At 57.6% G+C, this 56,556-nt stretch carries 51 protein-coding genes and 4 pseudogenes (2 of these 55 running past the window's edge); 28 read left to right on the top strand and 27 right to left on the bottom strand.

From position 1 onward, the window contains the following. Positions 1 to 609 carry the 5' portion of an amino acid ABC transporter substrate-binding protein gene (locus tag FS804_RS22370; protein ID WP_144578998.1) on the bottom strand. Its footprint begins 165 nt before the window's first position, so 609 of the gene's 774 nt are visible here — the first part of the coding sequence; it begins with the start codon at positions 607 to 609; its stop codon lies beyond the left edge, outside the window. Between the two features lie 218 nt (positions 610 to 827). On the opposite strand from FS804_RS22370, the gene FS804_RS22365 reads away from it, so the two are divergent. Next, positions 828 to 2,669: a PAS domain S-box protein gene (locus tag FS804_RS22365; protein ID WP_186376960.1), complete on the top strand. Its 1,842-nt coding sequence runs from the start codon at positions 828 to 830 to the stop codon at positions 2,667 to 2,669. A 112-nt stretch (positions 2,670 to 2,781) separates the two neighbouring features. Here FS804_RS22365 and FS804_RS22360 read toward each other — a convergent pair whose 3' ends face one another. From FS804_RS22360 to FS804_RS22340, 5 genes are all read right to left on the bottom strand, one after another. Beyond that, positions 2,782 to 3,567: an SDR family oxidoreductase gene (locus FS804_RS22360; RefSeq protein ID WP_144578997.1), complete on the bottom strand. Its 786-nt coding sequence runs from the start codon at positions 3,565 to 3,567 to the stop codon at positions 2,782 to 2,784. Between the two features lie 24 nt (positions 3,568 to 3,591). Further along, positions 3,592 to 4,551 (bottom strand): sugar-binding transcriptional regulator, encoded by a 960-nt coding sequence (locus FS804_RS22355; RefSeq protein WP_186376959.1) that lies wholly within the window; start codon positions 4,549 to 4,551, stop codon positions 3,592 to 3,594. 20 nt (positions 4,552 to 4,571) lie between these two features. Further along, entirely contained in the window at positions 4,572 to 6,041 is a 1,470-nt protein-coding gene (locus FS804_RS22350; RefSeq protein ID WP_144578996.1) for an FGGY family carbohydrate kinase, read from the bottom strand. A 121-nt stretch (positions 6,042 to 6,162) separates the two neighbouring features. Further along, positions 6,163 to 7,119, bottom strand: a complete 957-nt coding sequence (locus FS804_RS22345) for a transketolase family protein (protein WP_144578995.1) — start codon at positions 7,117 to 7,119, stop codon at positions 6,163 to 6,165. Further along, positions 7,119 to 7,928, bottom strand: a complete 810-nt coding sequence (locus FS804_RS22340; protein WP_144578994.1) for a transketolase — start codon at positions 7,926 to 7,928, stop codon at positions 7,119 to 7,121. Before FS804_RS22340 ends, FS804_RS22345 begins: the two co-directional genes overlap by 1 nt. A 441-nt stretch (positions 7,929 to 8,369) precedes the next feature. Between FS804_RS22340 and FS804_RS22335 the strand changes: the two genes are divergently transcribed. From FS804_RS22335 to FS804_RS22320, 4 genes are all read left to right on the top strand, one after another. Continuing rightward, a complete protein-coding gene (locus FS804_RS22335; RefSeq protein WP_144578993.1) occupies positions 8,370 to 9,350 on the top strand; it encodes an ABC transporter permease in 981 nt (326 codons plus the stop codon). 132 nt (positions 9,351 to 9,482) lie between these two features. Then, a complete protein-coding gene (locus tag FS804_RS22330) occupies positions 9,483 to 10,412 on the top strand; it encodes a sugar ABC transporter substrate-binding protein (protein WP_063947620.1) in 930 nt (309 codons plus the stop codon). A gap of 118 nt (positions 10,413 to 10,530) precedes the next feature. Continuing rightward, positions 10,531 to 12,009, top strand: coding sequence for a sugar ABC transporter ATP-binding protein (locus FS804_RS22325; protein ID WP_144578992.1), 1,479 nt, complete (start codon positions 10,531 to 10,533; stop codon positions 12,007 to 12,009). 14 nt (positions 12,010 to 12,023) lie between these two features. Further along, entirely contained in the window at positions 12,024 to 12,812 is a 789-nt protein-coding gene (locus FS804_RS22320) for an SDR family oxidoreductase (RefSeq protein ID WP_144578991.1), read from the top strand. A gap of 237 nt (positions 12,813 to 13,049) precedes the next feature. On the opposite strand, the gene FS804_RS22315 is transcribed toward FS804_RS22320, so the two are convergent. Continuing rightward, positions 13,050 to 13,307: a hypothetical protein gene (locus FS804_RS22315; RefSeq protein ID WP_144578990.1), complete on the bottom strand. Its 258-nt coding sequence runs from the start codon at positions 13,305 to 13,307 to the stop codon at positions 13,050 to 13,052. Between the two features lie 167 nt (positions 13,308 to 13,474). On the opposite strand from FS804_RS22315, the gene FS804_RS22310 reads away from it, so the two are divergent. Together FS804_RS22310 and FS804_RS22305 are read left to right on the top strand one after the other, a co-directional pair. Next, positions 13,475 to 14,224 carry a cytochrome c oxidase assembly protein gene (locus FS804_RS22310; RefSeq protein ID WP_144578989.1) on the top strand — a complete coding sequence of 250 codons (750 nt, stop codon included), beginning with the start codon at positions 13,475 to 13,477 and terminating at the stop codon, positions 14,222 to 14,224. Next, the gene (locus FS804_RS22305; protein WP_144578988.1) at positions 14,221 to 14,721 is read left to right on the top strand and encodes a CopD family protein; all 501 of its coding nucleotides are present in this window, start codon (positions 14,221 to 14,223) and stop codon (positions 14,719 to 14,721) included. Before FS804_RS22310 ends, FS804_RS22305 begins: the two co-directional genes overlap by 4 nt. On the opposite strand, the gene FS804_RS22300 is transcribed toward FS804_RS22305, so the two are convergent. Next, positions 14,699 to 15,196, bottom strand: coding sequence for a DUF2231 domain-containing protein (locus FS804_RS22300; protein WP_144578987.1), 498 nt, complete (start codon positions 15,194 to 15,196; stop codon positions 14,699 to 14,701). The two genes, FS804_RS22305 and FS804_RS22300, sit on opposite strands and share 23 nt — an antisense overlap. Between FS804_RS22300 and coxB the strand changes: the two genes are divergently transcribed. From coxB to FS804_RS22285, 3 genes are all read left to right on the top strand, one after another. After that, on the top strand, positions 15,104 to 15,919 hold the full coding sequence (gene coxB, locus FS804_RS22295; protein WP_144578986.1) for a cytochrome c oxidase subunit II: 816 nt from the start codon (positions 15,104 to 15,106) through the stop codon (positions 15,917 to 15,919). The genes FS804_RS22300 and coxB overlap by 93 nt on opposite strands. Continuing rightward, positions 15,916 to 18,414, top strand: coding sequence for a cytochrome c oxidase subunit I (gene ctaD, locus FS804_RS22290; RefSeq protein WP_144578985.1), 2,499 nt, complete (start codon positions 15,916 to 15,918; stop codon positions 18,412 to 18,414). Before coxB ends, ctaD begins: the two co-directional genes overlap by 4 nt. A gap of 109 nt (positions 18,415 to 18,523) precedes the next feature. Beyond that, the gene (locus FS804_RS22285) at positions 18,524 to 18,739 is read left to right on the top strand and encodes a hypothetical protein (RefSeq protein ID WP_144578984.1); all 216 of its coding nucleotides are present in this window, start codon (positions 18,524 to 18,526) and stop codon (positions 18,737 to 18,739) included. Positions 18,740 to 18,923: 184 nt separating this feature from the next. On the opposite strand, the gene FS804_RS22280 is transcribed toward FS804_RS22285, so the two are convergent. Continuing rightward, entirely contained in the window at positions 18,924 to 19,841 is a 918-nt protein-coding gene (locus FS804_RS22280) for a GNAT family N-acetyltransferase (protein WP_186376957.1), read from the bottom strand. Positions 19,842 to 20,283: 442 nt separating this feature from the next. On the opposite strand from FS804_RS22280, the gene FS804_RS22275 reads away from it, so the two are divergent. Continuing rightward, a complete protein-coding gene (locus tag FS804_RS22275; protein ID WP_144578983.1) occupies positions 20,284 to 20,946 on the top strand; it encodes an NTP transferase domain-containing protein in 663 nt (220 codons plus the stop codon). Between the two features lie 261 nt (positions 20,947 to 21,207). Here FS804_RS22275 and FS804_RS22270 read toward each other — a convergent pair whose 3' ends face one another. From FS804_RS22270 to FS804_RS22255, 4 genes are all read right to left on the bottom strand, one after another. After that, positions 21,208 to 23,511 carry a xanthine dehydrogenase family protein molybdopterin-binding subunit gene (locus FS804_RS22270; RefSeq protein ID WP_144578982.1) on the bottom strand — a complete coding sequence of 768 codons (2,304 nt, stop codon included), beginning with the start codon at positions 23,509 to 23,511 and terminating at the stop codon, positions 21,208 to 21,210. Continuing rightward, entirely contained in the window at positions 23,508 to 24,497 is a 990-nt protein-coding gene (locus FS804_RS22265) for a xanthine dehydrogenase family protein subunit M (protein ID WP_144578981.1), read from the bottom strand. Before FS804_RS22265 ends, FS804_RS22270 begins: the two co-directional genes overlap by 4 nt. Further along, a complete protein-coding gene (locus tag FS804_RS22260) occupies positions 24,494 to 25,027 on the bottom strand; it encodes a 2Fe-2S iron-sulfur cluster-binding protein (protein ID WP_144578980.1) in 534 nt (177 codons plus the stop codon). Before FS804_RS22260 ends, FS804_RS22265 begins: the two co-directional genes overlap by 4 nt. Before the next feature lie 114 nt (positions 25,028 to 25,141). Continuing rightward, on the bottom strand, positions 25,142 to 26,131 hold the full coding sequence (locus FS804_RS22255) for an XdhC family protein (RefSeq protein WP_144578979.1): 990 nt from the start codon (positions 26,129 to 26,131) through the stop codon (positions 25,142 to 25,144). A gap of 225 nt (positions 26,132 to 26,356) precedes the next feature. Here FS804_RS22255 and FS804_RS22250 point away from each other — a divergent pair, with 225 nt between their 5' ends. Continuing rightward, positions 26,357 to 26,938, top strand: coding sequence for a TetR/AcrR family transcriptional regulator (locus tag FS804_RS22250; RefSeq protein ID WP_371417902.1), 582 nt, complete (start codon positions 26,357 to 26,359; stop codon positions 26,936 to 26,938). 101 nt (positions 26,939 to 27,039) lie between these two features. Here the strand turns inward: FS804_RS22250 and FS804_RS22245 are convergent, their stop codons facing one another. Further along, positions 27,040 to 28,122: an NAD/NADP octopine/nopaline dehydrogenase family protein gene (locus FS804_RS22245; protein WP_144578978.1), complete on the bottom strand. Its 1,083-nt coding sequence runs from the start codon at positions 28,120 to 28,122 to the stop codon at positions 27,040 to 27,042. Between the two features lie 386 nt (positions 28,123 to 28,508). Between FS804_RS22245 and FS804_RS22240 the strand changes: the two genes are divergently transcribed. From FS804_RS22240 to FS804_RS22195, 10 genes are all read left to right on the top strand, one after another. Then, a complete protein-coding gene (locus tag FS804_RS22240; protein WP_144578977.1) occupies positions 28,509 to 29,489 on the top strand; it encodes a LysR family transcriptional regulator in 981 nt (326 codons plus the stop codon). Positions 29,490 to 29,540: 51 nt separating this feature from the next. Further along, entirely contained in the window at positions 29,541 to 30,641 is a 1,101-nt protein-coding gene (locus FS804_RS22235) for an extracellular solute-binding protein (protein ID WP_144578976.1), read from the top strand. Positions 30,642 to 30,720: 79 nt separating this feature from the next. Next, positions 30,721 to 31,704, top strand: coding sequence for an ABC transporter permease (locus FS804_RS22230; protein WP_144578975.1), 984 nt, complete (start codon positions 30,721 to 30,723; stop codon positions 31,702 to 31,704). A 9-nt stretch (positions 31,705 to 31,713) separates the two neighbouring features. Continuing rightward, complete coding sequence (locus FS804_RS22225) at positions 31,714 to 32,505, top strand: ABC transporter permease (protein ID WP_063947601.1); 792 nt, start codon at positions 31,714 to 31,716, stop codon at positions 32,503 to 32,505. Positions 32,506 to 32,508: 3 nt separating this feature from the next. Next, on the top strand, positions 32,509 to 33,579 hold the full coding sequence (locus tag FS804_RS22220) for an ABC transporter ATP-binding protein (protein WP_144578974.1): 1,071 nt from the start codon (positions 32,509 to 32,511) through the stop codon (positions 33,577 to 33,579). A 53-nt stretch (positions 33,580 to 33,632) separates the two neighbouring features. Beyond that, the gene (locus tag FS804_RS22215; RefSeq protein ID WP_144578973.1) at positions 33,633 to 35,114 is read left to right on the top strand and encodes an NAD(P)-binding domain-containing protein; all 1,482 of its coding nucleotides are present in this window, start codon (positions 33,633 to 33,635) and stop codon (positions 35,112 to 35,114) included. A gap of 10 nt (positions 35,115 to 35,124) precedes the next feature. Then, a complete protein-coding gene (locus FS804_RS22210) occupies positions 35,125 to 35,718 on the top strand; it encodes a 2-hydroxychromene-2-carboxylate isomerase (protein WP_144578972.1) in 594 nt (197 codons plus the stop codon). Positions 35,719 to 35,724: 6 nt separating this feature from the next. Next, positions 35,725 to 36,231: a CMD domain-containing protein gene (locus FS804_RS22205; protein ID WP_144578971.1), complete on the top strand. Its 507-nt coding sequence runs from the start codon at positions 35,725 to 35,727 to the stop codon at positions 36,229 to 36,231. 1 nt (position 36,232) lies between these two features. Further along, positions 36,233 to 36,811 (top strand): peroxidase-related enzyme, encoded by a 579-nt coding sequence (locus FS804_RS22200; protein WP_144578970.1) that lies wholly within the window; start codon positions 36,233 to 36,235, stop codon positions 36,809 to 36,811. Continuing rightward, the gene (locus FS804_RS22195) at positions 36,812 to 38,149 is read left to right on the top strand and encodes an MATE family efflux transporter (RefSeq protein ID WP_144578969.1); all 1,338 of its coding nucleotides are present in this window, start codon (positions 36,812 to 36,814) and stop codon (positions 38,147 to 38,149) included. Positions 38,150 to 38,353: 204 nt separating this feature from the next. Here FS804_RS22195 and FS804_RS22190 read toward each other — a convergent pair whose 3' ends face one another. Genes FS804_RS22190 through FS804_RS22180 form a run of 3 tightly spaced genes read right to left on the bottom strand, consistent with a single transcriptional unit; the run spans position 38,354 to position 41,177 of the window. After that, a complete protein-coding gene (locus FS804_RS22190; RefSeq protein ID WP_144578968.1) occupies positions 38,354 to 39,115 on the bottom strand; it encodes an ABC transporter ATP-binding protein in 762 nt (253 codons plus the stop codon). Further along, positions 39,112 to 40,113, bottom strand: coding sequence for an iron ABC transporter permease (locus FS804_RS22185; protein ID WP_144579031.1), 1,002 nt, complete (start codon positions 40,111 to 40,113; stop codon positions 39,112 to 39,114). The genes FS804_RS22190 and FS804_RS22185 overlap by 4 nt, the downstream gene beginning before the upstream one ends. 53 nt (positions 40,114 to 40,166) lie before the next feature. Then, positions 40,167 to 41,177 (bottom strand): ABC transporter substrate-binding protein, encoded by a 1,011-nt coding sequence (locus FS804_RS22180; protein WP_210244458.1) that lies wholly within the window; start codon positions 41,175 to 41,177, stop codon positions 40,167 to 40,169. A 772-nt stretch (positions 41,178 to 41,949) separates the two neighbouring features. Between FS804_RS22180 and FS804_RS22175 the strand changes: the two genes are divergently transcribed. After that, positions 41,950 to 42,879, top strand: coding sequence for a helix-turn-helix domain-containing protein (locus FS804_RS22175; protein ID WP_144578966.1), 930 nt, complete (start codon positions 41,950 to 41,952; stop codon positions 42,877 to 42,879). A 123-nt stretch (positions 42,880 to 43,002) separates the two neighbouring features. Here FS804_RS22175 and FS804_RS22170 read toward each other — a convergent pair. Next, a pseudogene (locus FS804_RS22170) lies at positions 43,003 to 43,561 on the bottom strand (IS6 family transposase); the annotation flags it as partial. A gap of 418 nt (positions 43,562 to 43,979) precedes the next feature. Here FS804_RS22170 and FS804_RS22165 point away from each other — a divergent pair. Next, entirely contained in the window at positions 43,980 to 44,228 is a 249-nt protein-coding gene (locus tag FS804_RS22165) for a type II toxin-antitoxin system VapB family antitoxin (protein WP_144578965.1), read from the top strand. Next, positions 44,225 to 44,638 (top strand): type II toxin-antitoxin system VapC family toxin, encoded by a 414-nt coding sequence (locus FS804_RS22160; protein WP_144578964.1) that lies wholly within the window; start codon positions 44,225 to 44,227, stop codon positions 44,636 to 44,638. The genes FS804_RS22165 and FS804_RS22160 overlap by 4 nt, the downstream gene beginning before the upstream one ends. Before the next feature lie 15 nt (positions 44,639 to 44,653). Here FS804_RS22160 and FS804_RS22155 read toward each other — a convergent pair. Then, a pseudogene (locus tag FS804_RS22155) lies at positions 44,654 to 45,532 on the bottom strand (tyrosine-type recombinase/integrase). Between the two features lie 16 nt (positions 45,533 to 45,548). Here FS804_RS22155 and FS804_RS22150 point away from each other — a divergent pair. The 3 genes and pseudogenes from FS804_RS22150 to FS804_RS22140 all read left to right on the top strand — a co-directional run. Further along, positions 45,549 to 45,771 (top strand): annotated as a pseudogene (locus tag FS804_RS22150) (transposase); the annotation flags it as partial. Continuing rightward, positions 45,745 to 46,184 (top strand): annotated as a pseudogene (locus FS804_RS22145) (DDE-type integrase/transposase/recombinase); the annotation flags it as partial. The pseudogenes FS804_RS22150 and FS804_RS22145, both read left to right, overlap by 27 nt. Before the next feature lie 420 nt (positions 46,185 to 46,604). Then, positions 46,605 to 47,855 (top strand): ATP-binding protein, encoded by a 1,251-nt coding sequence (locus tag FS804_RS22140; protein ID WP_144578963.1) that lies wholly within the window; start codon positions 46,605 to 46,607, stop codon positions 47,853 to 47,855. A 215-nt stretch (positions 47,856 to 48,070) separates the two neighbouring features. On the opposite strand, the gene FS804_RS22135 is transcribed toward FS804_RS22140, so the two are convergent. The 8 genes from FS804_RS22135 to FS804_RS22100 form a co-directional block, all read right to left on the bottom strand. After that, positions 48,071 to 50,974 (bottom strand): hypothetical protein, encoded by a 2,904-nt coding sequence (locus tag FS804_RS22135; protein WP_144578962.1) that lies wholly within the window; start codon positions 50,972 to 50,974, stop codon positions 48,071 to 48,073. Between the two features lie 74 nt (positions 50,975 to 51,048). Further along, the gene (locus FS804_RS25270; RefSeq protein ID WP_246665938.1) at positions 51,049 to 51,708 is read right to left on the bottom strand and encodes an SH3 domain-containing protein; all 660 of its coding nucleotides are present in this window, start codon (positions 51,706 to 51,708) and stop codon (positions 51,049 to 51,051) included. A gap of 6 nt (positions 51,709 to 51,714) precedes the next feature. Continuing rightward, on the bottom strand, positions 51,715 to 52,407 hold the full coding sequence (locus FS804_RS22125) for a hypothetical protein (RefSeq protein WP_246665937.1): 693 nt from the start codon (positions 52,405 to 52,407) through the stop codon (positions 51,715 to 51,717). A gap of 193 nt (positions 52,408 to 52,600) precedes the next feature. Then, positions 52,601 to 53,209: a His-Xaa-Ser repeat protein HxsA gene (gene hxsA / locus FS804_RS22120; RefSeq protein WP_144578960.1), complete on the bottom strand. Its 609-nt coding sequence runs from the start codon at positions 53,207 to 53,209 to the stop codon at positions 52,601 to 52,603. Further along, positions 53,206 to 54,294, bottom strand: coding sequence for a His-Xaa-Ser system radical SAM maturase HxsC (gene hxsC / locus FS804_RS22115; RefSeq protein ID WP_144578959.1), 1,089 nt, complete (start codon positions 54,292 to 54,294; stop codon positions 53,206 to 53,208). The genes hxsA and hxsC overlap by 4 nt, the downstream gene beginning before the upstream one ends. After that, positions 54,291 to 55,700, bottom strand: a complete 1,410-nt coding sequence (gene hxsB / locus FS804_RS22110; RefSeq protein ID WP_144578958.1) for a His-Xaa-Ser system radical SAM maturase HxsB — start codon at positions 55,698 to 55,700, stop codon at positions 54,291 to 54,293. The genes hxsC and hxsB overlap by 4 nt, the downstream gene beginning before the upstream one ends. Continuing rightward, positions 55,681 to 55,971 carry a hypothetical protein gene (locus FS804_RS22105; protein WP_246665936.1) on the bottom strand — a complete coding sequence of 97 codons (291 nt, stop codon included), beginning with the start codon at positions 55,969 to 55,971 and terminating at the stop codon, positions 55,681 to 55,683. Before FS804_RS22105 ends, hxsB begins: the two co-directional genes overlap by 20 nt. A gap of 63 nt (positions 55,972 to 56,034) precedes the next feature. Next, a protein-coding gene (locus FS804_RS22100) for a hypothetical protein (protein WP_144578957.1) crosses the window boundary here: on the bottom strand, positions 56,035 to 56,556 show its final stretch. The gene runs 615 nt beyond the window's last position; 522 of the gene's 1,137 nt are visible here — the last part of the coding sequence; its start codon lies off the right edge, out of view — the gene reads right to left on this strand; it ends in the stop codon at positions 56,035 to 56,037.

Below are 56,556 nucleotides of genomic sequence, written 5' to 3'. Positions count from 1 at the left end.
CACGGGAGCATCAGGCTGATGCTTCTTGAAGTCCAGGAAAGACAGGCTGTCATTCACGGTTGCATCTGCACGCCGTGTAAGCACCAGCTGGATCGACTGGTCGAACCCGTCGGTCCCAACAAGCTCAGCGCCGGCCGCCTCGGCAAGCTTGCCGAAGTTGCTCGTCAGCGACTGTGCGGACTTCTTCCCCTTCAGATCTTCGAAGCCCTTGATGTCTGTGTTGCCCTCGCGAACGATCAGAACGGCCTTCGAGGCAATATAGGGCTCGGAGAAAGCGTATTTCTGCTTGCGTGCCTCGGTGATTCCGACCTGGTTGATGACCGCGTCGTAACGCTTTGCATCGAGACCTGCGATCAGTCCGTCCCATTTTCCTTCGATGAATTCGGCTTTCACCCCAAGCTTATTCGCGACGGCCTCGCCGATTTCGACGTCGAAGCCCACAAGCTTGTTGGAACCATCATGAAAGGTAAACGGCGCGTAGGTGCCTTCCGTACCGATCTTGATAACACCGGCCGACTTGATTTGATCGAGGTTCTCTCCTGCCATCGACGGCGAAAAAGCAAGCGCCTGAAGTGCTGCCGCCGTTGCGATAATTTTGGTCCAGCCCATGTCCGAGTTCCTTAAGAGGATTGCGATCGTCCATGCATATAGGACGGGGTTCGTCCTTTCGCACGATAAACAAAAGCAAAAAATCGATCCTCGTTAGAATACTTTTCTCAAGACTGCCGAACATCAACGCCCGACTCCTGAGAGGCTACGCCGCGCAGAGCGGTGTTTCGGCTTGTCCACGGCCCAAACTTCGATAAAAGTTTCCTTCTGTCGAATCCATGGTGGAGACTGTTGTCCTGGACAAGGTGAACGATCGCGCAATCGCATCTCCCGTAGCCGACCTCCTGAACATGGTGGACTGGGCGTCGAGTCCGCTTGGGCCAAGATCCGAATGGCCCGCATCTCTACAGTCTGCCGTGAACATCATGCTTCCATCCCAGGCGCAGATCGTTTTGTTCTGGGGAAGCGAGTTTGTGGCGCTCTATAACGACGTGTACGCGCCAACGATAGGTTACAAGCATCCTCACGCCCTTGGCAGACCGGCCCGGGAATACTGGAGCGAGCTTTGGGACGATCTCGAGCCGCTTTTGAAGCGCGTTCTTGAGAATGGTGAAACTGTTGCTGCCAAGGACAGGCCCTTTTATATCGAGAGACATGGTTACCCCGAGACCGTCTATTTCGACATCTCCTACTCTCCGGTGGCGGATGAGAGCGGGGTCGTGCGGGGTGTGTTCTGCATCGTCAACGAAACGACCGAGCGCGTGAAGGCAGATGCCGATTTGCGTGAGAGCGAGGAGCGTCTGAGAGCCATATTCGCGCAGTCGGCCGCGGGCATAGCGCTCGGCGACCTCAGCGGAACGTTGATCAGCGTAAACGACCACTTCTGTCGGATCGTGGGGCGAACCCGGGATGAACTGGTCGGCATGCGAATGCAGGACTTAACATTTGCCGATGACCTGCCCGAGAACCAGCGCCTCTTCCGGCATTTGGTCGAGACCGGCGAAAGCTTCGAGATTGAAAAACGCTACGTGCGTGGCGATGGCAGTCTTGTTTGGGTTTCGAACGCGGTTTCCGCGATCCGGGACGAGCAGGGAAACATGTCGCAGGCCGTTGCGATATCCATCGATATCGGCGAGCGACGACGTGCTCAGGACATTGAAAAGCATCTCGCGTCGATGATCGCGTCTTCCAACGACGCAATCCTGGGTATTGACCTCGACATGAAGATCACTAGCTGGAACGCAGCCGCGGAGAAGCTCTATGGATACTCGGAGGAAGAGGCCGTCGGCCAGACGATCCTCATGCTGGTACCGGATGAGCGGCGAGACGAAGAGCCGTCGATCCTCACGCAGATAAAGGCGGGCCGGATCGTAGAACCTTACGAAACGCAGCGTCGGCGCAAGGACGGTCAACTTGTGGAGGTTCTTCTCAGCGTGTCGCCTATCTGCGATGCGAACGGAAATGTAATCGGAGCCTCTAAGACCGCACAGGATATCACGGCCCGCAAGGATGCTGAGCGGCTGAGATCAATCCTCGTCAACGAACTCCATCATCGCGTCAAAAACATCCTTGCAACGGTGATTGCAATTGCAAGGCAGACGATCGGCCGCGACAAGGCAAACCACGAAGATGTGGAAGCATTTACGAACAGGTTGAGCTCGCTGAGCAGAGCGCAGGACCTTCTGGTTCATGCCGATTGGCAGCAAGCAGATTTAAGAGCGATCGTACAGCAGGCCCTGTCCCCATATCCCGCCGACGCCTTCGCGGTTTCCGGCCCAAGCGTCTTTCTGCCACCAAAGGCAGTTGTATCACTTTCGCTTGCGCTTCACGAGCTGGCGACGAATGCAGCCAAATATGGTGCGCTGTCCGTCCTGGGAGGTCAGGTATCGATCTCGTGGAAGTTCGAGCGGGTCGGAGATGATCGACTGACGATAATATGGGAAGAGCGCGGAGGACCGGAGGTGATGCCCCCCGCGCGCAAAGGTTTCGGATCAACGCTGGTTGAAAGGTTGCTGGCAGGTGAACTGAAAGGACAAACCAAATTCTCTTATGAAAAAAGCGGTGTGATCTGCGTGATTGAAACCGAGATGTCCAAGCTTGCCGATGATGCGACGGAGTGAAGCTGAGCGATAGGGGTCTCGAAAAGGCTCGCTGTACGCAGCGACGTTAAAGCCCGCTCCCGCTCAAAACAATGCTATTTGCGGGATCCGGGCTTTTGGGTCGCTCCGGGCCCTAAGACATGATCAAGCCGCCATCAACGTTGATCGTCTGGCCGGTGATATAGGCGGCGTCGTTGGAGGCCAGAAACGCCACAAGGGCGGCCACCTCGGCAGGCGTCCCCGCACGGCGCATAGGGATGTTGCGAACCCATTCAGCCATGAGTTCGCCTGGCTTGTAATCGCCGAGCATTTGGCCCCAGACGCGATCGTTATAGTCCCACATTTCGGTGTGAATGATGCCGGGGCAAATAGCGTTGACGGTGATACCTTCCGGCGCCAGCTCCTTGGCAAGGCTTTGTGTCAGGCCGACGACGCCGAACTTCGAGGCGGCGTAATGCGGGGTATAGATGAAGCCCTGACGTGCTTGACCGGACGCGGTGTTGACGAGGCGGCCTTTCGTGCCGCTGGCGCGGAAGCGGCGGATCGCCTCCTGGCAGCAGAGGAACGCGCCTTTGGTGTTCACATCAAGATTAAAATCCCACTGTTCCTGCGTCAGGTCTTCGATCTTTGAAATCGTGATGACGCCGGCATTCTGGACCGAGACGGAAAGGGGGCCGATCGCCTCTTCTGCGGCACCATAGGCGTCGCGCACGGCTGCAGCGTCGCGCACGTCAAGGATGACGCCATGGGTCAAGGCGCCGGTTTCGTCCGCGAGTTTTTTCGCGGCATCCTGCGTGTCCTTGTCGACAGAGGCGATGGCGACTTTGGCGCCTTCCTCGGCAAAACGGCGGGCTATGCCGTAACCGATGCCCTTGTTGCCGCCGGTCACGAATACGGATTGACCTTCAAAGCGCCTCATGTCTCCTCCTTTATGGGATTTTGGCTATGTTTCCTGGCCGACCAATCGTTCGGCGGTGAATTTGTCGGTGACGAGGACGTCGATCACACCGGTTCTGAGCGCACCGGCAATCGCCTCGGTCTTTTTTGAACCGCCGGCCAGCGCAATGACGCGGTCGACATTGGAGAGGTTTTCCAGCGGCAGGCCGATGACCCGGTCGTCGAGCGGCGTCTTCACCGGTTTGCCGTCCTTGTCGAAGAAGCGCAGCGAGATGTCGCCCACCGCACCCGCCTGCGCGAGATCGGCGAGTTCCTTGGCGGAAAAGATGTTCCCCGAACGGGCGAGAAGCTCCGACGGCTCGACCGCACCGATGCCGACGACGGCGAGGGTGATCGACCCGAAGAGATCGATGGTTTCGCGCACGAAGGGATCGGCGAGCATCAGGAGCTTCGCCTCGCGGGATGTGGCGACACCCGGCACCGGCAGCAGTTTTGGTTCGGCCTCAGTCAGCCGCGCGAGACGCGTGGTGATCTGGGTCGCGTGCGTCTGCACGGAGGGATCGCCCATGCCGCCCAGTGTCTGGACGATGTAGCGCGCCTTGGCGCCTTTCAGCGGATGGATGTTTTCCACCATCTTGAAGATCGTCTGGCTCCAGCTGGAAACACCGATGATCTCGTTCTGCGACAGCGTCACCTCGAGGAAATGTGCCGCTGCCTCGCCGATCCGGGCCATGATCGCGCCGTCTCGATCCTCGCTGCAGTCAACGACAATGGCTTCCGGCAGGTCGAAACGTTCGCGCAACTTCGCTTCCAGATCGCTATAGGTGCCGGGGGGCGGAATGATGCTCGTGCGGACGATGCCTTCCGCCTCTGCACGCTTCAGCATACGCGAGACGGTGGCCTGCGACAGGTTGAGATGCTGCGCGATTTCAGCCTGCCTCTTGTGCTCGCTGAAATACATCTGCGCCACACGGGAAATCATTCGAAGTTCGTTTAGTCTGCCCATGAGCCCTCCAGGGTGAATTTTTATTCACCATTACTCGAGGTTACAGGCAAGGTCGAGCGGGCAATCGCGTCGCGCCAGACGCTGAGCCGCTGGCTGTTTTCGCTGGCGGACGGCGCGATGGTGTTGCCGTTGCTGTTCAACGCCGCAACGGAATCGAGATCGCTCCAGACACCCAGGGCGAGGCCGGCGAGATAGGCGGCACCCAGCGCCGAGGCTTCCGGCGCGTCGCGTTGGATGACGGGGTGTTCCAGCATGTCGGCGACGCATTGCATCAGGAAACGGTTCTGGCTCGGCCCGCCATCCACAAACAGCCGCCCGAAGCCGGAAGGCGACTGCGCGCGCATGGCCGCAAAGACATCATGGACCTGAAAGGCAATGGAGTCGGTGACGGCGCGGGCCATCTGGGCGCGGGTGGTGCTGAAATTGATCTGCGAGAACAGCGCACGGGCGTTTGTATCCCAATAGGGCGCGCCAAGGCCGACGAAGGCGGGCACGAAGCCGGGGCCGTTTGCCTCTGCTGTTGCGGCAAGTTCCACCAGCGCAGCGACATCCGGCAATCCGAGAATGTCCGTCATCCACGGCAGGGAAGCTGCCGAAACGAGAATATTGCCTTCGAAAGCGAAGGTTGGTTTGCCGCCCAGCCGCCATGCAACGGTGGTCGTGATGCCGCGTTCAGGTGCAATGAAATGCGGCAAAGTGGTCATGACCGACGAGCCGGTGCCGAAGGTCACTTTGCCGTCGCCCGGATTGAACGCCCCGTGGCCGAAGAGGGCGGCATGGCTGTCGCCGATGGCTGCAAGGATCGGGGTGCCATCCTTGATGCCGGGAACGCCTAATGTCACGCCAAAATCGCCGCTGCTGTCGCGCAGGTCCGGCAGGGTGTTGATATCGATGCCGAAGAGGTCGCAAAGCTCCTCGCTCCAGACTTGCCGGTCGAGATCGAGTACCTGGCTTCGGGCGGCATTGGAGGCATCGCAGGCATGGACCTTGCCGCCCGTCAGGCTATGGATGAGCCAACTATCGATGGTGCCTAGGCGAAGCTTGCGTCCCTTTGGCGCACGCTCAAGAAGCCAGCGCATTTTCGCGCCGGGGAACATCGGATCGATCGGCAGGCCAGTCAGCGCCATGACGCGCTCTGAGTGGCCCTTTTCGATGAGTTCGGCGCAGTCCTGCGCCGTTCGGCGGCATTGCCAGCTCAAGACTGGACCAAGCGGTTGGCCGGTCTCGCCATCCCATATGGTCACGGATTCGCGCTGGTTGGAAATTGAGATAGCCGCCACGTCGGTGGTAGAGGGTGCAGCACCAAGGCAGGCAGAGATCGCTTCGCGGACAGATGCCCAGATGCGGTTCGGATCCTGCTCTACCCAGCCGGGCTGCGGATAGGTGATGCCGACCGGCGACGATCCCCGCGCAAGAAGCTCGCCGGTTTCCGAAACAAGAATGGCCTTGGAATTGGTCGTGCCCTGATCGATGGACAGAATAGCGCGCATCACTGTGTTCTCTCGTCTGCGGCTGATATTTTCACACGGTGTTCTTTGTTTAAGAAGCTGCGTGGGTACTAAAAGAAGTCGCCGCGTGTCCGAAGACGCGCGACGACCCTGGGAGGAGACCTTATTTTCTCTTGATCAGCGCTACGGCAGCATCCGCAATGGCCGCAGGCGCCATCCCAAACTCATCGAGCAACCATTCTGCCGAACCCGTGTGGGCGAAGACGCCGGGAACGCCCAGACGCTTCATCGGCACCGGCGCCTGATCGACCACGACTTCAGCTACCGCTGAACCAAGGCCACCGAAGATCGAATGTTCCTCGGCCGTCAGGATCGCACCGGTTTCCTGCGCGGCTGAGACGATCGATGCCTCATCGATAGGACGCACGGTTGCCATGTTCAGCACGCGTGCTTTGATGCCCCGGCCGGCGAGAATATCGGCGGCCTTAACGATGCGGTGCGTCAGCGTGCCGTTGGCAATCAGCGTCAGGTCGGAGCCTTCGCGCAGCAGGTTGGCGCGACCGAGTTCGAAGACATGGCCTTCCGGCAGCAGGTCAGGCACGCCGACGCGCGACAGGCGCAGGAAACAAGGGCCAGCGTATTGCGCCGCCCATTTGACGGCGGCGGCCGTTTCAATACGGTCGCAGGGGGCGATGACGGGAAGGTTCGGCAGAACGCGGGTCCAGGCGAAATCCTCGATGGAGTGATGCGTCGGGCCGAGTTCGCCATAGGCCATGCCCGACGAAATGCCGATCAGCTTCACATTGGCGTTAGAATAGGCAAGATCTGCCTTGATCTGTTCCAGCGCGCGGCCGGTCAAGAAGCAGGATGCTCCACAGACGAAAGGCAGCTGACCGCCATTGGCAAGACCCGCGCCGACGCCGACCATGTTCTGTTCGGCGATGCCGACATTGACGAGGCGCTCGGGGAATTTCGACTTGAAGCCGCCGAGCTTCGAGGAGCCGACGGAATCGTTGCAGACGGCGACGACCCTGTCATCGCCGGCGGCCAGCGCTTCCAGTGTCTCGGCGAAAGCGTCGCGGCAGTCATAAAGCTTGGCGGCGGTTACGGGCGCGTTCATTACAATGTCTCCGAAAGTTCTTTGACGGCGATTTCATATTGTTCCCTGCTCGGAACCTTGTGGTGCCAGTCGACGCGGTCCTGCATGAAGGAAATGCCGTGACCCTTGTTGGTGTGGGCAACGATGCAATGCGGGCGGTCGCCGCGATGTTCCAGCGCCGGCACGACTTCCGCCATGGCGTTGCCATTGATTTCGCTGACTTCCCAGCCGAACGCCTCCAGCTTCGGGCGAAGCGGCGCGATATCGTTGGTTTCCGAAAGCGCCGCACCCTGCTGGAAGCGGTTGTGATCGACGATCAGCGTCAGATTGTTGAGGCCGAATTGCGCAGCCGACATGATGGCTTCCCAGTTGGAGCCTTCCTGCATCTCGCCGTCGCCGGTCATGACATAGGTATGGTAATCCGCGCCGGAAAGCTTGGCCGCCTTGGCCATGCCGACGGCAACAGGCAGTCCGTGACCGAGCGGGCCGGTATTTGTTTCCACACCCGGCACCTTGTTACAGTTCGGATGGCCGTTAAGGCGCGAATTCGGCTGCAGGAAAGTCGAGATTTCCTCTTCCGGGATGAAGCCGCGCTTGGCGAGCGTCACATAAAGCGCGCAGGCCGTATGGCCCTTGGAAAGCACGAAACGGTCACGGGCAGGGTTCTTCGGATCATCCGGCCAGATGCGCAGGACGCGGAAATAAAGGGCCGTCATGATGTCGATAGCGGACATTTCGCCGCCGACATGGCCCGCACCCGCTTCGAAAACAGCCTGTACGTCGCGAAGGCGAATCTGGCGCGCAATGCGCTCTAGTTCCTGGGACTGCATGGAATCCTCTTCAAAACATGCGTGTGAATATTTATACAGCTATTTATATAATTGCAGAGATAGCGTTTCTGTCAAGCCGGAATTGTGGATTCTCTTGTTACAAAACGTGCTGGTTATTTCTGCCGCTACATTCGTATTCACGGTGAAGAGCATCTCCTTAGCCCTCATTCCTTTGCTTGTCGCAGAAATCCAGTCAGCCCAAGTCCTTGGGTTGAAAGGGCTCTTCCCGCCGCGCAGACGCGCGTCGACGCGATTCCTGTGACGAGCACAGGAATGCGGAGAGAGGCGGCAGGTTGAAAGTCTCCTGTCCTTGTTCACGGTAGGCCTCGTCATTAACGCCCTATTGACAAGCTTCTCGAAACTGGCCTATGCATGTTTCACCGATGATGAATAATTATTCTAATCGGTTTAAAAAATGCAAGACAGTCACCGGGAGGAGCCATGTCCGCGATTGAACGCAATGAGGGGGTAACGCACACCAGGAGCACGCTTGCCTGGTTGAGCGGAGCGACGGGCCCTCTTTTGGGCCTGCTGCTGCTTTGCGTGTTTCTGACCTTTGCCAGCGAAAACTTTCTGTCGCTTCGAAACGGTCTCAACATTCTCGACCAGATCACCGTTCTCGGCATCATGGCCGTCGGCATGACCTTCGTGATCCTGCTTGGCGGCATCGATCTGTCTGTCGGCTCGGTTTTGGCGCTGTCGATGATGATTATGGGCTGGACGGCCAATGTCGCGGGCATGCCGATGGGCATGGCCATCATCCTGGCGTTGATTGCCTCTGCCGCCTGCGGCCTTGTTGTGGGAATTCTCGTCACCGCCTTCCGTGTCCCCGCCTTCATCGCCACGCTGGCAATGATGTCGGTGGCGCGCGGTCTCGCCAACATGATCACCGATGGTCAACAGATCGTCGGTTTCCCCGACTGGTTTATGATGCTGGCAATCGACCGCCATTTCGGCGTGCTGACAGCGACCGTACTTCTGATGCTGGTGGTCGTTCTCGTCTCCTGGCTGTTCCTGCGTTTCCGCTCCGAAGGCCGGACCGTCTATGCGGTTGGCGGTAATCCGGAAGTGGCCCGTCTTGCCGGTATCAACGTGCCGCTGGTGACGATCTGCGTTTATGTCGCCTGCGCGGTTCTTGCCGGTCTCGCCGGCATCGTTCTTGCGGCGCGCCTCGACTCGGTTCAGCCCTCGAGCGGCTTCGGTTACGAGCTGGATACGATTGCTGCCGTGGTGATCGGTGGAACCTCACTCTCGGGCGGTGCAGGCGGCATCGGCGGAACGCTGATCGGCGTGCTGATCATCGGCGTGCTGCGCAACGGCCTCAACCTGCTCAACGTCTCTCCCTTTTTGCAGCAGGTCATCATCGGCGTGGTCATCGTGCTGGCCGTGGGCGCTGAAACATTGCGCCGCCGCAGAAGCTGAATTTGCCTGCGGATGGCGCTGGGCCGTCCGCGCAATAAACGACCCTCCCGGCAAGGGAGGCGTGAAAAACGGCCCGAGGGGAGGAGGTTCGATCTGCCCGAAGGTCAACAATCAACAAATGGAGGAATAATCATGAAATTTTCACGCATTCTGCTCACATCCGCCGCCCTTCTCGCCATGTCGCTCGGCCAGGCCAACGCCGCTGAAGTCAAGAAGATCGGTCTTGCCGTCGCCAATCTGCAGGCGAACTTCTTTAACCAGATCAAGCAGGCCGTCGAAGCCGAAGCCAAGACGCGCGGCATTGCAGTCGTGACCGTCGACGCCAAGGGTGACGGCCCGACGCAGGTCAACCAGATCCAGGATCTGTTGACACAGAACATCGATGCACTGATCTACATCCCGGCCGGTGCCGCTGCCGCGACTGTTCCGGTGAAGCTTGCCAAGGCCGCCGGCGTGCCGGTCATCAACATCGACCGCAATGCCGATGGCGCGCCGGGCGATACGTTCCTTGCCACCGATTCCGTCGCTTCCGCCAAGGCGGTTTGCGATTACATCATCAAGCAGGCAGGCGGCTCGGGCAAGATGGTCATCATCCACGGCCAGAAGGGCACGACGCCGGAAGTCGATCGTACCAAGGGCTGCATGGAATCGGTGAAGGCCAATTCCGGCGTGAAGATCGTTGCCGAACAGTGGTCCAACATGTGGAGCCAGGATGAAGGCTTCCAGATCATGCAGAACATGCTGCAGGCCAATCCGGATGTTTCCATCGTCTTTGCGCAGGCCGACGGTCTGGCGCTTGGCGCGGCGCAGGCGATCAAGGTCGCCAATCCCTCGCAGAAGATCGTCGTTGGCGGCTTCGATGGCGATACGGCGGCGCTTGAGGCGCTGAAGAACGGCGTCTTCGACGTGACTGCGACGCAGCAGACCCAGAAGATGGGCCGCACCGCTGTTGAGATGGCTGTCAAGATCGTCGGCGGCGAAAAGGTTCCGGCTGTGCAGCTTTCCGATGCGACGCTGACCACCAAGGAAAATGTCGAAGGCTTCATCGCCAACCATCCCTGACGCATCCGCCCCGCGCGTCCGATGGGAGGCGCGGGGCTCTCATTGGTTTGTCTTTATGCAATTTGGACACAAGGTTGCGGTGTATCTTCGCCGCGATCGTCTCCTGGGAGGTCCCGTCATGCGCGAGCCGGTTCTTTCGCTCCGTGGCATCAGCAAACGTTACGGTCCGCTTGAAGTCCTGAAAAACGTCGATCTCGACGTTTATTCCGGCGAAGTGGTGGCCCTGCTGGGTGAAAACGGTGCGGGTAAGTCGACGCTTTCAGGCATCATCGCCGGTTCGCGGGAACCGTCCGAAGGCACGATGACATGGCTCGGTGAACCCTATGCGCCGTCGTCGCCGCGTGCGGCGATCGACAAGGGCGTCGTTCTGATCCACCAGGAGCTGAAGCTTCTTCCCGAGCTTTCCATAGCCGAGAATGTGTTCATCGGCCGCTGGCCGATGAAGAACGGCATCGTTGACCGGGCCGAAATGGTGCGCAGAGCCCAACAGCAACTGGCGCGCCTCAACCTCCACATTCCCGCAACCCGCAAGGTGGCGGGTCTTTCGACCGCCAATCAGCAGCTGATCGAAATTGCCAAGGCGCTGGCGCTGGACGCGAAACTTCTGATCCTCGACGAGCCGACGGCGGCACTTGGCGGCGCCGAAACGCAGGCGCTGTTCGAGCAGGTGCGCAAGCTGCGCGCCGAGGGTGTGGGCATCATCTATATTTCCCATCGCATGGAAGAGATCAAACAGATCACCGACCGCATCGTCGTTTTACGCGATGGCGAGCGGGTGCATGAGTTTGCCGATAGCGCGACGCCGGTGCGCACCATCGTCGAAAGCATGGTCGGCCGCTCGCTGGAGCGCCTGTTCCCGGCACTGCCGGAACCGCAGGACAAGGTAGTGCTGGAGGTCAAGGGGCTGACCGGCGCGACCAACGCCTTCCGCGACATCAGTTTCGGCGTTCGCGCCGGCGAAATCCTTGGTATCGCCGGTCTGATCGGTGCCGGTCGCACCGAGCTGGTGCGCGCCATTTCCGGCGCCGATCCGACCAGTGCGGGCGAGATTCTCTTGGACGGCAGGGTGCTGGCGCTGAAAAGCCCGGCAGATGCCATAGCCAAGGGTATCGTCATGGTGCCGGAAGACCGTAAATTGCAGGGTCTGGTGGTGGAGCACGAGATCGGTGAAAACCTGATCTATGCCAATCTCGACCGTATCGGCACCGGCTGGATCACGCCGCGCGTCAAGCGGGCCTTCACAAAGGAGGCCATCGCCAAGTTCGGCGTGAAGGGGCGCAGCGAACAGCCGGCCTCGGATCTTTCGGGCGGCAATCAGCAGAAAGTGGTTATTGCTAAATGGCTTGCCCGCAATCCCCGCGTTGTTGTGCTGGACGAACCGACGCGCGGAATTGATGTCGGCGCACGCGCGGGCATTTACGATATCATCGTCGGTCTGGCGAAAAGCGGCGTCGCCGTCATCGTCGTCAGTTCCGATCTCGAGGAAGTGCTGGGTGTATCGAACCGCATCCTCGTGCTCGCGCAGGGAAAACAGGCCGGTATCCTCAGCCGCGACGAGGCAAACGATGTCTCGGTCATGGAACTGGCGACCATCTGAAGAAGGAAATAAAGATGTCCACCATCACCCTTAACGCACCGAAGCTGTTTGATCTATCCGGCCAGGTGGCGCTTGTCACCGGCGCAGGTTCCGGCATCGGCCAGCGGATCGCCATGGGGCTTGCGCAGTCGGGCGCCAATGTCGCGCTGCTCGACCGCCGCACCGATGACGGTCTGGCGCAGACGGCCGATTTCATCGCCAAGGCTGGCCGCAAGTCGATTCAGATCGCTGCCGACGTTACCAGCAAGCAGGCGCTGACGGATGCGGTTGCCCGCACGGAGCGTGAGCTCGGCGCGCTGTCGCTTGCCGTCAACGCGGCTGGCATCGCCAATGCCAACCCGGCCGAGGAGATGGAAGAAAGCCAGTTCCAGACGATGATGGACATCAATCTAAAAGGAGTCTTCCTCTCCTGCCAGGCCGAAGCCAACGCCATGCTGAAGAACGGCCGTGGTGCGATCGTCAACATCGCGTCCATGTCCGGCGTCATCGTCAATAGGGGCCTGATGCAGTGCCACTACAACGCCTCGAAGGCTGGCGTCATCCACATGTCGAAGTCCATGGCGATGGAATGGGTAGGGCGGGGCATCCGCGTCAACACCATCTCGCCGGGTTACACGGCGACGCCGATGAACACGCGGCCCGAAATGGTACACCAGACCGAGCTTTTCGAAGAGCAGACGCCGATGCAGCGCATGGCAGGCGTAGATGAGATGGTCGGCCCGGCAATCTTTCTCCTGTCAGATGCGGCGAGCTTCGTGACCGGCGTGGATTTGCTGGTGGATGGCGGATTCTGCTGCTGGTAAGGATTTCGCTATCGCGCGACGGTTAATAGAGCGATGGATATGCGGACCAATATCCATCGTTAACGCCAAAGATCAACGCGATATTTGCGTCCAAATAGCGGTCGGAGAAAGCGCCCACGGTAGTGTGGCGGGCGTGCCCGCAACGCTTGCGATGTTCGATCTGACGTTCCCTCCATCTCTTACAACGGCCTTGGGATCCATTTCTGCGATGGAATCCTCAAACCCGCGCAGCGAGCGTCATCTTCTTCGAGCCAGATTGATAAAAGCTTCTGATGCTTTTGCCAGATGCTTTTCGGAAACGTCGGCGCGGACGATCTTGCCGTGGTCGATGCCGCCTTTCTCGCCCTTTTCGGGCGTGTGGCCAGCATTTTTTGCGGCCCTGTGATCGTATGTTTCGACCTTGATGATGCGGCGATCTACACCCATTGCTTCCAGATATTGAATTGCGCGTCTTGCGCCTTCTTCGTGTTCAAAAAGTCCAGTAACGATGGGCATGGCTTATCCTCCTTCGGGTCCCGGCTGGAGGTGAACCGCGGGCGTGCCCTATCGTTCCTTCACATTGACGATCACGGATTGTTGTCCCGGGGGGGATTATCCGCCGGAACGCATGGTCGCAAACAGAGTTAGCCGCCTGAGGGTATTAAAACAGGGGGCCCAGCGCATTGACCGAGACGTCGGATCCGTATTGTGGACCAGCACCCGATTTTTCCAGTCTGATCTATGCGTGGAACCTTGATCCGGTTCTGATCGCAACGATAACGCTGGGTGCCTTTTGGCTGTTTGCGCCACGGGCTCGACAAACACCGTTCTTTTCTCGCGCGGCTGTCATCTTTCTGGTTGTAATCGCATTTGTGTCCCCGCTCTGCGCCCTCACGACCGCTCTCTTCTCAGCGCGGGTCTTCCACCATTTTCTGTTGATCGGGGTCGTTGCACCGCTGCTGACTATGAGTCTCGAAGGGCGTCTGACCCTTGTTCCGAGCTGGTTTTCGCGTTTTCCGGAGCTGGCGTTTCTTGCCCACACGATCGCGTACTGGGCGTGGCACCTCCCGCCGGGATATTCTTTCGCGCTTTCGGGCACGCTCGCCTATTGGGGCATGCAGCTTACCCTGCTGTTAGCCGCCATGTGGCTGTGGTGGACGATGCTATTTGGTGGCGGTCCCGTGATGCGCATTTCGCTTGCACTTGCGACGATGGCACAGATGGGTTTTCTCGCCGCGATCCTTACCTTTGCGCCTTATCCGCTATTTTCAGAGCATTTCCTGACGACACAATCCTACGGGATGACACCGCTCGAGGATCAGCAATTATCTGGCCTCATCATGTGGACATTGGGACTGCTTCCATATCTCATCCTCGCTCTCTCCTCCATTCGCCACATGCTGCGGGTGAAAGCGTTGTCGGAGTCGGAATGATCGCGCTCGTAAAATTTCTCCACTTTTTAGCGATTTCGATCTGGGTTGCGGGGCTCGTCAGCCTCCCCAGCCTTTATGTGCAGCGGGCCCATGTCCAAACAGCTGAAGATCGTTTTCGCTTGCAAAAGATCGTGCGGTTTTCCTACATCAAGGTTCTGTCACCAGCAGCTTTTATCGCCGTTGCGTCCGGAACGACTCTGATCTTTCTCCAATCGACATATCTTTCCTGGTTCAGCGCAAAGCTGGTGCTTGTTGCGCTCCTCGTCCTTCTCCACGTTCTGACTGGTCTCGTGATCATCCGCCTCTTCAATGAGGGCGAGGTTTATCCGGCGTGGCGGTTCGTTGTCGTTACGGCGGTCAGCAGCATCCTGGCCATCGGCATCGTTTATCTGGCGCTTGCAAAACCGGAAATACCCGCGCTGTTGCCCTGCTGGTTCCATGAGCCAGGTGCGCTCAAACGCATCCTCGATCCTCTCATTCCTTGGGAGACACCATGAGGCCGATGCCGTGATCGAAAATCAGTTTTCCCCCGTGCCAGCCGGCAAGCGCCGTGAGGCCCGACGCAAGAAGGGACAAGCCAAGCCCGTGCGGCAGAATGTCGATCATACCCAATGTCCTTCCGCCCCAATTGGCTCCTGCAACGGAAATGAGCGCTATTGCGGCGACGCCGTGTGCCCAGCTTGCGACCCTCGCGCGAATTCCGGACACCAGAAGCAGTTCGGCCGTGCCGATGACGCCGGCAACCACGCCGCTGAAAAAGGCGCCGCCCGATGCCCAGATACCGGCGCGAACCCAGAATTTATCCGCCGACCACCAGAAAAGGAAATCGCAGGCGAGCGTGGTGATCACGAGGGCTATCGGAAAGTGGACGGTCATCGCATGCAGCGGATGGCCTGCAACGGCGATCGCAGAATCAGTGGTTTTCTCCTCAACCTTGGAGATAACCGGATTGGGCGCTTTGTTTTTTTCCATTCGACGGATCCTCTTTCAGCGCTAACCGCTTCGCGAAGGCCGAAGTTCCCTGCTGTCGTTTCGCTGCCCGCACTTTTGCTCGCCTCGGGTTGCGCGGGCGATCTCTCGGTTCTGGATCCGGCTGGGCCGGCCAGTCAAAAGATCTCGGTGCTGTGGTGGGTCATGTTCGGCGGCGCATGCGCTATTTCGTTGCTGGTTGCCGCCCTTCTCGCGCTGGTCTTTTTGAGCCCCCGGACCATGGCGCGGATCAAACCGCGACACTGGCTCATCGGCGGCGGTATAGCGTTTCCAATCCCGGTGCTGGCGGCGCTGGTGTTTTTCTCGTTCCTGCAAGGTGAAACACTGCTTCCACAGTCTGCCCGCGATCCGGTCCGGATCAGCGCAGTTGCGAGCATGTGGAAATGGGAGTTCGCTTACGAGACGCCAACTGGGACGTCAGAAAGCGCCGACATCATGCATATGCCGGCGGGGCGGGATGTCGTAATCGAGGTGACCAGCCGCGATGTCATTCACAGCTTCTGGGTTCCCAGACTGGGAGGAAAGATCGACGTCGTTCCCGGGTTGACCAATAAAATCGCCCTTCGGGCCGAACAAACCGGCGCGTTCGGCGGGATCTGTGCGGAATATTGCGGCGTCGGCCATGTGGGCATGGGTTTTCGCGTCATTGCTTATGACGAGAGCGAGTTTTTACGCGTAATCGGGGATTTGGGGCAAACAAAATGAAGGATGTGCACACGCCAGAGAGACATTCAGCCTTGGCGCTTCACCGTGAACTCAGCGAGGTCTGGGGCTCGGGATCCGGGTTTCAGCGCCTCGCGGCGGTTAATCACACCGTCATTGGAAAGCGGTTCATGATCACCGCACTCGTGTTCTTTGCGATCGGCGGGTTTCTGGGGATGCTCATTCGCACGCAGCTCGCCACCGCATCGAACGCCTTCATGGATGCCGGGCAATACGCACAGGTTTTCACGATGCATGGCACCATCATGATGTTCCTGTTTGCTATTCCCTTTTTCGAGGGGCTGTCCATCTACATCCTGCCGAAACTGATCGGCGCCAGGGATCTTGCCTTCCCCCGGCTCTCTGCCTACGGCTACTGGTGTTATCTTTTCGGCGGCGGAATGCTCATTTTCGCCCTTCTCTGGGGAATTGCGCCTGCGGGCGGCTGGTTCATGTACACGCCGCTGTCGTCATCGCAATATAGTCCCGGCATCAATGCGGATATCTGGCTGCTCGGCATTACGTTTGTGGAAATCTCCGCCATCAGCGCCGCGATCGAAATCATCGTCACGATCCTGCGGCTGCGCGCACCCGGCATGTCTCTCGACAGGATGCCGATCTTTGCCTGGTATATGCTCGTTGTCGCCGCGATGATGCTGATCGGCTTTCCGCCGCTGATCCTGGGTTCGATATTGCTCGAGGCCGAGAGGGCTTTCGACATTCCTTTTTTTGATCCGCAACGCGGCGGCAGCCCGCTTTTATGGCAGCACCTGTTCTGGCTGTTCGGTCATCCCGAGGTCTATATCATCTTTCTGCCGGCAGCGGGCGCACTGTCGACGTTCATCCCTGTTTTAGCTGGAACGCGGCTGATTGGTTACAACATCATCGTTGCCGCATTGATCGCCATGGCTTTCCTGTCGTTCGGTCTGTGGGTGCACCATATGTATACGGTGGGTATTCCCCACGTGGCGCTGTCTTTTTTCTCGGCGGCAAGCGCGCTTGTCACGATCCCGACTGCGATCCAGATATTTGCCTGGCTTGGGACCATGGCAGGTGGCAAGCCGACAATGAGTGTGCCGATGCTGCATATTATCGGGTTTTTCTGCGTGTTCGTGGTCGGGGGACTGACCGGCGTGATGCTGGCCATGGTTCCCTTCGACCAGCAGGCCCACGACACGCACTTTGTCGTCGCGCATCTCCATTATGTGCTGGTGGGCGGTTTTCTCTTTCCGATGCTTGCCGGGCTTTATTATTGGGTGCCGCATATCAGCGGCCGCCAGCCCGTTCAGCACCTTTCCAAGGCCGCGTTCTGGATGATTTTCATCGGCTTTAATCTGACGTTTTTCATGATGCACCTGACCGGCCTGCTCGGCATGCCAAGGCGCGTTTTTTCCTACCCTGCGGCTTCCCCCTGGGAGTGGCTGAACCTGCTCTCGTCCATCGGCAGCTTCATCATGGCCGCCGGATTCATGCTGGTGGTGCTCGATTTTATGCTGCTTTTTCTTTACGGCCGCGCCTTCCGGCGCAATCCCTGGCACGCCGGCACGCTGGAATGGGCCATGCCAACCCCACCTCCGGCTTATGCTTTCGCCTCGCAACCCGAAGTGACGGCAAGGGCAGACGACCTGCCGATCAACACCATCGCTGCGGAGCTTGCCGCCGGCAAAGGTTATCTCGGTTTTGTACGATCGGGGAAAATGGAAACGATGGGGACGGATGCCGTGACCGGCGCGCCGCTGCAGGTCGTCGTCCTGCCGGGCCGTACATTTCTTCCCTTGCTGAGTGCGATGGTGACTGCCGGCTTCTTCATCGCCCTTCTTTTGAAAGCCTATCTCATCGCAATCTCAATCTTTTTGGTCGCGACGCTGCTCTTTACGGTGTGGACTCCGAACGCCGACGCCAGACAGGAACGGGGACCTGTTACGGCGCGTGGTACGGAGCGCTTCCCGCTTCACTACGAAAGTGCCGATGCGCCCTCGGTGATGGCAATGAAACTTGCCTTGATCGCGGACACGACCCTTTTTGCGTCACTGCTGTTTGGCGGCCTTTTTCTCTGGATTTCCGCAGCCGGTCAAAGGATCGTCTGGACGCAACCGACCTGGTTACAGATCACTTTTCTATCAAGTGGCTTTCTCGCCGCGCTGTGCGGCGCAGCGGCCGGCAACCTCAGAGTAAGCGCAGTGATGTCAACCGCAAGCTCGTTCGCCTACGCAACGGCGATCGCTATAGGTCTCTTCTTGCTTGCGCATGATCATGTAGCTGTAAGCCATGCGATCCATGGCGTGTCGGTCGCCGTCAACGTTTATCTAATTCTACACGCTTTGGTCGGCTTCATCCTTGCGGCATTCGGCATATGGCGGTTGGCAAATGGCTACGTCTCGAGCCGCCGAAGAAACGATCTGCGTATAGGCACTCTCTGGCACTGTCACTTCCTCGCCGCGACGGCCCTATCGTTTCTCTTCCTGCATACCCTGCGCTTAATGACGGAGGCTGGCTGATATGAGGTACCGCACGGCTCTTGGCCTTGCCGGGCCATTCGTCACCTGGGCCCTTTACTTTCTGGGTCTGTATGCGCTGCAATTTGCCGGGTGCACCTGGGGATGGGACATGCGCTCCTATGCCGGCGTTTCCCTGCTTCGCTTTCTTCTGATTGGCCTGTTTGCCCTCTCTCTGTTGCTGCTTTTTGCGTGGTGGCGAAAACTGGTCCAACAACAAACAGCAAAAAGCAACGTCATCGCGGCCATATCTCAAGCCGCCGGGCTCGCCGCCCTCGCGGCGTCCGTTTTTGTGTTTCCGGGGGTTTTCTGGCTCAGTCTGTGTTGAACTGCGACGATACAGGCTAGCTCTTAGGTGGCAGAAGCTTGATCGGGCGTTTCTCGTCCGATCAATTTTCTTGGCTGAACCTCGGTCTCTGGATTATTCATGGGAGTGTAATCGCTACCCTCCTACACCGTGCCAAATCGACATTGCGACCAGTCAGGAGGGTCCACAGGTCGCCTCTGCACAATCAGCCGAGCGTTTGGCTGGCCAGTGAGTAGGTTAGCGGACTGCGCGTCCCGCCCGTCGCAAAATCCGCAAGCCGCTTGCCGCGCGACATGGTCAGCACGGTATCGAAGACGGTGAGGCCGTTGCGCAGCACGAAGAGGGCGAAGTCGCCGGTGTCGAAGTGCGTATCGAGACGCAGGAACCGGCCCTGATGATCGCGTATATGCGGGGCGAGGACAGCGATGGCCTCCTCGTCGTCCGATGCAACAATCGGACCCACAACATGGCCGCGGCCGAACCGGCGACAGAGCGCAAAGGCCTTCAGCACGCCATCACGGAAAAGGCCGTAGCCTCGCGAATTCGACACGAGCTTTTCGATGACGCCTGAGCGCAGAACGCCGAAGGCCGCGGTGTCGAGCGCCTTAACCGCGGTGAGATCATCAGGGCCGAGGACCCGCACGTCGCCTGACAATTCCTGCTCGCGTAGCGCATCGGTGACGATGCCCTGACACTGATAGACCTTCTTTTCCGGCCGGAAGTCGAGGGAGAGGTAAAGCCTCTTTGCAGCCCGCGTCGCATTGAGGCGAAGGTCGACGCCCTCCAAATCCTGAAGGGCGTATTCCATCAGCCAGAGGCCGGCGCCTTGCGTCTGAAGGCGCGGCGAGGTGATGACCATGCCGATCGTTGCAAGCTCCGGTGACTGGCGGAACCACATGGCGGAGCTCATGATGCGGCCGATGTCATCGGTTGCAACGACGCCTTTGCCGACATCCCGCAAGAATTGCCAGTCCTGCGGGCGGTGCGGCCAGCCGACCGAAATCGACAGTGCGTGGAGCTGCTCAAGCTCCGCGCTCGCCACATCCCCGATCTGCATCTCGAAGGCATCAATCTGATTTCTTTCTCCGGGCTTCAGGATCTCACCCACACGATTGTCCTTCATCAATTGTCAGCAAGCTGCGCTGCCAGTGAAAATAGCCTCTCGATGATAATCCTTCCATGCCGTAGAACTTGCTCAAAATCTGGGACGCCGCGCAACTTTTCGCTGAAACTGCCTCGGGTTCGGCATCCCATCCTTCACGACCAGCCATGGTTTCAGCCAGAACCTGCTCTTTTCCGGCTCCCGTAGTCCAAGATTTAGGCACCCGTGACGCCGATACGTCTTCCGACGATAAAGAGGAAATTCGATCCTCAGCCCCCTACGAACGATGGTAGGTACCGTCACCGGATGTTTTTGTCGCGTGTGCGGCATGGCTATCGCTGAAACGTTACGACTCGCGTAACGATGTTCGGCAGAAACCAAAAGGCACTGAGCAGATGCCGGATCCCGTCTTGACGGAGATGCCGCGGGCGAGATTTGATAGGTGGCCATAAGAGGAGTGCCAATGGAAGTTGCGACCACGACGCCTCTGCAAGACGACTCAAAGCACGAACGCCCGCCCGCAACCGTCGCGGCGGTGATTCTGGCTGCCGGGAAAGCCAGCCGCATGGGCGAGGGCGGGGGCCATAAGCTTCTGGCGGAATTCGATGGAGAGCCGCTGGTGCGCCGTGCGGCCAAAACAGCGCTTTCCGCGGATGTGAACGTCGTCATCGTCGTGACCGGTCACCGATGGAATGAGATAGAGGCAGCAGTTCTGGGGCTAGAGGTGACCGCCATCTACAATCCGGAATTTGCATCCGGCATGGCAAGCTCTCTGATCGCGGGATATTCGGCGGCAGCAGCGCGTGGTGTCGATGGCGTTCTCGTCATGCTTGCGGATATGCCCGGTGTGACGGTCGGCGACCTGAACGCCCTGATCTCGTCTTTCCGCCAATCATCCGGAAAAGTGATCATACGCGCGGTTTCCCGCGGCAAACGTGGCAATCCAGTCATCCTCCCGAAATCACTCAAGGATTCCATCATGCAGCTCAAAGGTGATGTCGGGGCGCGACACCTCCTAGAGACGTCTGGGACCCCGGTCATCGATTTGGATATCGGTGAGGCGGCCCGTCTGGATGTCGATACGCCAGAGGAGGTTCTTGTGGCCGGGGGCGTTTTGAAAGGATAAGGTCCGTGCCCGGTACGGAGCAAGAAGCCAGATGACGTCGATGCGTCGGGTGGGAGCTTTGCTGGGAAGACCATATCGCTTCATTGCGCCCGGAACGCGTTGCAAACCGTTCATCTTCAGTCGCATTTTGCTAACACCGAGCCACCGGCATCATTTTGAGGTCGAGGCCCTATACCGGGCCTCGACATTTCGGCGTTCGTGCGCGGGGCAACTGGTTTTTCCTCGGGTGAAACACCAAGGACGATTACCCCGCCAATCGCTTCAGTCGAGATCAACCATCAGCTTGTCCAGGGTGATCGGCAGGTCGCGAACCCGAACTCCGGTCGCATTATAAACCGCATTGGCAACGGCCGCACCAACCCCGGTTATGCCGATTTCGCCAATACCGCGTGCGCCCATCGGCGCCTGCGGGTCTGGCTTGTTGGTATAGAGGATTTCGATTGACGGTACATCCATCTGCACCGGCACGTGGTAATCGGCCAGCGAGGCGTTGACGACGCGGCCTGTCCGCTCATCGAAATTGGTTTCTTCGGTGAGCGCAAGACCGATGCCCATGATGATACCGCCCTTGAACTGGCTGGTCGCCATTTTGTGGTTCAGTATCTGGCCAGCGTCGAACGAGCCCAAAAAGCGCGAAACACGCGTCTCACCCGTGAGGGCACTAACCCGTACCTCGCAGAACTGGGCGCCCGTGGAATGCATGGAGAAGGCTTCCATTTCAGCGGGTGCAGGTGCTTCCGCCTCACAGATAAGGTCGTCGCGGCCAGCCCTTTGGAGTATCGATTGGTAGCTCTCGAACCTGCTGGTGTCGCTGATGTGAGACAGACCACCATCTCTCGTCTCGACGTCAAGAAGCGACAGTCCGGCAAGCGGCGAGTCGTTGCCGGCAAGCTTGATCAATTCCTCCACAAAGACCTCGGTTGCGGCAATGATCGCGCCGCCAATGGAGGCGGTCTGGGTCGAGCCTCCGGCGATGACACCCTTTGGCAGCCTGCTGTCGCCATATTCGAAAGTCACGTGATCGAGCGGCAAGCCCAACCGCGCTGCAAGGTGCTGCACCTGAGCCGTGGCGGTCCCCATTCCCATATCGTGCACGGCTGTCGAAACGGTCACATGGCCGTCTGCCGTCAGCCTGATCCGGGCCGCGCCTCCGGGAAACCGGTGGTAAGGATAGGTCGCGGTCGCGCACCCCATCCCGATCAGCCACTCGCCTTCGCGTCTTTGGCGCGGTTTTTGGCTCCTTTTATCCCAACCGAAGTGCCTTGCGCCTTCGTCGTAGGCTTCAAGAAGATAACGCGACGAAAACGGCTTGCCGGTCGTCGGATCCTTCTCCGGCTCGATCCGCCGACGCAGTTCGATCGGGTCCAGTCCCAATTTTTCGGCGAGTTCATCGAGTGCGCATTCGAGGGCAAAAGTGCCAACGGATTCACCCGGCGCGCGCATGAAGGTGTTTGCCAGCATGTCCATGTCGGCAACATTCTGGCCGATACGGAAGGTTCTTGCGGCATAGAGGTGGCGGGCGGGAAAGGTGAATTGTTCCGGGCAGGAATTATGTGATGTCATCGCCGCCGTTCCGGTGTGGATCAGCGCATCGAGCGTCCCATCGGCTCTTGCCCCCAGGGCAACGCGTTGCTCGGTGACCGTACGGCCGCCGACGATCCGGAAGACGCCTTCGCGCGACAGCATGATGCGCACGGGTCGCTTTGCAAGTCTGGCCGCCGCGCAGGCCAGGATCTGATGATCCCACAAACATTTGCCGCCAAAACCGCCGCCGACATAGGGCGAGGTGACATGCACCTTGCTGACATCAATGCCGAAAATATCCGCAAGCTGGCCCGTCGTCAGATCGAGCAGTTGACTGGCATCGTGCACGCGTAGTTCGTCGTCATTCCAGACAACGGTCGCCGCATGCAGCTCAATGGCATTATGGTTGTGACGCGGTGTTCTGTAGATGAGATCGACCTTGACCTCAGCTTTTGCGAGCGCCGCTTCTGCATCGCCGATTTCCACGTATGGCGGCTGGCCGAGCAGGTTCTCGAGTTGGCGGGGCGTTTTCTTCGCTTCGCCGAAAGATGTCACCGCCGGCAGCAATTCGTACTTCGCCTCGACCAGTGATGCCGCGTAATCCGCCTGTTCCTGTGTTTCGGCAAGAACCAGCGCGATCGGCTGGCCGTTCCAGTGGATTTCGTCATTTTGCATGACGGGAAGATTGCTTGCTCCGGCCGCTGTCGGAGACGACATCATCAGCGATGGCGCTTTCATCCGCGGCGCGTTTTTATAGGTCATGACCAGAATGACGCCGGGTGCGGCCTCCGCGGCGCCGACATCAAGTTCGGTGATGCGCCCACGGGCAACGGTGCTGAAAGCGAGTGCCGCGTAGCTGATGTTATCGTAGGGAAACTCTGCCGCAAAGCGCGTCTTGCCCTGAACTTTCATGGGCCCTTCGATGCGCGATACGGATTGCCCGAGGGAACCATGTTTGCGCAGCAGCGGATCGGTTGTCACGGCTGGCTGCCAGCGGCCTTGTCTGCCTGTCTCCGGCAGCGTTTGGGTATCGGCGCTCATGCGTTTTCTCCCTTCAATTCTTCAAGAACCGCGACAATGCTGCGCTTCGCCAGTTCAATCTTGAAAGCATTGTCGCGTAGGCCGACGGCGTCGGCGAGTTCGGCCTCGGCGGCAGCCCGGAAGTGCTCGGTATCTGCCTTTTGGCCCTTTAAATGCGCTTCTGCCTTCAGGGCACGCCACGGCTTGTGTGCCACGCCGCCCAGCGCCAGCCTCACGTCTTTCACATTCCCACTGCCATCGAGATCCAGTGCCGCGGCAACGGAGACGAGCGCGAAAGCGTAGCTCGCTCTATCCCTTACCTTCCTGTAGGTGGATGTTTTTGCAAAAGGCAGCGCGGGAATTTCCACCGCGATGATGAGTTCGTCCGGGTGAAGCGCGGTTTCGATTTCGGGCGTGTCGCCTGGCAGACGGTGGAGATCACGTAGCGGCAGGCTGCGCTTGCCTGCGGAACCCTGAAGGTGAACCACTGAATCCAGTGCGACCAGCGCGACGCACATATCGGATGGATGGGTCGCAACGCAGCTTTCAGATGCACCGAGGATGGCGTGATAGCGGTTGAATCCCTCCAGCGCGTCACATCCTGAGTGGGGCTCGCGCTTGTTGCAGTGAGCGGCATTGTCATAAAAATACCGACAGCGGGTGCGCTGGAGGATATTGCCGCCTACGGTCGCGACATTCCGAATTTGCGCGCTTGCACCTGCGAGAATAGCGCGGGAAAGAACCGGAAATTGTGTCCTGACCGCACCATGGGCCGCAAGGGCGGTGTTCTTCACGCCCGCCCCGATCAGCAGGCTGCCATCGGCGCGCTGTTCGATGCTGCTCGCCAGGTGCGTGACATCGATCAGCGTCTCCGGTTTTTCGACCGTTTCGCGCATGAGGTCGACGAGATTGGTGCCGCCACCCAGATATTTCGTTGTCGACCCGGCCTGTTTGAGCGTTATTGCCGACGCCGCATCAGAGGCCTGATGGTAGGAAAAGATATTCATGCCCGTGCCCTCTCGTCGGTCTGCACCGCGGTCGGCTGGACCAGCGTTTCAGAAATGGCTTCAACAATTCCGTTATAGGCGCCGCAGCGACAGAGATTGCCACTCATGCGCTCGCGAATTTCGGTGTCATCGATGATGACGCTGTCGCTCGAAAGATCAGCGGTGACGACGCTCGGGATGTTTCGCTCGATCTCGCCCGCCATGCCCACGGCGGAACAGAGTTGCCCCGGCGTGCAATAGCCGCATTGAAAGCCATCATGTTCAATGAAAGCTTTTTGCAACGGATGAAGGTTGCCGTTGGCCGCGAGGCCTTCCACAGTCGTGATGTTACGGCCCTGATACTGAACCGCAAGCGCGAGACAGGAATTGATACGCTCGCCATCCACCAGCACCGTGCATGCGCCGCATGCGCCCTGATCGCAGCCCTTCTTCGTGCCCGTAAACCCTAGATAGTTGCGCATGAGATCAAGCAGCGACGTGCGGATGTCTGCTTCCACCTCCACTGCTGTTCCATTGACGTTAAATTGCATTGGACATCTCCCTCATCTGAAGGTCCGCACTGAAAGTTTCCAGGCGGCACCTATGAAGCTCATGGTGTTTGTCTTCCTGTGGCTGCTGTCGGATTTGTCGACCCGGCGGCAGTTCTAGCTTTGCGTCACGTATGACTGTCTCGCCGAGGCGATGTCGGCGATGACCGACAGTGCCAGCGACTGCGCGTCTCTTGCCCTACCGAATAAGCCGATCGGCGCTTTGATCCGCGCGATCGCCTCATCCGCATGACCACGGTCGCGCAATCGCTCGACCCGTTTCTCATGCGTTCGGGAGCTGCCGAGAGCGCCGATGTAGAAGGGTGATGCCCGCAACACTGCCTCCAGCACAGGCATTTCCCGATCGAGGTCGTGTTGGAGGAGTGCGACAGCCGTGTCGGCATCGATAAAGGTCGGAGCATCGTCGGTTTCAGTGCCCTCTTCGAGAAGGAAGACCTCGTATCCTGCGGCTTTTGCGATACTGGCGGCTGTCTCGACCTCAAGAGAGCGTCCCGAAAGGACCATACGAACCTTTGGACGGTAGCAGGTGACGAAGGTCTCGCCGTTCCATCCGATCTGCGTTCCCTCCAATCCGAGCGAAAGTTGTTCGAGCCCCGGCCGATAGCATAAGAACGCGCATCGGCGCTGATCGACGAGCATGTTGATGGAACAGAGCGGCTCAACGTCTTTGACAAGATGAATGGCGACGGTGATACCGCCGCCGCAGGGAAGAACGATATCGAAGAATGGCGAGCCCTCGCCCAACATGACGAAACGATCATGGCCACTTCGCATGGCCTGCAAGGCTTCAGCGGCGATGGCCGCCTCCGTGCATCCGCCCGAAACATATCCACAATAGCTGCCGTCCTGCGCAACCGCCATCTGTGCGCCAAGCGGACGCGAGGAGCCGCCGCGTATTTCCACCAGGGTGCATAGCGCCACGCCAAGCCCTGCCTTGAAGTAATCGATGGCAAAATTCAGGACGTCATAAACCCTGTCGGTGGAGAAAGCTTTTCGCGGCGTCGCCAAGGTCGGGGCTTCGACGCTGCGATGCAACCAATCCGTGGCATTGACGTTATGTCGGATGCTATCGGCCGATCCTGTCATAAGTGCCTCCCGCATTGTGACATCAGAATGAGTGACGGGCTGTTAAGTTCCTCCCTAACCCTCGAGTTGTGAGATGCTCACCACCGCCACTGTTTGATTTCGGCATGACATCCGCCTCGAATCTGATTTAAAGAAGCGAATGGCGCACCGGTAAACGGAGGCGCCTCCGTTTAACTTAGTGGCTTGCGATCGTTCGTCAAGCGATTTTTCATGGAGTGGCCTTCCGTGCCCAAGGAGAAGACGCCTCCGTCCCAACCGCCCCCCTTGCGCGCAGACGCACGGCGAAACCGGGAAAAGCTGATAGAAGTTGCGGCGCTGGCGTTTTCAGAGCAGGGCGCTGCCGCCTCGCTGGAAGATATTGCCAGGCGTTCTGGCGTCGGCATCGGCACGCTGTACCGGCATTTTCCGACCCGCGAACATTTGGTCGAAAGCGTCTATCGCCGCGAACTGGAAATTCTGGCGACGGCTGCGCGCGATCTGATGCGGGAAGAAGAGCCCGCGAAAGCCATTGAAGAATGGATGAACCGGTTCGTTAGCTACATGGCCGCGAAAAGGGGCATGGCGAACAGCCTGAAGCTTCTGTTTACGTCCAATTCCGCCCTCTTTGCGGAGGGGTCGAAGCTTTTGCATACGGCGTTCGAAGAGCTACTGAACAATGCCGTCAAGGCTGGTGCGGTCAAGGGAGACATTGAGGGTTCAGATGTCCTCAACGCGCTCTTCGGCATTTATTCCATTCCCGAAGGTCCGGATTGGCGTGACCGCGCGCACAGGATTGTGCGGTTGGTGATGGACGGGCTGCGGCGTTAGCTTTCGCCCGAGCCGGAACGGATGTTGATCAAAATGCAGAGGACGTGCCAACGGTCCACGTCCTCGAAGGCATTCGCGAGCCTTGAAGGAAAGCGCGCTAGTTATGCCGGCGAAAATCCGCTTTCGCAAAGGTCCCGCAGCTCCCGCGGAGCGAGATGATCAAGCGAAAGCTCCGGCAGCAGGTCATTGTCGGCTTCCAAATTGCGCGCGACCGACGCGGTGAAGATGCGAATACCGGCTTCATGAAGGATGGCAGGACGGTTGACGATGCGGCCAAGAAGAACAGTCGGCAAAAGACCGAAGGGTACGTCCTCGTAGATATAGCGGCTTTCGATGGAGGAAGGTCCCATCCCGCCTCGTCCCTCGCGATGCATCTGTTGGTTCATTTCCGACACAGAGGCGAGGGGTACATGGAAGGAGAGAGAAAAGTGCTCTCGGACTGTCTTCACCCCGAGGCCAAAGCTCTCGGCGATTGACAATCGCTCGGCGTCGAGCGCTTCGATCAACTGCCCGACCGCCGGGGTCACATGTTCACCCTGTCCCCAGCTCTCTGCCTTTTCCATGCGTGTCAGATTGAGCAATGCGATCCCGAGATGGTTTTGAGGATTGAGGTTTGAGAGGGCGATGGCGAGCAAACCGTCACGTTCGACGAAACGATCGCCGAAGAGTTCAGTGCACAGGCTTTGGCCCTGTGCTGCCGCCGACTTGGGCAAGGTGGCAAAGTCCACCTTCTGGCGAACGGTGTTCACGACGACGCTGCGTTCATCCGGCTGACGGCGCGCCGTCAGGAGCGTCGTTCCCCAGGCGATGATCGGCAGATGGAGCCGTCGCTCGGCGAGCCGCTTCGACAGATAAAGCGCTCCAAAGGAGCTATGGGAACTGATGATGACTGGCAGGTTCGACCGCAGATGCGGCAGCGCTGCATCGATAGCCGCGCGATGACCGTTGGCTGGCATGGCAATGATAACCACATCCGCATCGGCAATGGCACCCTCACAGCTTGTCGCAACCTCCACGGGGCCGACGAAATCCAAAGCTCCCTTGGCGTTAAGCTTTTCACCTTGCGCCAATGGATTGGCACTGCGACCGGAGGGTGACCATAGGGACGGGCGATGCCCCGCGGCGGCGAGAAATGCCGCCATGCCATAAGCAATCGATCCCGCACCAAGAATGGCTATCCGCATGTCATCTATCCTTTCGGTTGTAGGAGTTGGGATGGACCCGCCCTCTGGTCACTGATTTGCACGCACATCAAAACCCCGGTTTTGAACTTTGTGGACCGACTGTTACGCAAATGCATCATCTTGTCCTGCCTGCTACAGCCATATTCACACGTGCTTTGCCTGGTTAATTAGCAGAACCTTGCCTAACCCTCAGCACATATCGCTGCGTCGAGCAAAAGCGTCTGCTACATTGGCAAAAGCTAAGGCATGTAGCCAAATTTTCTGCACAGCGCGGCGTCAGCAGCCGTCTTTTTCATCTTCTCCGGTTCAAACGAAAAATTCTCTTTTGTCACTAGCAGATATCATGCGTTTAATGCACATTAAATTTGTCATAATGCAAAGGATGCATGATAGCCATGGAGATACGCGAACTGGAGGCGTTTCTGGCGGTAATGTCCGCAGGCAGCATTACCGGTGCTGCGCGCCTCCTTGATCGTTCCCAGTCTCAGGTTACGCGCCTCATCCAAGATCTCGAAACGTCGCTTGGATTTGCGCTGTTCGATCGCAATGGCCCGCGTATCATGCCGAGTGATAAGGGAGTGGCCTTCCACGCCGAAGCCGAGCGCTTCATCAGCGGCATCGAGCATTTGCGCAACCGGGCCCAGCGGATCAGTCTCAAGGAGCCTGAGCCGGTCGAGATCGCCGCCACGCCTGCTTTTGCCACGGGAATGGTACCGCTCGCTCTTGCGGAGTTGCCCGAAGCGCTTCTGCCTCACACCGTTTTTCTAAGAAGCATGCCAGCCGAGGCTGCGGTCCAGGCGGTGCTCGGCCGTACCGCTGATTTCTGCGTGACGTCGCTTCCGGCCGAACAACCGGGCCTTGAGGCACATGGCTACTTCCAGGGGCGATGTGCCGCAGTTCTGTCCGTTAACGATCCGCTTGCCGCCAAGGATGTCGTTTCCATCACGGACCTCGCTGACCAGACGGTCATCACGCTCGCAAACCCATTCCGCCTGCGCCGCCGCGTGGACAAGGCCCTGCAGGATGCAAATGTCCGTGCGGGGCGGATCATCGCCACGAGCGCGGCGATGAGTGCGGTACAGGTCGCGTCGACAGGCATGGGGATTGCGATCGTCGAACCGGCCACCGCTTACGGTCCCCTGACCGCGGGCGTGACCGTACGACCGCTCGACGTCGACATTCCGTTTCTCTGGGGAATTTTCTCGGCGACAGCGCGCCCGCTGTCGGCAACCGCCCAGGAGTTGATAGAGCTTATCATCCGCGTCGCCTCAGCCCGCATGCCGGATTTCATCGCCCACGATCCCCGCGCCTCGGGGCGTGTGGCTGACGTCACCTATGGGGAAAGCCTCGATAGGGACGCTCCCTGATCAGAATTTTCTGCCCCGTCGACCCGATCAAAAAAAACAAAGGAGAGTGCCATGAAAGAGTTTAAAGCGACCCGCCGTTCTACCCTCAAACTGCTCGCTGCCGGCTCCGGTATCCTGGCGGCCCCCAGCCTGATGCGCTCCGCCCACGCGCAGGGCAAGGTCGTCAATATCACGACCTATGACAAGTTCGTTCCGCAGTCTTTCATCGACCAGTTTCAGAAGGACACGGGGATCGAGATCCGCATCCGTCTGACGGACGATCAGGGCAAGCAATATAACATTCTGACGGCCGAAGGCGCCACGCCGTCGACCGATATCGTGACGGTAACCGGGCACCGGCTCTCCCAGTTCATCGGTTCCAACCTGCTTTCGCCGCTTGATACCAGCAGACTGAAGAATTGGGACAAGTTGGCGGCCGCCTACAAGGGCGCACCGCAGCTCACCATCAACGGCTCCACCTACGGCGTTCCGCTTCTGGCGGGCTTTGAAGGTCTGGCCCGTAACACGGAATACACCAAGCCTTCCGACAGCTGGGGTATGATGTTCGACGACGAATACAAAGGGCTGACATCTTACATCATCTCGGACTTCCTTTCGCTGACCATGCTCTATCAAGGCAATGACGGCGATTACGTTACCTACGAGGGCAAGGAAGCCATCGCCCAGGAAGCCACCAACAAGGCGCGTGACTTCCTGATCAGCCAAAAGGACAAGGTCCGCAAATACTATGATGCGGGCTCCGAGGTTCAGCAGATGTTCCTGAACGAGGACATCTACGTCGCGCAGGCATGGTCCGGTCCGACGTCCAAGCTGATCATGGACGGTCACCCCATCGAGCTGTCCGTTCCGAAGGAAGGCACCTACGGGTTCCTCTATTCCTTCAACGTGGTGAAGAACGGTCCGAATGCGGACGCTGCCTATGCTTTCCTGGACGCCATTCTCGCCTCGCCGGAAATCGGGGCTGCCATGGTTCGCCAGTCCGGCTTTGCCTCGGCCTTTGATGGTGTCGACAAGCTGCTCAACGACCGCGAACGGGCCGCCATGGCGCTTCCACAGGACCAGATGGAGCGCATCAAGTTCTTCAGCTCGGTCAACCGTGCCATGAAGAACGCGATGATCGACAAGGCAGCCGCCGAAATCAAGGCAGCCTGAATTATCGATGCGATGCGAACCCGACCGGCGCCGGGTTCGCAACCCCCAATAAAAAGCTTGTCCAGAGCTGGGAACGATCATGGTGAACACGACAATGACTGAATTGCGAGAGGAAGGCGCGCCAGCCCCGGCGCATTATTCCGGATGGATTGGCAAGGTTACAGGATCAGCCCTCTACCGAACCACCATAGGTCGGCTGGCAGACAGTCGCCCCGCGCGACTCGCACTCCTTGCCGGGATACCCGTGATATGGCTTTTCTTCCTGCATGTCGGGCCGATCCTGCAAATGGCCAATATCAGCTTCACGGACAACTATCCGCCCCAACCGAACGAGGCCACGCGCTATACGCTCGCCAACTATGCCCTGTTCTTCTCGGATTCGATTTATGTACTGCCCTTCATACGCAGCCTCGTATTTGCGGCCGTCGTTACCGTGTCGACCCTGGTGATCGTTTATCCGGTTGCCTATTACGTGGCAAAGGTGCTCCAGCCGAAACAGCGTACGCGCGCGCTGCTGCTCCTGCTCATCCCGTTCTGGGCCGGAGAACTGATCCGTACCTTCTCCGTCATCATGCTGCTGGCCAATCGCGGAGCCGTCAACGTTCTGTTGCGCGAGATCGGCCTTATCGATCGGCCCATCCCGATGCTCTACACGTCCTTCTCGCTGAGCTTTGGCGTCATCTACCTCCTCGCGCTCTACATGCTGCTCCCACTCTACTCAGCCATAGAAAAGATCCCGGTACAGCTCGTGCACGCCGCTGCTGATCTTGGCGCAAGCCCTTTCCAACGTTTCCGCCTCGTTATCCTGCCGCTGTCGAAAGACGGTATCGTGTCCGGATGCAGCCTGGTCTACCTCACGGCCGTCGGCGTCTTCGCCGCTCCGCTTCTGCTCGGCGGGCCGAACGCCGTCATCTTCCCGGAGGTAATCGCGACGCTTTTCCACTCTTCCAACGACAAATGGCCTGAGGGAGCTGCCTTCGCCATGCTGATGCTCGCCGTATCGCTGACAACGGTAGGTCTCTTCATGCGCGTCGTTGGCGGTCGCTCTGTCCGGCTGATGTAGGAGATGACGATGCGGTCCCCCTTAAACGACCTTCCGAAGACGGCACTTGGCGCCTGTTATGCCATTTTCGTTATCTACCTGCTTTTGCCGCTGGCGCTGATGATGGCAATGAGCTTCAAGGACGCAAACTTCATCGCCTTCCCGATCAGCAACTGGACCCTGGACTGGTATGGCAAGGTACTTCAGGACAAGCAGTTCATCGAAGCCTCGCTTTATTCGGTCGGAATAGCGTTTGCCACCACGATCGGAGCGACCGTCATCGGTGTGTGGATTGCCCTGCTGATTTCAACCGAAGGCATCCGCGGCAAGGCCATTCTCTTTGCGCTCGCCTGCCTGCCTGCCGTCGTTCCCGGCCTGATCAACGCCATCTCGATGCGGATATTCATCCGGATGGTTGATATCCCCACGGGCACCTTCGCGATTATCCTCTCCCATACCGTCCACGCGGTACCGTTTGTGGTAATCATGGTGCTGACGCGCCTGCGTTCCATGCCTGCCAATCTCGTTGATGCGGCACGAGATCTCGGTGCGGACGCGTTTATCGCCTTCATGCGCGTCACGGTCCCCTACATCCTGCCGGCCCTGATTGGCGGCATGATCTTCTGCGTTCTGACCAGTATCGACGACTTCGTGCGCACCTTCTTCCTGGGCGGATACAAGCCGACGCTACCGATGCTCATCTTCGCCAAAGTCCAGGGCGGCATGTCGCCAGAGATCAATGCGATGGCGACCATCGTCCTCATCGTCACCGCCGCCATCGGCCTCTATGCCGAGCACTTCACCCGCCGTTCGAGGAGCTGAGTTATGCAGCCGGTTGTTCATTTTAAAAACGTCAACAAGTCTTACGGCGCTTCTCTCGCTGTCGACGATCTGGACCTGGCGGTCGCGCCGGGCCAATTCGTTACCCTGCTTGGCCCCTCCGGTTGCGGCAAATCCACGACACTGAGAATGCTGGGCGGGTTCGAAACGCCGTCCTCCGGCGAGATCTACCTCGACGGACAGCCGATCTCGCATCTGCCGCCCAATAGGCGCAACGTCAATATCGTCTTTCAAGACTATGCCCTGTTTCCGCACCTGTCAGTCCAGCGCAATATTGCTTTCGGACTTGAATTGAAGGGGCTGGATTCGGCGTCCATCCACCGGCGTGTCATGGAACTCCTCGGTCTCGTCAAGCTGCAGGATTTTGCCGGGCGTATGCCTGAGCAACTGTCGGGCGGTCAGCGCCAGCGCGTGGCCCTTATGCGAGCGCTGGCACCGGACCCGAATGTCTTGTTGCTCGACGAGCCGCTATCGGCACTCGACGCCAAGCTACGTCATGAGATGCAGATCGAGTTGAAGTCGATCCAGCAGACAACCGGCAAAACCTTCATCTTCGTCACCCATGACCAGGAGGAAGCGCTGACGATGTCGGACGTCGTGGTGGTGATGAACAAGGGGCGGATCGAGCAGATGGGAGCGCCTGATGATCTCTATGCACGCCCCCGCAGCCGCTTCGTCGCCGACTTCATCGGTCAGAGCAACTTTCTCGAGGGCCGATTGGTGTCTGCCGAGGGCGATGTTGCAACAATTGAATGGCAGGGCAGTCTGATCCGGGCCGATCTTAACGGCCATCATCACGCCATTGGCAGCCGCGTTACGATTGCGCTGCGTCCGGAGGCTCTGTTCTGTCTGCCCGAGCAGCCCAGTGATCGTTTTGCCCTCAAGGGCCAGATCGAGCGGCGTGTGTTCAAGGGCGCGCACACGACGTTGACTGTCCGTCTGGATAACGGCGCCCTCCTGTCGGCCCAGCTCGATCCGGTGGCGCTCTCGCATCTCGAAGGCGAGACGGTCTGGGTGGGTTGGCGCGATCGCGACGCCGTGGTGCTGGCCGATTAATCCACATGCCCGTCGGTGCCGATGGACAACACTATATTTCAGGAGACCACCTGATGACTTTCGAACAGCAAGACCAGACCGGGCAGCAGAGACTAGCTGCGCTCAACGCGCGGGTGAGACAGGATCTGTCCTACCTCAACTATCCCGCAGCAAACTGGTCGAAACCGGTCTCTACCTCAGAGGGCCAGCGCGCCAGTGACGTCGTGATCATCGGCGGCGGCATGTGCGGCCTCGTTGCCTGGCATGCCCTGACACGGGCAGGGATTGCCAATATCCGGATCGTGGACCGGGCCGCAAAAGGCGAGGAGGGGCCCTGGGTGACATATGCACGCATGGAAACCCTGCGCTCGCCCAAGAACTTGCTCGGGCCAGCGCTCGGTATGGCGTCGCTCACCTTCCGGGCGTGGTACACGGCCCGCTTTGGCGAAGAGGCCTGGGAAGAACTCTTCCGCATTCCGCGACCGATGTGGATGGAATACCTGGGCTGGTACCGGCAGGTGATGGAAATCCCGGTTGAAAACAATATCCACGTCACCCGCGTCGTCCCACGGCCCGATGGGCTTCTGGAGCTGGAGATCGAGGGTGGGAGGGCTGCCCCGATCGTCACCCGGAAACTGGTGATGGCAACGGGGCGCGATGGCCTTGGAGAACCGACGATCCCGGATTTTGTGAAGGGCATGCAGCGCCACGTCAGCTGGGCGCATTCCGCCGACATGATTGATTTTCAGCGTCTGAAGGGAAAACGAGTCGTTGTCATCGGGGTAGGCGCGTCCGCTGTGGACAATGCAGCCGAAGTGCTCGAGCAGGGGGCCGGTGAGGTGCGTCTCCTTGCCAGACGCAAGACAATGCCGACCATCAACAAGTTGATGGGCATCGGATCGTACGGGGTCACCGCCGGCTTCGCGAAAATTGACCCTGAGTGGCGCTGGCGTCTCATGGATTATTCCGTCAAGCAGCAGACCCCCGCGCCCCACAATTCAACGCTGAGGGTGAGCCGACATCCCAACGCCTATTTCCATTTCGACTGCGGTATCCAATCGATGAAAGAAGAGGGCGGCGAGGTCGTCATCACGACAATCAACGGCCGCGTCTTCCGGACCGATTTCGTGATTTTGGGAACGGGATTCTCAATCGACCCCGTCAGTCGTCCCGAACTCGACATGTTCAACGGGCAGATCGCCTGCTGGGAGGACCGCTATACACCGCCAGCAGGTGAGGAAAACCCGGGTCTTGGGCGTTTCCCCTGGCTGCAAGACGACTTCTCCTTCACCGAGAAAGAGGCGGGTGCCGCCCCTTGGTTGCGGCACATCCATTGTTTCAATTACGGCTCATCGGTCAGTCTGGGCAAAGTCAGCGGAGACATTCCGGCCATCAGCGAAGGTGCGCTCTGGCTCGCGCGGGGTATCGCCGCTTCCCTGTTCATTGCCGACATCGATCATCACTGGGAAGCGCTGAAGGCTTACGAAAAGCCCGAACTTGATGGGTCCGAATGGACCGATGCGGATGCCGACCCCACCATGCAGAAAACAGCCTGAGGTTAAGGCGATGAGCAAAAGAACCGTTTATTATTACCACGCGCTCAGTTCGCCCTGGGCCTATCTGGGCTGGCCGCAGTTCAAGGCGCTGATCGAAAAGTACGATCTTGATGTCGTCATCCGCCCCACCCGCATCGTCACCGAAAACGGTGGTGTTCCCCTTCGTTCCAGACCTCAGCCGCGGCAGGACTACCACGCTGTGGAACTGGAGCGCTGGCGCAAGCGTCTGGGTATGCCGCTGGTGCTGAAGCCCAGATATTATCCCACCAACAACGAGTTTTCGGCGCGTATGGTGATTGCGGCCGACAGACAGGGCCTGCCTGCACTGGAACTCAGTCACGCGCTTCTGCGAGCCCTATGGGCGGAGGAAAAGGACGTCACTGATCCGGAGGTTCGTATTGAGGTGGTTAACAGTCTTGGTCTTGACGGCCGCTCACTTCAAGCGCTCGAAGACATGCCGGAGATCATGGCTGCCTGGCACGACAGCCACGCCGAAGCCCAGTCGCGTGGTGTCTTTGGAACCCCCACCTGGGTTTATCGCGACACGCTCTATTGGGGGCAGGACCGCCTGACCTTTCTGGATGACGCTCTTTCCGAGGATTGAAAAACAATGACAGCAGCACCTTCAGAAGACGTGATCGATCGCGTCCTCGGCCTTGATGAAAGCTCCGATCTGCTGAAACTCCGCGAGCGACGTTCGAAGCTCAAACACCTGACACAGACCAGCTATCTTGCAGCTTTGCGGCCGGCAGAACCGCGCAACTTTTCCTACGCCTTGCGGGCGGCACTTGCCGCGCGTATGTCCGCTTTATGGAAGGCGAAAGAACTCAATGCGCACTACATTGAGCGGCTTGCCGAGGAGGAGGGAGGCTCCGACCACGCATCAGTCGCCGATCCGTCATCGGTCCTTCAGCAAGCGGATTCCCGTTTGCAAGCGATCCTGAACCACGTTGATCTCGTGACCCTTACGCCGAAGAATGCGACCCGGGAAAATATAGAGAGACTCTACGCCGTCGGTCTCGACGACCGCGATATTGTCACGCTCGCCGGCCTTATTGCCTATGTGAATTATCAGGTGCTGGTCGTCGCCGGCCTCAAGATGATGAGGGACAATTGATATGTCACAGCCTTTCCATGAATTCACCCTCGATGCGCTTGACTGGCGTCCCTACGTCAAGCCTGTCGATCTCGCGACGGCGACGCCCGCGCAATTGTCGGCCCTGAAAGTCACCCCTTCAAATACGAAGGTATCCGCCTATGTTCTGGTGCTCGCCAATGAGGCGGAGGCGCTAAACGAGCGCACCCCGCTCTTCAACGATATCATGTATAGTGAAGGCGGATTGTCACGCGGTGGGCGCGAGATCGGCGCGCTGGCGGCGTCCTTCGTCAATCACTGCATCTACTGCGCCGCGGTTCACGCCAACCGTTATATTCAGCTTGAGAAACGGCCAGAGGTCGTGGACGAGATATACGAGAACGGGCTGGAAGCCGACCTCCCTGATTTCGAGCAGGCGCTGTTCAATTTCGGTGTCGATCTGACCGCACATCCAGACAATGTGGGGGTCTATCAATTTTATCACTTGCGGGAAATGGGCCTGGATGATCTTGAAATTCTCGACCTTATCCATTCCATCGCCATCTTCGGCTGGGCGAACCGGCTGATGCATACGCTGGGTGAACCACATCGGAAAGAATAAGTGAAGGCAACGGCAATTACGGGGACCGAGGCAGTCGTCCGCCCTTTCAGCGTCGCGCACCGCGACGTCCTCAAAATCGCGATACCGATGATGATCGCGTATCTGTCGACGCCGCTAGTCGGTCTGGTGGCGACGGGCGTCATCGCGCATATGCGAAACGAGGCGCTGGTGGGGGGTGTGGCGCTGGCCTCCGTGATCTTCGACGTCATCTTCGTGACCTTCAATTTCCTGCGTGGTGCCACAACCGGCTTTACGGCACAGGCAATGGGCGCCGGCGACCGGGTGGCTGAACAGCGCATGTTGCTGAGTGGCCTTATCATCGCACTGGTAGCCGGTCTCTTGCTGCTGCTGCTCCAGGGTCCGATCGGCGTGCTCGGCATGAGCGTTATGGGCGCAGAAGGGATTGTCGCGGAAGCCGCCACGACCTACTTCCACTGGCGGATCTGGTCGGCCCCCTTCGTTCTTTTCAATTTTGTCGCCTTCGGCTGGCTCATTGGCCGCGGTGAGGCTATGTGGAGCATGATCCTCCAGACACTGCTGAATGGCCTGAATGCCGCCCTCAGCATGCACTGGGTCATAGGGCTCGGTTGGGGAGTGGAAGGTGTCGCGATCGCTACACTGGTTGCAGAAGCCGTGACCGCTGGGGCCGGCGCAGTTTTGATCCTCGCCAAGACCGATCGCTCGGCCTGGCGGCTCCCGGACATACCTGCGATCAGACGATCTTTCGCGGTCAATGGCGATATGATGATCCGCTCCTTCGCGTTGCTGATCGGCCTGTCTTTTTTTACACGCCAGAGCGGCTTTCTCGGGATCGACGTCCTTGCCGCCAACACTATTCTGTTGCGGTTCTATTTCTTCGGCGTCGCCTTCCTCGATGGTGTCGCTACAGCGGCAGAACAACTTGCCGGCCGCGCCGTCGGCGCACGTTATCGACCCGCCTTCGATCGCACGATCAAACTGACGACACTTTGGGGTGTCATTTTCGCAGCGCTTGTTTCCTTGGCATTCCTGGCTGGCGGGGATTGGGTCATCACGCTGACTGCGCCTACCGATGCCGTCGCGAGGCTGGCTGACAGCTATCTGATCTACGTTGTGGTTCTGCCTGTCGTCGGCATCATCGCCTTTCAGATGGACGGCGTCTATATCGGTTCCACATGGTCCCGCCAGATGCGCAACCTCATGGTGGCATCCCTGATCATCTATTTCGCCGCCTGGGCGGTCCTTCAGCCGCTTTATGGCAACGATGGCCTATGGATTTCCCTGCTGTTGTTCCAGGGCGCTCGAAGCATCGCCTTTCGTTTCATGCTTCCGAAGCTAGCGGCGGCGACGTTCCGGTAAAGATGTGGCGGAAGGCTTTCAATTGGCAATCAGCCTTTAGGCAATGATCGCAATAGAGGTATCGCCCACGACATCTGAAGATATTGCTCAGGGTGATCTGCGCAGGCGCGACGGCCCGGGATCATAAAGCAATCCGGTCTCGTCATCGTGATAGAGTGTTACGATTGCTACGATGGAACCTTCCCGTCACATCGAAGGCGGCGATCACCGCACAAAATGAATGTGTGGCTTTCCATGGTAGGGGGAGGGAGAGACGTGGGCGTCTACGGAGAAGACGTCGCGGAGCATCTCGCGGGTCAGCACATCTTCGGGGGTGCCCGCGGCGACGACTTTTCCAGTCTGCATGACGAGCAGCCGGTCGCAAAACATTGCCGCATGGTTCAGGTCGTGCAGCGCAATGATGCTGGTGACGGCGAGCTCGGAGACGAGGCGCAGAAGGCTGATCTGGTGATGAACGTCGAGATGGTTGGTGGGTTCATCAAGGATGAGTTCTGTCGGCGCCTGGGCAAGCGCTCGGGCAAGGTGAGTGCGCTGTTTCTCGCCGCCGGACAGGCTCTGCCAGGCGTCGTTCCGTTTGCCGGTCAGTTCCGTGCGATCGAGCGCACGGTTGACTGCCGCCTCGTCGTCGCTGGTCCAGCCGGAAAACATCGATCGATGCGGGAAGCGGCCAAGCTTGACGACATCCACGACCTTGAGATTGGCGTTGGTGGTGGCGTGCTGCTCTATGAACGCCACGCGTTGCGCGATCGATTTTCTCCGGATCCTGCCGAGATCCTGTCCGTCAAGTGTGATCTGTCCCGAAAAAGGGCGATTGAGCCCGGCAAGGAGGCGAAGCAGGGATGTCTTGCCCGAGCCGTTTGGCCCGAGCAGTCCCAGCATTTCACCAGGCCTGGCAATGAGCGACACGTCGTTGACGATCGTCTTGGAACCGACCTTCCAGACCAGATTGTTGGCCTTTATGCTCATGATGCTCGCTGCAGCTTGTAGAGAATGACCGAGAAGAAGGGGACGCCCACCAGGGCTGTGACCACACCGATAGGCAGGACCTGTTGCGGGACCAGGGTGCGCGACGCAATGTCCGCCAGAACCATGAAAACCGCGCCTGTAACCGCACAGGCCGGCAGGAGCCTCGCGTGAAGGGGGCCTACAACGAAGCGGGCAGCATGCGGAACGACAAGACCCACAAAGCCGATCGTGCCAACCATGCTGACGATCGTCGCCGTCATGATCGCGGTCAGTGCAAAGAGAATGACCCGGGTGCGCCCAACATCGATACCAAGGGACGAAGCGGCCTCATCACCAAAGGCGAAGGCATCAAGAACGCGGGAGTAAAAGAGGCACACAACCAGGCCCAAGCCGACCACGACCGAAACAAGGGCAAATTCCGGCCAGCGGACACCGCCGAAACTGCCCAGAAGCCAGAACATGACGTCGCGTGCCTGCTGGGCATCTCCAGAGGTGGTCACAATATAGGAAGTTGCCGCGTTGAAAAGTTGCGACGTGGCGACACCCGCGAGGATCGTTCGGTCTGCTCCGCCGCGCGCGCCGCTCGACAGCAGCGCGACAAACACAAATGCCGCAAAAGCGCCAGCGAAAGCCCCGGCTGAAAGCGAGAAGGCACCGGCGCCAATGCCGAGGATGACGACTGCGACGGCGCCGGTCGATGCGCCGGCGGAAATGCCAAGCACGTATGGCTCGGCCAGCGGGTTGCGCAACAGCGCTTGCATGATGGCGCCACACAGCGCCAGCCCCGCGCCGCAGAAGACCGCGACCAAAGCCCGGCTCAGCCGATACTCCCAGATCACGGTCTCATGAATCCGGTTGAGCTCGACCGTCGTCCAGCCCAGCTTGTTGGTGATGGCCGCATATGTCGTCGACAGGGGGATTGGCATGTCGCCAATTCCCACGCTGATGCCGACCGCAAGCGCGATGGCAACAAGCGAACCAAGCGCGATCCCCACCATGGCGGGGACCCGTTTCGCGTGGTTGCCTGACGATGTGAGGCCGGTCTGCGTTGTCACTTCAGACCAAGCGTCTTAAGTTGCTGAGCGATCTGCTCGGCGCCATAGATCGTGCGCACCGTCGGGTTCATGGCCTGACCATCCATGACGACGATCGCATTGTTCTTCACCGCCTGCATCTGGCTCGTGCCCGGATCGCTCTTCAGGAATTTGATCTTGGCCTCGGACTTATCGAGGTCCCATCGGTTGCGATCAACCTGTGCGACAACGATGACGTCCGGATTGCTGGCGATGATGCTCTCCCATCCAAGAGCAGGCGATTCTGCCTCTGACGTAATGGCGTTCGTTCCACCGAGCACATCGGCGATAAAGCCGGATGCACTGTTCTTGCCGCCAAGATAAGCATCGGCGGACGGAGAGGGGCTGGAGAACCAGAAGACGTAGGACAGCTTCTTCCCGTCCTTTGGTGCATCGGCACGCAGCGCAGCCTCGCGCTTCTTCAGGTCGGCGATCAGCGCGTCCCCGCGGTCGGCCACGTTGAATATCTGTGCGAGTTCGTTGATTTCCTGATACAGGCCGTCCATGGTCCAGAGTTTCGACCGGTCGCCGTAACCGAATTTGTCCTTGGCGGCGCCATCCGCAACGCAGGTGCTTGGCGAGATGTAGCTCGGCACGCCGATCTTGTCGAAATCTTCCCGCTTGGCGACCTTGCTCAAGGGGCCGAGCAGGCTTGGCAGCGCGGCCGCCACGAAATCCGGATTTTGCGCCAGAATGGCCTCGAACGTTGGGAACTCGACGGTTAGAACCTTGACCTTCGCATTGGCTTCAGCAAGTTGCGGAAGAACCTTGTTTGGCCAAAAAGCTGTTCCGACCATTTTGTCCTCGAGACCGAGAAGCAGCATGATCTCCGCGCTGTTCTGCCCGAGCCCGACGGCGCGCTCCGGCGCCTTTTCGAACGTAACTTTCGCGCCGCAGTTTTCAATCGTCAGTGGATAGGTTGTAGACGCAGCTAAAGTGGGCGCAGCCAGCATGCCAAAAATTGCGCAAATACCAGCACGTGTAAGCATCCTGTTCATCGTCTCGCTCATCCTTCTGCGGCCTCGACCAAGTTTCGGCATTCTGTAATCGTCGGCAATGAGAAAAACAAGATTATAATTCTCATCTTTTTCGTTTCAGAAAAGCCAAATATTCTTGGCGATACCCGCGCGAGCGATGACGATCATTCGGCGTTGAACCGACTTTCTCGTTGTTCATGGGGGGCGCATCGCAAGCAGAAGCGGCGGGCTGGTTGCGCTGAACTCACCGTCAATGCCGCCGCCAGCACGGACCTAGGCTCAGGACTCGTTTTCTGCGTGGAAACCAACTGTTCTGTCGCCCTCGATCTCGGCGAATGGTTGGAGAAACACTGGATCGTCCGAGTTCACCGGACTCGCGGCCATGCGCAAACGCAGGATCAAGCGCTGGCATCAGATGCTGCAGAATCGCACTGTCGCAAGATTATGTCGTTCAGGATGACCTAGAAGCACAGATCGCTTGCGGTCTCCAAGTGAGCCTCGACAATCCCACCCCGGCCGACATCCATTTCGGACGCGGCCACGGCATCCTGTTCGGAGGCGAAAGGATTAAGCCCGACACTATCAAACAGCACCGCTTGAACCGTCAAACCAAAGCAGCTTAAATCAAACCTGCAAACAGCCGAATACTCCATTTTTTCCACCCCAAAAAATTTTTAATCATTCGACGACGGATAATAGCCTTATGTCTTTGCTTTCATCTCATTTTGACTCCTGACTTTTTCCGGCACCTATTGCGCTCAGCTTGTGGCACGATCAGATTTCCGTGATTTTCGACTCGCGCCCGCGGCAATCGGTCGAAGAAGGTTTTTTCGCATCCGTAGATGCTTACCTCGTCGGAGAGGTCGCCGTCGGCTTCATGAGAAGCTGGGCACAGCTTTTTGATCGATCTCGCCGAAAAATTGCACGCGACGGCATGGATGGCTATATCCTGCAGTTTTACACCGACGGGACGAGTGAAGATCGCCAGGGCCGGCATGCCGCCCGTCCTGGCGATCTTTACGTTCTTGACATGGCTCAGCCGATTGCAACAAGCGTCACGGATCATTCTCATCTCAGTCTCATCGTTCCACGCCGCATGCTGGCTCCCTTGCTAAAGGCACCTGACGAATGCCATGAACGCGTAGTGCCGGCTGGGTTGCCGATCATGGCGCTGTTGCGCGACACGATGGCGAGCTATTTCCAAAATCTGGTAGACATGCCTGTGGAGACCGCAGAAGCCGTTCTTCGCCCCTTGCTCGATCTGGTTGCGGTCGCGATAAGCGGCCAAGTCGATGAGGAAAAGACGGCATCGCTCAATTTCGCGCTTTTCGCCAGTGTGCGCCGGTATGTCGAAGCCAATCTTCTTGACTCCGATCTGGACGCACAGGTTGTCGCCGCCACTTTTGGATTATCTCGTCGTAGCCTTTATAGGATGTTCGAGTCGACGGGGGGCTTTGTCCATTATGTGCAAGAGCGGCGACTCCGTAGAGCGCATGCTGCCTTGCGGGCGCTTGAGACCCGCCATGTACCTATTGCGACGATCGCCGACAAGCACGGCTTTCCGAATCCGGAAAACTTCAGTCGTGCTTTTCGCCGTCTGTTCGGGATGACGCCGAGGGAGGCAAGGGGGCTGGCTCTCGCTCTTTCACAAGGGCCACGTGTCGGAGAACCGCAAACGGCCTGGAGCCACTGGATCGGTCAGATCGGAAGGTGACGCCCCGAGCGCTTGGACCGCTGTCAGCATCGTGCCGCAAACTATGAATCTCAAACAAGAACTATGAATGCCGGCCGGGTGCATTGCTGTATGCATTCGGTCCGTGTCAGCGGATAGGTGTCGCGATGACTTGAAGCTCTTCATTATCCGCTCTCGTCGTGGGATCGGCTGATGGGAATTTTCCGCCTGATCGTTCAGTCCCTTGTGGGAGCGATGCTCGATCCCGGGTATGACCTCCCGCTTTGCTGCGTCGTAAGAACAAAGCTTGTCGGTGACCATCCCCCGCGGCGATCGTACCTAGCACTTCAACAGCTTGCGCGTCAGGCGCTTTGCCGCCTTGGCATTGCGGCGGCTTTGCACCAACACCTCCAGGACGAAACCGTCCTGATCCACAGCGCGCCAGAGCCAGTGCTTCTTGCCACGGATCGAAACGACGGCCTCATCGAGATGCCACTTGTCGCCGAGCCGGCCGGATGATCGGCGACGGACCTCATTGCAAAGGTCCGCCCGAACTTCTCCGCCGACAGCCGGACCAATTGATGCGAGACAACGACTCCACGGGCAGCTAGCAAATCCTCGACCATCCGCAGGCTGAGAGGGAAGCGGAAATAGAGCCACACCGCGCGGGTATGATTTCAGCGGGAAAACGATGGCGGCGATAGAGCGGATCACGGAGTGTCATGGCCTAGCATCACACAGCCATTAGGACGTTTTCGGACTGGTGATGAGATTGGCGACTTGCCGCTTTGCCATGTCTTCTCGTCCGCCTTTCGGGTCCTTTGTGCAAAAGGAGCCCACAAGAAGATGAGCCGCTGCAAGCGGGTCTATAACCCAAGTTCAAGGTCATGAGGTTCGAAATGCGGCGGTCGATGGAATAACAACCTAACGATTATCATACGCGTTATGGCCGTCTACGGCGGGAACCGCTTAGAGGGGCGTTGTGGAGAAGAGATGTGACGGTCTGCACGCGGACGGTACCATGCAGTATGGCAAAACACACGAAACCATGGGTGAAGCACCGAATAGCCATCAGGATGGCATGTGCCATCTTGATGGCGAGAAGGTTTGAGGGTACAGTGGGTCTTGAAAAGGAGTAATCCATGGTAACCCCCCAACTATCTGTCCGCAGTTCCAAAGCTCGCGACCTTGCTCATAAGCTCGCCCGCCGAGAAAATCGCACGATCGCCGATATCGTCGAGCGCGCGCTCGAAACCTATGAGGCTCGTGAGGCAGGGCGTGAACCCGCTGCGAAATTTTACGGCCGTCTTTCATCGCAGTCGGGTACGGATATCGATCTCGATAGCATCATAGATGAGAACAGACGTCCTCACAAAGGCGTCGAGCTTTGATTTTTCTCGACACGAATGTGATATCGGAGACTTTGAAGAAAGCTCCCGATTCGGCTGTAATAGCATGGCTGGTTCGTCATGATGCCGAATTGGCATTGCCGACGATTGCGGTTGCTGAAATCGCTTTTGGTATTCAAAAGATCAGGCCGGATCAGCGCGCCGATCGCTTGGACGAGGGACTTTTGAGTTGGCGCCGCCGTTTCTCTGACAAGATGTTTGCCTTTACTGAAGAAGCTGCATTGGCCTATGGCGATATCATGGGAGACGCTGCGCGGCAGGGGAGGGGGATGTCGGTTCCGGACGGCATGATCGCGGCGATAGCGCGGATCAATGGTGGCCGGTTGGCAACCCGAAACCTTAAAGACTTCGAGACAACGGGGCTCGAATTGATCTCGCCCTGGCAATTCTGACAGTGAGACCCGCTCCTACAACAATCGTGTCGCTCGCCCGCTTCTGGGTGTAGCACTGTTGTAATAGCAAGACGCCTGCTGAACCGACCGATGCCGTGATTGCTCCAGCGCCTCGGGAGGGGAATGCCTCGGTTTACCGCTTCCGTCAGATAGCCAGACCGTAGTCCATGCGCCGAAAACTCTCCCGCGTCCAATCCAGCCATTTCCGCCCGCTGCTTGGTGATGGCATTGACCGACTGCGGATCGAGCGCCCGTTTCGAAACGTTGCCCCATTTCCCGATCCCAAGAAACTCGCTTCCCTTGCCGATTTTTGCGACCGCCATCCAGACTTTCAGCGCCTCCACCGGCCGCCCGGTCAGATAGACGGTATTGTCCTGCTCGCCAGTCACGGTTTTCGTCGGCCCAAGATGAATTGCAGGAGAGGGGAGGGGAGGACCGCCTCGCATCTCGATGGGCGGCTCGATAGTCAGCTCCTCCACACGAAGCCCGACGATTTCGCTGCGCCGGCTGCCGCCAGAGGCAGAGGTGACCATCAGGATTGCCTTGTCGCGTAGGTCGCGCAAGCTGTCGGAGGCGCAGGTCGCCAGCAGCTTCGTCAGAACATCGGCTGTAACTGCTTTTGCGCTCTTGCGCGCTCGGGCTCGCGGAATGGCGCGCACGGCCAGACGAATGGCGGATTTGAGGGCAGGGGTCGATCGCTCGCTTCTCCGGATCCCAGAGATGATGCGCCACGAATTTTGGGAGCAGCGCTTCGGTCGCCGGCCACGGCAGAGATTTGCCTGCCGCTGCTAGGCCCCAGGCTTCGAGATAGGCCAGATCGGACGTCAGTGCCCGAAGCGTGTTGGCCCTCGTGTGTAACGAGTTTCGACAGGTTGATCTGATGATCAGTGACATCCGGCGGTGACGCTAGACAACGGAACGCAAACTGCAGATCATTGAGGATAGATGCCCAAGGGGAGACCGTTTCCTCTGCGGCTCGGCGACAAGGAGTTGTGCCAGCTCTTCTTTATCGCTGGAGTAGGTTCCTGAGCGAGGGAGGTGCGGTGGCCGTGGATTCTGACGAGCAAGTAATCGGCAATTCCGAGGAGAAACCGCTGGGTTCGAAGTACGCTCATGAGATCGAAAAGCGTCTGCGCTGGCACTGGCGCAGACGCAGACGGCAGTCAGCTAGTTGGCGCGTCGACGAAACCTATGTGAAGTTCCGCGAAAAATGAAGGTGCCTGCATCGGGCCGTCGACAAATTCGGCCCGACGCACAATGCCAAAGCGGCCAAGCGCTTTCTCGGCGAAGCCTTGAACGGCTCGAAAGACTGGGAAAAGCCAACGACAATTAACATCGACAAAGCTCCTACATATGGCGTTGCCATCACAATTGAAGGCCGATGGCAAATGTCCTGGAGACCTTGTGCACCGGCAGATCAAATATTTGAACAATGCTGTTGATGCTGATCATGGCAAGCTGAAACAGTTGATCAGACCAGGGAGGATTGAAGACGCTCAAGATAGCCTATGCGACGATCAACGGCTTCGAGGTCAGACGGGCTTAGCCAGACGTCAACCTGAAGCGCATGTGTTTGTATGACAGCGGGATGCCACACGATTGCAGGACCGCGTTCGGCCTTTCCAATTGATCTTGCATCCCGCGGCAGGAGCAGCACGCGTGACCATCGCCCCTCGACAACGCGTGATCGCAGCAGTTGATGAAATGAATTACAAACCAACACCTTAGGGAAGTCGCTGCGCCCCAACGGTTCGGAGCCCATCAAGAGCAATACGATTTGAATCCTCACTCCAACACGCCTCCGCTCACTCTTCTCGATAGCTGGCTCGTCCCCATCAAGTTTCCGAAACGGACGGCAGTAAGTTCCGGATTGGACGAAGTTGCAATCCGAATTGGACGCATGTAAACTCCGACCTGAACGCATCGGCAGTCCTAGAATTTGGTAGCGATCAGGAGGAAAAATAGATTGAAAGGGGAAAGTCCTTCTGACCTCCTTTATCCGAGAGGCGCAGCCGAGCGAATTAGGGTCGCGCTCAAAGATACGCCAGTCGTACTTGTGAACGGACCGCGGCAGTGTGGCAAGACGACGTTGGCTCGAACCCTGCTCCAGACAGATCGTCCGTATTTCACGTTAGATGACGAAACGACCTTACTATCAGCAAAGACCGATCCAGTAGGCTTCGTTCGTCAGATTGATACCGCCATCATAGACGAGGTGCAGCGTGCACCGGAGTTGCTGCGTGCCATAAAACAGGCTGTAGACAACGATCGGCGGCCTGGGCGATTTTTGTTAACCGGCTCAGCAAACATTCTCGCACTCCCGACGATTTCCGATAGTTTGGCCGGGCGGATGGAAGTCGTTACCTTGTTGCCCCTAGCTCAGTCCGAAATTCGACGCAACCAGTCGAACTTCCTCGATTCCGCTTTTGCCGGAACGGTCATAGCGCCTCGCAATCCAACGGTCGGAAACGACCTGATGGAGCGAGTGCTCATCGGCGGATATCCTGAGATGGTCGGTCGTGGCGATCCCCGCCGTCGATCCGCATGGGCTAGAGAATACATACGAGCCATCGTTGAACGAGATGTGCGCGAAATTGCCGACGTCGAACGCCTGGACCAAATGCCGCAGCTTCTGCGGGCGCTCGCGCATCATTCGGGACAGTTGCTCAATTTCACCCAATTGGCCGGCCAGGTCGGCATCGATGACAAGACCGCCCGGCGATATATCGGACTCTTCGAACAGCTGTTCCTAGTTCGTCGCATCGAGCCCTGGTTTCGAAACCCTTTGAAGCGTCTTGTTAAGACACCAAAGCTCCTGTTTCTCGATAGCGGGCTCTTAGCTTCGTTTGTCGGAATGACGATCGATCGAATTTCAAGTGACCGAGGACTATTTGGTTCATTGCTGGAAACGTTTGTCGCTGCCGAGATCCTCCGGCTTGCGACCTGGAGCGAAGTCCGATCAACCTGCCATCACTATCGGGATAAGGATCAGGACGAAGTAGATATCCTTCTCGAAGACGAAGCTGGCAATATGGTTGGACTTGAAGTCAAGGCCGCGGCAACGGTGACCGCAGCAGATTTCAAAGGCTTACGCAAAGTAGCCGTGGCCACCGGACGCAACTTTAAGGCAGGCTGGGTGCTGTACGACGGCGACAAGATCCTGCCATTTGGTGATAATCTTGCGGCGATACCGCTATCTTGTCTCTGGTGCGATTAAAGTAAGGGCAGGATTTAAGTTCGATTCCCTTCAAGGCGAAGACGCCGAAAATAGTGAATACCCTTTCCGACGCGAAGTCGCCGGTGTTTCGCGGGTCGGTTCTGTCGTTCGTAGAGTTCGAGGACCAGCAGATAATCTACTCTGACGGAAGATGCCCGCGAGGCATGGTCTTTCTAATAGGATACTCAGCCACAGGCATAGTTTATACGAGCACCCTATGGCGTTGCGAAATCACGATTTGCCGCCCTCCAGCGACTTTCAAAACTGTGCCCAGACTTCCAAGTATTGATTTTGGCGACCTCGTTCGCGCATAGCGCGTGCAATGGATCCCGCTCCATTTCGAATTCATCATCCAGCACAATACCGAACAAAACGCACTCCGTTCGGTACTCTCCACGTTCCCGGCTCTTAAATTTCAATGCAACTCGAGTCACCAACGCATCCAGTTTCCGATCTTTCCAATTTACGCTACCAAAATCGTCAACGGACGTGTCGACGTTCCCGAGTTCCCAGCCATCTCTCTTCTGCGCATTGAGCCAGTCAGTAAATTCCCGATAAGTAGGCGAATTCGTCTGTAATGCAGCTAACCCGCCATCGGATGTCAGCGACGCTTTGAGGAAACTTGTAAACTTCGTCAGCCGCGAATTCGCCGCTGGGCCGTTGACCTTTTGGAGTTCAGCTTCAACGACGCCTCGGCGTGACTGCTCCTCTTGTCTCCGAATATCGGACAAGCGCTCCGCTTCGTGAGCTGCAAGTCTTTCAGCTTCCTGCTGCTTCACTGTTTCGAGTTTGCTGGCTGCTACTCTGGCGGCAGACTGTGCAACCTTATCGCTCTCAATCCAAATCGGGAGGAAAATGCCAGCCTTTTCATCACGCTTCATAGCTTGCGCCAGCTGCTGCAAGGAGCTGGAGGCTCCATACACCACACGGCATTCATCACGCAGTATCATAGGGTAAACTTGTTCCAAAGTTTTGTCACTTATTACCCTCAGAGGCTTCGTCGTCTCGACGAGCGCAGTGACCTCTTTCAGCATTTCTTCATGAACATCAACTGTGTCCGCGACTACGACGCATAGGTCGCCCTTCTCAGAAGCAATTTCAAAAGCGCCAAATCCACTTCGAGATCCTGCTTCGACTCCAGACGTCACTGCGGTGACGAGAGAGATTTCCTTCTCTTCTCGTTCTGCTAGCTTTTTGTAGTCAATCGCATCGAACACGCGAAGTTTCTTAGCCTCAAGTGCATCCAGAAATGCCACGGCGAAACTTGGTTGCGCCTCGAGGAATGCCTTTCTTTTTGCAATAATCACGTCCACCCGTTCTGGACTCCGGCTGTCGCACGAGCTTATCTTTACAACTGTCGCACCCATTGGCGCGAGGATGTCTCGTAGACCACGTCTAAGCGAGGGTGTTTCGTCAAGGCCGATCAAGCATACAGCCGCGTAATCTTTCGAGAATGAAAGGCCTCCGTTTAAAGTGCGAACGAGTGATGGTGCATCAGCGGACGCATTAAAAAACGAAACTACGTCACCCCCCGCGCCACTCAAGAGCACCGCGTTTAATGGCGTGACTGCAAAAGGTGCGTTCGAGTTGTTCTGAATAACTTCGGGCCCCCCTGCACCCGCAGCCTGGTATCCGGCAAGTTCTGTCGCCAACCCGGTTCTGGAAATCAATGTTCCGAGTGACTGTCTTGCGTTTTCGAGGACCTCAAGGTCATCCGAGATGACGGCATCGGCAGAAGTTTTTAATTCTTTAACGACTTGCGGGAGTTTTGGGGAAGAAATGTTTCCTGCGACCCATTTTGTCAGCGATGCACGCGTCGCCTCAAGCGCCTTTTGATGCGCCAGAACCTGCTTCTGACGGTCGTCAGCGCGCTCCTTATCTCTAGCCACAACAAAGTCCCTGTAGCCGACTAACGGGATCAAAATGGCCTCGAGGTCAGACGATGCCTGTTCAAGATTTGACGTGTTTCCAGTCGGTAGCGTAACACCCAGGATAGAGGCCTTGTCGGCGACTTGTATAAGGTTCGGGATTTGTGGGTTGAGCCTGATGAAAACTTGGGCATCATCAAGCAGAATACCGGCTTTCAAGCGAGCAGCTCTCAATTCTGCTGCGACGGCTCGCTCATAAGAAGTCTTATCTGCGAAACCCTTTTCCTGCGCGCTCTTGAAGGTGGCCTTGTCAGCAAATCCTGATGATCGAAAGGCTACATATTCGGTGCGTGTATCGAAACTAAATCGCGAAGCTGCTCGATACTCATCTGCGGTCTCGAACCCACCGGCTCTCGCTTTCCCGTATTCCTCCGCCGTTTCAAATCCTGATCGTGACGCCGCCTCGAAATCGACGTTTGTCTGGAACCCGCGCTGCTTCGCAACGAGCATCATCTGTGGAGATTTGAACCCTCCCTTAACGGCTTGAGCATATGTTTCGCCGTCTTCAAAACCCATACTCTGGGCCACTTGACGTTCTGTCACTGAGCGAAACCCATCCTGCGCACTTTGTTCGATTAGGTTAAGTGCGTAGTCATCGAGATAGTCCCCAGTGGGCGCTCCAAATGCAGCGGTATATGCTGCAAATGCCTTAACCGTCCCAGGTCCGACAAGACCATCGGTCGAACCAGTATAGAACTTCAAACGCGTCAAGGCGATTTGCAGACGTCTCACGGAAGAAACCAGAGTGGTCTGCGTCATCACGTCAGTAGACGTTCCCGCTGTGTAGCTGTGAAACAAGATCGATCCAAAGCCCTCGCCAGCACTTAAAAACGCATCCTGCGGAACAAGTCTAAGATCCTTCAATGTCTGAAGGTTGGGCTTGGCTTTGTCCTTGAACAGGGTCCCCGTTACGATGGCAAATGAGCCGTTACGCGAACGCGTTATAAGCACCGGGCCAAGAGTTGCGGCAAAAGTCTGCGCGACGGCAGCGGCTTCGTCAAACGTGGGCCGACTAGAAACTACCAGCCAGATCATCGTTGGGTTGGGAGTGGGCAAGGATGCCGGCTGGACGATCGTCAGACCCGCGGTGAGCTTGATGCCGGCTCTGCCCTCAGGTGCGGCGCTCGCGGTTCCTCCGATCAAGCCATGCAAAACGAAAACGCAGCAACTTAATATTGCAACTCTACGCACGAAAATATCCCCGATCCCCTACTGGAGATGATATTAGTCGAAGATCATGTTAGCGCAACTAGATGTTGTTCATGCTACTCGCTCTTTAGGAATTTTGCATTCACCCATCCATTTTGGCCGGTTTCTTTGACCAGGATGTGGACCCAACCAGCCTGCTCATCGACAATGGTGACAACAAGCCCGGTAGCCAGCACCTCGATCAAGGGCGAACGGGGATCTGGTCGTGTCCGCATATTAAGGTTGGTTATAGTTTGCGCTACCCTCGCGCTTGTATTCGCATCTAACGGAACCTCTGCGACCTTAGGGGTCGATTTCACTTCCTTTGTGGTCAACGTAGGGAGAGGCGAAGCTGAATTATTAGCGTCGTTGGCGGACGCGGCAACGCCACCTATCTTCTGCGCCAGTGCAGCCTCTATTGCGATGTCAAACGCCTGCTTGACGTCGTTATCGATACTTCGAAATTGCCTCTCGGGCGGTTCCTCTTCCGCCGCCTTCATCCCAGTTGGAAGGGCTGTGAGCTTTTGATCCGTGGTTGTCGATGGCCATTGAGTGCCCCCAGACGTCTGGCTGCTTTGGATCTGGTGTTGACCAGATGAACCATCAATTCCTGTTTGAGGTGAGCCGGGTGAAATTCTACCAGAAACAACCTCCGGCTTGGAGGAGAGGTTTGCTAAGACCGTCGCGCTGACCGTCATCGCGACGATGATCCAGAAATTTCGATAAGGTGCAGACATTGGCGATTATCCCCTGTCTACTTCGATTTGCTTCATCTGGACTAGTGCATCGTACAGGGTCTGTGGAGGTGCTTTTCGAAGGCGTTCTGCAGATTGACAAAGGCTTTTCAACTGATCAGGAGCATTTGCGAGTTTTTGTTCAAGCCCCACGCGTTCCATGGTGATCGTGCTTTTGACCTGTTGAACCAGATGAGGCTCGGTTGGAGCTGTCGGGTTGAAAGCAAATTTTTTGCCTACGGAGCTCGCCCACGCTTCCACTTCACCGACTAGGGAGGGTCCAAATCCTGGAAGCTTCGTTACGCGCCAATTTTTCACATCAAGGGCATTGGCAAAACCGTAAGAGGCGAGGGTTGCTTTGCGACTTTGACCGACTCCTGGTATTTTCGCTCGCGCGATCAACTGCGATTTCATGTAGCTCGTGAACTGTCGCTCGCGCTTGGTCTTTTCCAGCTCGCCAAGCATCTCACGCTCTTTCGCTGGCAAGCCTGAATAGGTGCTGGCAAGCGTCAAAAAAAGTTTACGTTTCTCTTCAAATATCGCCGGACCTGCTTGGGCAAGCCAAACCTGTCGTTGCTCGTCTAATTTGGCTTTAGCATCCCGGTATTCGACCTCAAATTTCCGCTTCAGGCTTATCGAGAGAGTAGTCATCACGAGTGCCCCAACGCACAGCGCTGTTCCCCAGAAGCCGTGCACGAACATTGCAAGGTAGCCCCCGACCGCTAGTGCCGCGGCTCCCGCAAAAACCGTTAACGCTCTCTCAGATCTGGCAGCCCGCCCCGCTTTAGATAACTGGAGGGCTGGAAGCGGCGGTAACGCGATTTCCAGCTCTGGAACCGAGGGCGGCGCAGGAATTGCCTTAATCGCTTCAACTATGTGGCTTATATCCATAAAGTCAGTTCGCAGCGATCCCGAAGGCGTCGAGCACATCGGGCGTAATGGTTCCGGTGACTTTGAGATTGTAATCAGTTTGCATCGCGATCAGCGCTGATTTGCATCCTGGTCCGACCTGACCATCAATCAGACCTGAATAGTAGCCATATGCAGTCAACGCTGTCTGTACCTGCATCACGATCCTCTTGAATTTGTCTGTATTGCCGGCAAGAGGTTTCAGCGGCGCAGGGCTCGGCGTGACTGGCGGACTGTAAAGCGGGGCAGGCGTTGCTGGTACCGCGGGTGCCGCAGGCGCGCTGGGCGCAGACGGATAGATCGAGCGAGCGGGTGGGCTGTAAGATGGGGAGGGCGATGAGTACGTCGACGATCCACCGTAGCTGTATCCACCTCCGCTACTTGATCTGTGACTTGAGTGCGAGCGGTGGCTCGAATGGGATCGATGTGACCGGTGGCCCGCAAGCGTGAAGACATGTTTGAGTTTCAGCCGTTCGAGAATTGTTGGAACAGAGTTCTTTTTCTCGACAAATTCACCAATTGGCATCGCTGTCGTTTTAGAGGGCAGAAAACCGGCCGCCAAAAGCGATGGGATCAAGAATATCCGCGATTTCATAATGGCCCCAATGCAGCAAACCCCTGCCGGTGATCATACCACTGAAAGAACCCACCACAAGTTCCGCGAGCACTACAACTATCGCAAAAATCAAGATACTTTCGTTTCCAGTCGGAAATCGTTGACGGTGCATGGCCCCGGTAATCCTGAGGAACCGAGCAGGCTGGGAAGTTATAGAGCCAAGCCTGAATCCCACGCGCAGCAGCAATATCTATCGCTCTGGCGAGAGGATCGAAATCAGTCGAAGTGTCTTTGAATGACGTCGTCCAATTCATCCGACCGTATCCGATCCGTTCAAGCTGCATCACGGCCCAGAAGGATACGGCACTCAATCTCGTCGATACAAAATCGGCAAGAGCTGGCAGGTCGTCCCAATTCTGCTGCAGAACAACTGTGCGAAGTTCTACTGGAGCACCTGCGCGAAGCAGAGTAGCGAGCCCACGTTCGAGAAATCTGAACGCTCCCTCTTTCCCGACTATTCGATCATGGACGTCGGCTGTGGCTGAATAGATCGGGACACCCCATAGAACACGATCCCATCCCAGGTCGGAAAGCGTTTCGATATCTCCGCCATCGAGATGCTGGGCGTTGGTCAGAACGTGGAAGCGAATATCCGGCCGGGCTTTTGTGACGTGCGAAAGCGTTTGAAACAGTCGGTGCTTATGCAAAAGAGGCTCACCACCGGAGATGCCGATCGTAGCGCCTATCGGGGCAAGCAAAGCCGCGAGTGCGAAATGGTCAAACATGTCATGGTGCTGCTTCTTGGGCGGCTGCGAACACATTACGCAGAGCTGGTCACACTGTTCAGTGACGAGAAATGTGTTGTGCTCGGACTTAGCTCGGATCAGACGATGAGCGCTGGCTTGTCCTGGCAGGAGGAGAAGCACGTCTCCATCCATGCATTCATCGACGCCTGCGTAAACACCCAGGGAAAAGCCATTGAAATCGTACTCCCGTCGCCCGCCCGTAACCTCAACTAAAAAAGCATCGTGCTGACCGTTGGCGTCGGAAGGAACATCGTTGAGCCTGACGACCAGTGGAACGTCGAGTGGTATGGGATCGACTTTGAGGCGCAACTCGATCATCGGTGAGACTTTGCAAGTGAGCGATCGAAGCGAGCAGATCCTGACCATATGGCAAGGGATTTTTGAACCTTCGGATCGTCTGAATAGATCAGGGAAAAAATCTTATCGAACAGGTAGGTATGGCGTTGGCAGAAATCGGTGAGATGTTTTGGGAGATCGATCCGTCCGTATCGTGACAGGTCGTCTACCAGGTCAACACCACAAAAGGCCTGATAGGGACAATGGACGCAATCCGGGTGGAAGTTGTTGATCGCCTCGCCGTTTAAAATCTCAATCTTTTCCCGGTTCATGCCGTTGAAGACATCGCCCATGGATAGGTCCAGCTGCCCCACGCGGGTCACCATGCGCGCTTCATCAGTGGGATAAAATTTCCCGTCGTAGTCTATGACGGCATAGCTTTGACCGATGATATTAGGGTTACGAAGATCGGCGTGGTGGTTATGGCCGGACCGCAGAACCCGTCTGAGACAGTGCGTGAAATAATACTCTTCAACGGGTTGGTCAGCATCCCAGTTGAAAGCAACCAATTCATCGATGAACTCCGAGTGGTATTGATTCCACACCGCTGCGCTCTTGCGAGCGTCAAACTTTTTGCGGGCAAAGCCCTGGTAGTTCACGGGGCGCAGATAAATGGATCGGAACCCATAGTGAATGAAAGACTCGATTAAGGCGCTCGGTGGCGGCGCGTTGCGTGGGTCGACGGTGGGGAGAGCTGAGACTTTGTCGGCGCCCAGTCTTTCGATTGCGGTGTCGAGATTAGTGAAAAACGCTGTCGTTTTCTCGTCACTCACAGTTCTCTGCGCTTGATGAATTGCTCTCGTCGCATCGAGTGACGTGCTGGTGAACACGTCGGGCTCTTTCAGGACCGCCCAAGCTTCATCTGAAACCTCCTGCAGGTTTGTACAGATGACAAAGTCACAGTGATCGAATTTGCCTCGACAGAATTCCATCACATCCTTGATGACGTCGAGGCGCAGGAGCGGCTCGCCTCCCTGAAACTCGATCTTGATGGTGGTGGTCGACAGGCCGTCAAGGAAGCTGACGACACTGGCTAAAGTTTCAGCATCCCAGTCGAAACCTCGTGCATCCTCGTTGACGCGCGATACCTGACAATAACCACAGGCCAGGTTGCATCTTAGCGTCGGCACCAGAATAACGTAGTCGATCTGAGCCGGAAGGTAGAGACGGCTGGCGAAACGCTGCTCAAAGCCAAGATAAGTGAGGTCGCCCACATCGCTGAACGCACTACCATTCGCATCTAAGAATTCGAGATCTGACGCCAGCAGCTCGTCGCGGGCATAGCGGTGCAGAAATGCTTCGCCTGCTTTGAAAAAGCCACCGGCGTCATCTGCAAAAAGGACATTACCGTCTTCGGTTACGCGAAACTTAAGAGGTGCGACCAGCAATGCCTGTCACTCCCTCAATCAGCATTTTGCGCATTGGCAACGTCTGTTCGAAAATCTTCTGACGATAGAGACAAAACTGAAATTCCTGCTTCACGCGTGGGTCAGTTGCATTTGTCCCAGTGAAGCGAACGATATTTCCATTGACGCTAAGCTCAAGCTCTGGATGCAGATATTGGAACCGCACCGAGGCGTCCGGGAGCCATCTTATAAGTAGCTCGTCGATGATCAAATGCGAACTGCTGGGTTGATTTTCCATTTCAAGACCATTCATTAGACGCCAATCAGGCCGGTAAAAGCAGGCTATCACACGTTGAGAGCTGCAAGAGAGAAGAGACTACCGCAGGTTATAGGAGAGGGACGTTGAGCATGCCTGGCTGTCGCCAATCTTGTGCTTGAGGAGCTCGATCCATTCTCCGTCGTTGAAGCTAAAAAACTGGATTGCGCATTCTCCTGAGCCAGCGTCCGACCATTGCGCGGTCATCAGGCGGCTGGGTAGCTCGTACTTCAGAGCGAGATCGAGGTTGTTTCGTCCGCCTACTGGCAACTTGAAAACCTCACCGGTGCGCACATTTCCGACATAGGCGTTTGAACAGCGAGTGCCGCAACCAATTTGGATGACCGCGTATTCACCGGCGAAAGCGGGGCCTTCAGCCATTCGCCGTGCGATCCGATCTTGATAAGCGCGTAGCGTAGAATTTTGGCCGCTCAAATCAGGGGGATTTCTCGGCCCGGAATAGACCCGGGCCACAGGCAATTGTGTGGATTTTATCCTCGATAGCAATATTTGTCTTTTGGGTTTGTCAGTGGAACTGCTCATCGGTGTCCACGCGATAGGACTGTATCCAACATCCGCAAT

This window comes from Agrobacterium sp. DE0009 (assembly GCF_007680755.1).
Classification (GTDB): domain Bacteria; phylum Pseudomonadota; class Alphaproteobacteria; order Rhizobiales; family Rhizobiaceae; genus Agrobacterium; species Agrobacterium tumefaciens_B.
The sequence above is the reverse complement of the archived record's forward strand: the minus strand, read 5'-3'. Positions and strand labels throughout refer to the sequence as shown.

What these genes read in the sequence shown, in the direction of transcription:
- FS804_RS22365 (WP_186376960.1), top strand. Translation starts at nt 828, where the DNA reads ATGGTGGAGACTGTTGTCCTGGACAAGGTGAACGATCGCGCAATCGCA.
- FS804_RS22360 (WP_144578997.1), bottom strand. Translation starts at nt 3,567, where the DNA reads ATGAGGCGCTTTGAAGGTCAATCCGTATTCGTGACCGGCGGCAACAAG.
- FS804_RS22355 (WP_186376959.1), bottom strand. Translation starts at nt 4,551, where the DNA reads ATGGGCAGACTAAACGAACTTCGAATGATTTCCCGTGTGGCGCAGATG.
- FS804_RS22350 (WP_144578996.1), bottom strand. Translation starts at nt 6,041, where the DNA reads ATGCGCGCTATTCTGTCCATCGATCAGGGCACGACCAATTCCAAGGCC.
- FS804_RS22345 (WP_144578995.1), bottom strand. Translation starts at nt 7,119, where the DNA reads ATGAACGCGCCCGTAACCGCCGCCAAGCTTTATGACTGCCGCGACGCT.
- FS804_RS22340 (WP_144578994.1), bottom strand. Translation starts at nt 7,928, where the DNA reads ATGCAGTCCCAGGAACTAGAGCGCATTGCGCGCCAGATTCGCCTTCGC.
- FS804_RS22335 (WP_144578993.1), top strand. Translation starts at nt 8,370, where the DNA reads ATGTCCGCGATTGAACGCAATGAGGGGGTAACGCACACCAGGAGCACG.
- FS804_RS22330 (WP_063947620.1), top strand. Translation starts at nt 9,483, where the DNA reads ATGAAATTTTCACGCATTCTGCTCACATCCGCCGCCCTTCTCGCCATG.
- FS804_RS22325 (WP_144578992.1), top strand. Translation starts at nt 10,531, where the DNA reads ATGCGCGAGCCGGTTCTTTCGCTCCGTGGCATCAGCAAACGTTACGGT.
- FS804_RS22320 (WP_144578991.1), top strand. Translation starts at nt 12,024, where the DNA reads ATGTCCACCATCACCCTTAACGCACCGAAGCTGTTTGATCTATCCGGC.
- FS804_RS22315 (WP_144578990.1), bottom strand. Translation starts at nt 13,307, where the DNA reads ATGCCCATCGTTACTGGACTTTTTGAACACGAAGAAGGCGCAAGACGC.
- FS804_RS22305 (WP_144578988.1), top strand. Translation starts at nt 14,221, where the DNA reads ATGATCGCGCTCGTAAAATTTCTCCACTTTTTAGCGATTTCGATCTGG.
- coxB (WP_144578986.1), top strand. Translation starts at nt 15,104, where the DNA reads ATGCAGCGGATGGCCTGCAACGGCGATCGCAGAATCAGTGGTTTTCTC.
- FS804_RS22300 (WP_144578987.1), bottom strand. Translation starts at nt 15,196, where the DNA reads ATGGAAAAAAACAAAGCGCCCAATCCGGTTATCTCCAAGGTTGAGGAG.
- ctaD (WP_144578985.1), top strand. Translation starts at nt 15,916, where the DNA reads ATGAAGGATGTGCACACGCCAGAGAGACATTCAGCCTTGGCGCTTCAC.
- FS804_RS22285 (WP_144578984.1), top strand. Translation starts at nt 18,524, where the DNA reads ATGCGCTCCTATGCCGGCGTTTCCCTGCTTCGCTTTCTTCTGATTGGC.
- FS804_RS22280 (WP_186376957.1), bottom strand. Translation starts at nt 19,841, where the DNA reads ATGAAGGACAATCGTGTGGGTGAGATCCTGAAGCCCGGAGAAAGAAAT.
- FS804_RS22275 (WP_144578983.1), top strand. Translation starts at nt 20,284, where the DNA reads ATGGAAGTTGCGACCACGACGCCTCTGCAAGACGACTCAAAGCACGAA.
- FS804_RS22270 (WP_144578982.1), bottom strand. Translation starts at nt 23,511, where the DNA reads ATGAGCGCCGATACCCAAACGCTGCCGGAGACAGGCAGACAAGGCCGC.
- FS804_RS22265 (WP_144578981.1), bottom strand. Translation starts at nt 24,497, where the DNA reads ATGAATATCTTTTCCTACCATCAGGCCTCTGATGCGGCGTCGGCAATA.
- FS804_RS22260 (WP_144578980.1), bottom strand. Translation starts at nt 25,027, where the DNA reads ATGCAATTTAACGTCAATGGAACAGCAGTGGAGGTGGAAGCAGACATC.
- FS804_RS22255 (WP_144578979.1), bottom strand. Translation starts at nt 26,131, where the DNA reads ATGACAGGATCGGCCGATAGCATCCGACATAACGTCAATGCCACGGAT.
- FS804_RS22245 (WP_144578978.1), bottom strand. Translation starts at nt 28,122, where the DNA reads ATGCGGATAGCCATTCTTGGTGCGGGATCGATTGCTTATGGCATGGCG.
- FS804_RS22240 (WP_144578977.1), top strand. Translation starts at nt 28,509, where the DNA reads ATGATAGCCATGGAGATACGCGAACTGGAGGCGTTTCTGGCGGTAATG.
- FS804_RS22235 (WP_144578976.1), top strand. Translation starts at nt 29,541, where the DNA reads ATGAAAGAGTTTAAAGCGACCCGCCGTTCTACCCTCAAACTGCTCGCT.
- FS804_RS22230 (WP_144578975.1), top strand. Translation starts at nt 30,721, where the DNA reads ATGGTGAACACGACAATGACTGAATTGCGAGAGGAAGGCGCGCCAGCC.
- FS804_RS22225 (WP_063947601.1), top strand. Translation starts at nt 31,714, where the DNA reads ATGCGGTCCCCCTTAAACGACCTTCCGAAGACGGCACTTGGCGCCTGT.
- FS804_RS22220 (WP_144578974.1), top strand. Translation starts at nt 32,509, where the DNA reads ATGCAGCCGGTTGTTCATTTTAAAAACGTCAACAAGTCTTACGGCGCT.
- FS804_RS22215 (WP_144578973.1), top strand. Translation starts at nt 33,633, where the DNA reads ATGACTTTCGAACAGCAAGACCAGACCGGGCAGCAGAGACTAGCTGCG.
- FS804_RS22210 (WP_144578972.1), top strand. Translation starts at nt 35,125, where the DNA reads ATGAGCAAAAGAACCGTTTATTATTACCACGCGCTCAGTTCGCCCTGG.
- FS804_RS22205 (WP_144578971.1), top strand. Translation starts at nt 35,725, where the DNA reads ATGACAGCAGCACCTTCAGAAGACGTGATCGATCGCGTCCTCGGCCTT.
- FS804_RS22200 (WP_144578970.1), top strand. Translation starts at nt 36,233, where the DNA reads ATGTCACAGCCTTTCCATGAATTCACCCTCGATGCGCTTGACTGGCGT.
- FS804_RS22190 (WP_144578968.1), bottom strand. Translation starts at nt 39,115, where the DNA reads ATGAGCATAAAGGCCAACAATCTGGTCTGGAAGGTCGGTTCCAAGACG.
- FS804_RS22185 (WP_144579031.1), bottom strand. Translation starts at nt 40,113, where the DNA reads ATGGTGGGGATCGCGCTTGGTTCGCTTGTTGCCATCGCGCTTGCGGTC.
- FS804_RS22180 (WP_210244458.1), bottom strand. Translation starts at nt 41,177, where the DNA reads ATGCTTACACGTGCTGGTATTTGCGCAATTTTTGGCATGCTGGCTGCG.
- FS804_RS22165 (WP_144578965.1), top strand. Translation starts at nt 43,980, where the DNA reads ATGGTAACCCCCCAACTATCTGTCCGCAGTTCCAAAGCTCGCGACCTT.
- FS804_RS25270 (WP_246665938.1), bottom strand. Translation starts at nt 51,708, where the DNA reads ATGTCTGCACCTTATCGAAATTTCTGGATCATCGTCGCGATGACGGTC.
- FS804_RS22125 (WP_246665937.1), bottom strand. Translation starts at nt 52,407, where the DNA reads ATGTTCGTGCACGGCTTCTGGGGAACAGCGCTGTGCGTTGGGGCACTC.
- hxsA (WP_144578960.1), bottom strand. Translation starts at nt 53,209, where the DNA reads ATGAAATCGCGGATATTCTTGATCCCATCGCTTTTGGCGGCCGGTTTT.
- hxsC (WP_144578959.1), bottom strand. Translation starts at nt 54,294, where the DNA reads ATGATCGAGTTGCGCCTCAAAGTCGATCCCATACCACTCGACGTTCCA.
- FS804_RS22105 (WP_246665936.1), bottom strand. Translation starts at nt 55,971, where the DNA reads ATGAATGGTCTTGAAATGGAAAATCAACCCAGCAGTTCGCATTTGATC.